General features: G+C 36.1%; 47 protein-coding genes and 1 tRNA gene. 19 read left to right on the forward strand and 29 right to left on the reverse strand.

Annotated elements, in window-relative coordinates; genetic code table 11:
- Window positions 1-67: 67 nt before the first annotated feature.
- The 7 genes from QZ136_RS11220 to QZ136_RS11250 all read right to left on the reverse strand — a co-directional run bounded on the left by QZ136_RS11220 (window position 68) and on the right by QZ136_RS11250 (window position 4,760).
- Entirely contained in the window at window positions 68-379 is a 312-nt protein-coding gene (locus QZ136_RS11220; protein ID WP_291403543.1) for a DUF6695 family protein, read from the reverse strand.
- A gap of 10 nt (window positions 380-389) precedes the next feature.
- Entirely contained in the window at window positions 390-1,004 is a 615-nt protein-coding gene (locus QZ136_RS11225; RefSeq protein WP_291403545.1) for a DUF6695 family protein, read from the reverse strand.
- On the reverse strand, window positions 983-1,720 hold the full coding sequence (locus tag QZ136_RS11230) for an NRDE family protein (protein ID WP_291403547.1): 738 nt from the start codon (window positions 1,718-1,720) through the stop codon (window positions 983-985). The genes QZ136_RS11225 and QZ136_RS11230 overlap by 22 nt, the downstream gene beginning before the upstream one ends.
- The gene (locus QZ136_RS11235) at window positions 1,708-2,211 is read right to left on the reverse strand and encodes a hypothetical protein (RefSeq protein WP_291403549.1); all 504 of its coding nucleotides are present in this window, start codon (window positions 2,209-2,211) and stop codon (window positions 1,708-1,710) included. Before QZ136_RS11235 ends, QZ136_RS11230 begins: the two co-directional genes overlap by 13 nt.
- Before the next feature lie 469 nt (window positions 2,212-2,680).
- Window positions 2,681-3,106, reverse strand: coding sequence for a hypothetical protein (locus tag QZ136_RS11240; protein WP_291403551.1), 426 nt, complete (start codon window positions 3,104-3,106; stop codon window positions 2,681-2,683).
- Between the two features lie 483 nt (window positions 3,107-3,589).
- Window positions 3,590-4,177: a sigma-70 family RNA polymerase sigma factor gene (locus QZ136_RS11245; protein ID WP_291403553.1), complete on the reverse strand. Its 588-nt coding sequence runs from the start codon at window positions 4,175-4,177 to the stop codon at window positions 3,590-3,592.
- A 145-nt stretch (window positions 4,178-4,322) separates the two neighbouring features.
- Window positions 4,323-4,760: a thioredoxin family protein gene (locus tag QZ136_RS11250; protein ID WP_291403554.1), complete on the reverse strand. Its 438-nt coding sequence runs from the start codon at window positions 4,758-4,760 to the stop codon at window positions 4,323-4,325.
- Window positions 4,761-4,955: 195 nt separating this feature from the next.
- Here QZ136_RS11250 and QZ136_RS11255 point away from each other — a divergent pair, with 195 nt between their 5' ends.
- The 6 genes from QZ136_RS11255 (at window position 4,956) to QZ136_RS11280 (ending at window position 12,672) form a co-directional block, all read left to right on the forward strand.
- Window positions 4,956-5,675: a pyridoxine 5'-phosphate synthase gene (locus tag QZ136_RS11255; protein WP_291403556.1), complete on the forward strand. Its 720-nt coding sequence runs from the start codon at window positions 4,956-4,958 to the stop codon at window positions 5,673-5,675.
- 45 nt (window positions 5,676-5,720) lie between these two features.
- Window positions 5,721-6,773: a tRNA 2-selenouridine(34) synthase MnmH gene (gene mnmH, locus QZ136_RS11260; RefSeq protein ID WP_291403558.1), complete on the forward strand. Its 1,053-nt coding sequence runs from the start codon at window positions 5,721-5,723 to the stop codon at window positions 6,771-6,773.
- Window positions 6,774-6,806: 33 nt separating this feature from the next.
- Window positions 6,807-7,856, forward strand: a complete 1,050-nt coding sequence (selD, locus tag QZ136_RS11265; protein WP_291403560.1) for a selenide, water dikinase SelD — start codon at window positions 6,807-6,809, stop codon at window positions 7,854-7,856.
- 216 nt (window positions 7,857-8,072) lie between these two features.
- A complete protein-coding gene (gcvP, locus tag QZ136_RS11270) occupies window positions 8,073-10,955 on the forward strand; it encodes an aminomethyl-transferring glycine dehydrogenase (RefSeq protein ID WP_291403562.1) in 2,883 nt (960 codons plus the stop codon).
- Between the two features lie 189 nt (window positions 10,956-11,144).
- Complete coding sequence (locus tag QZ136_RS11275) at window positions 11,145-11,987, forward strand: HAMP domain-containing sensor histidine kinase (protein ID WP_291403563.1); 843 nt, start codon at window positions 11,145-11,147, stop codon at window positions 11,985-11,987.
- Window positions 11,988-12,090: 103 nt separating this feature from the next.
- Window positions 12,091-12,672: a YceI family protein gene (locus QZ136_RS11280; protein ID WP_291403565.1), complete on the forward strand. Its 582-nt coding sequence runs from the start codon at window positions 12,091-12,093 to the stop codon at window positions 12,670-12,672.
- A 304-nt stretch (window positions 12,673-12,976) separates the two neighbouring features.
- Here QZ136_RS11280 and QZ136_RS11285 read toward each other — a convergent pair whose 3' ends face one another.
- Window positions 12,977-13,741 carry an MBL fold metallo-hydrolase gene (locus QZ136_RS11285; protein WP_291403567.1) on the reverse strand — a complete coding sequence of 255 codons (765 nt, stop codon included), beginning with the start codon at window positions 13,739-13,741 and terminating at the stop codon, window positions 12,977-12,979.
- A 56-nt stretch (window positions 13,742-13,797) separates the two neighbouring features.
- Between QZ136_RS11285 and recJ the strand changes: the two genes are divergently transcribed.
- From recJ to QZ136_RS11300, 3 genes are read left to right on the forward strand one after another with little or no spacing between them, the layout of a single operon-like run.
- Entirely contained in the window at window positions 13,798-15,513 is a 1,716-nt protein-coding gene (recJ, locus tag QZ136_RS11290; RefSeq protein ID WP_291403569.1) for a single-stranded-DNA-specific exonuclease RecJ, read from the forward strand.
- Window positions 15,510-16,253, forward strand: coding sequence for an LPS export ABC transporter ATP-binding protein (lptB, locus tag QZ136_RS11295; protein WP_291403634.1), 744 nt, complete (start codon window positions 15,510-15,512; stop codon window positions 16,251-16,253). The genes recJ and lptB overlap by 4 nt, the downstream gene beginning before the upstream one ends.
- Window positions 16,254-16,266: 13 nt before the next feature.
- The gene (locus tag QZ136_RS11300) at window positions 16,267-17,775 is read left to right on the forward strand and encodes a GH3 auxin-responsive promoter family protein (protein WP_291403571.1); all 1,509 of its coding nucleotides are present in this window, start codon (window positions 16,267-16,269) and stop codon (window positions 17,773-17,775) included.
- 73 nt (window positions 17,776-17,848) lie between these two features.
- On the opposite strand, the gene QZ136_RS11305 is transcribed toward QZ136_RS11300, so the two are convergent.
- Both QZ136_RS11305 and QZ136_RS11310 read right to left on the reverse strand, forming a co-directional pair.
- Window positions 17,849-18,889 (reverse strand): TerC/Alx family metal homeostasis membrane protein, encoded by a 1,041-nt coding sequence (locus QZ136_RS11305; RefSeq protein WP_291403573.1) that lies wholly within the window; start codon window positions 18,887-18,889, stop codon window positions 17,849-17,851.
- Window positions 18,890-18,891: 2 nt separating this feature from the next.
- On the reverse strand, window positions 18,892-19,863 hold the full coding sequence (locus QZ136_RS11310; protein WP_291403575.1) for a polyprenyl synthetase family protein: 972 nt from the start codon (window positions 19,861-19,863) through the stop codon (window positions 18,892-18,894).
- 267 nt (window positions 19,864-20,130) lie between these two features.
- Between QZ136_RS11310 and QZ136_RS11315 the strand changes: the two genes are divergently transcribed.
- The 5 genes from QZ136_RS11315 to QZ136_RS11335 all read left to right on the forward strand — a co-directional run bounded on the left by QZ136_RS11315 (window position 20,131) and on the right by QZ136_RS11335 (window position 25,697).
- A complete protein-coding gene (locus QZ136_RS11315) occupies window positions 20,131-20,376 on the forward strand; it encodes a GIY-YIG nuclease family protein (RefSeq protein ID WP_291403577.1) in 246 nt (81 codons plus the stop codon).
- A 48-nt stretch (window positions 20,377-20,424) separates the two neighbouring features.
- Window positions 20,425-20,511 (forward strand) — tRNA-Ser (locus tag QZ136_RS11320).
- 190 nt (window positions 20,512-20,701) lie between these two features.
- Window positions 20,702-21,097 (forward strand): (deoxy)nucleoside triphosphate pyrophosphohydrolase, encoded by a 396-nt coding sequence (locus QZ136_RS11325; RefSeq protein ID WP_291403579.1) that lies wholly within the window; start codon window positions 20,702-20,704, stop codon window positions 21,095-21,097.
- Entirely contained in the window at window positions 21,090-24,482 is a 3,393-nt protein-coding gene (locus tag QZ136_RS11330) for a DEAD/DEAH box helicase (RefSeq protein WP_291403581.1), read from the forward strand. Before QZ136_RS11325 ends, QZ136_RS11330 begins: the two co-directional genes overlap by 8 nt.
- Before the next feature lie 696 nt (window positions 24,483-25,178).
- Window positions 25,179-25,697 (forward strand): hypothetical protein, encoded by a 519-nt coding sequence (locus tag QZ136_RS11335; protein ID WP_291403583.1) that lies wholly within the window; start codon window positions 25,179-25,181, stop codon window positions 25,695-25,697.
- 103 nt (window positions 25,698-25,800) lie between these two features.
- Here QZ136_RS11335 and QZ136_RS11340 read toward each other — a convergent pair whose 3' ends face one another.
- The 7 genes from QZ136_RS11340 to QZ136_RS11370 all read right to left on the reverse strand — a co-directional run bounded on the left by QZ136_RS11340 (window position 25,801) and on the right by QZ136_RS11370 (window position 35,429).
- Window positions 25,801-26,157, reverse strand: a complete 357-nt coding sequence (locus tag QZ136_RS11340; protein WP_291403585.1) for a transcriptional regulator — start codon at window positions 26,155-26,157, stop codon at window positions 25,801-25,803.
- 2 nt (window positions 26,158-26,159) lie between these two features.
- Window positions 26,160-26,471: a type II toxin-antitoxin system HigB family toxin gene (locus QZ136_RS11345; RefSeq protein WP_291403587.1), complete on the reverse strand. Its 312-nt coding sequence runs from the start codon at window positions 26,469-26,471 to the stop codon at window positions 26,160-26,162.
- 509 nt (window positions 26,472-26,980) lie between these two features.
- Entirely contained in the window at window positions 26,981-28,219 is a 1,239-nt protein-coding gene (locus QZ136_RS11350) for an MFS transporter (RefSeq protein ID WP_291403589.1), read from the reverse strand.
- 3 nt (window positions 28,220-28,222) lie between these two features.
- Entirely contained in the window at window positions 28,223-29,401 is a 1,179-nt protein-coding gene (locus QZ136_RS11355) for a kelch repeat-containing protein (RefSeq protein WP_291403591.1), read from the reverse strand.
- Between the two features lie 6 nt (window positions 29,402-29,407).
- A complete protein-coding gene (locus tag QZ136_RS11360; RefSeq protein ID WP_291403593.1) occupies window positions 29,408-30,331 on the reverse strand; it encodes a dihydrodipicolinate synthase family protein in 924 nt (307 codons plus the stop codon).
- Between the two features lie 180 nt (window positions 30,332-30,511).
- Window positions 30,512-32,086 (reverse strand): RagB/SusD family nutrient uptake outer membrane protein, encoded by a 1,575-nt coding sequence (locus QZ136_RS11365; protein WP_291403595.1) that lies wholly within the window; start codon window positions 32,084-32,086, stop codon window positions 30,512-30,514.
- Between the two features lie 61 nt (window positions 32,087-32,147).
- Window positions 32,148-35,429: a SusC/RagA family TonB-linked outer membrane protein gene (locus tag QZ136_RS11370; RefSeq protein WP_291403598.1), complete on the reverse strand. Its 3,282-nt coding sequence runs from the start codon at window positions 35,427-35,429 to the stop codon at window positions 32,148-32,150.
- Between the two features lie 149 nt (window positions 35,430-35,578).
- Between QZ136_RS11370 and QZ136_RS11375 the strand changes: the two genes are divergently transcribed.
- Window positions 35,579-36,286: a FadR/GntR family transcriptional regulator gene (locus tag QZ136_RS11375; RefSeq protein WP_291403600.1), complete on the forward strand. Its 708-nt coding sequence runs from the start codon at window positions 35,579-35,581 to the stop codon at window positions 36,284-36,286.
- A 153-nt stretch (window positions 36,287-36,439) separates the two neighbouring features.
- On the opposite strand, the gene QZ136_RS11380 is transcribed toward QZ136_RS11375, so the two are convergent.
- From QZ136_RS11380 to QZ136_RS11405, 6 genes are all read right to left on the reverse strand, one after another.
- The gene (locus QZ136_RS11380) at window positions 36,440-36,934 is read right to left on the reverse strand and encodes a hypothetical protein (protein ID WP_291403602.1); all 495 of its coding nucleotides are present in this window, start codon (window positions 36,932-36,934) and stop codon (window positions 36,440-36,442) included.
- A gap of 341 nt (window positions 36,935-37,275) precedes the next feature.
- Window positions 37,276-37,875, reverse strand: a complete 600-nt coding sequence (locus QZ136_RS11385) for a porin family protein (RefSeq protein WP_291403604.1) — start codon at window positions 37,873-37,875, stop codon at window positions 37,276-37,278.
- Between the two features lie 14 nt (window positions 37,876-37,889).
- The gene (locus QZ136_RS11390) at window positions 37,890-38,156 is read right to left on the reverse strand and encodes a hypothetical protein (RefSeq protein WP_291403605.1); all 267 of its coding nucleotides are present in this window, start codon (window positions 38,154-38,156) and stop codon (window positions 37,890-37,892) included.
- Window positions 38,157-38,185: 29 nt separating this feature from the next.
- Entirely contained in the window at window positions 38,186-38,539 is a 354-nt protein-coding gene (locus QZ136_RS11395; RefSeq protein ID WP_291403607.1) for a hypothetical protein, read from the reverse strand.
- A gap of 181 nt (window positions 38,540-38,720) precedes the next feature.
- Window positions 38,721-41,570 carry a histidine kinase gene (locus QZ136_RS11400; RefSeq protein ID WP_291403610.1) on the reverse strand — a complete coding sequence of 950 codons (2,850 nt, stop codon included), beginning with the start codon at window positions 41,568-41,570 and terminating at the stop codon, window positions 38,721-38,723.
- A gap of 3 nt (window positions 41,571-41,573) precedes the next feature.
- Window positions 41,574-42,284, reverse strand: a complete 711-nt coding sequence (locus QZ136_RS11405; RefSeq protein WP_291403612.1) for a LytTR family DNA-binding domain-containing protein — start codon at window positions 42,282-42,284, stop codon at window positions 41,574-41,576.
- A gap of 208 nt (window positions 42,285-42,492) precedes the next feature.
- Here QZ136_RS11405 and QZ136_RS11410 point away from each other — a divergent pair, with 208 nt between their 5' ends.
- Window positions 42,493-42,987 carry a RidA family protein gene (locus QZ136_RS11410; protein ID WP_291403614.1) on the forward strand — a complete coding sequence of 165 codons (495 nt, stop codon included), beginning with the start codon at window positions 42,493-42,495 and terminating at the stop codon, window positions 42,985-42,987.
- Window positions 42,988-43,012: 25 nt separating this feature from the next.
- On the forward strand, window positions 43,013-43,552 hold the full coding sequence (locus QZ136_RS11415; protein ID WP_291403616.1) for a RidA family protein: 540 nt from the start codon (window positions 43,013-43,015) through the stop codon (window positions 43,550-43,552).
- 78 nt (window positions 43,553-43,630) lie between these two features.
- On the opposite strand, the gene QZ136_RS11420 is transcribed toward QZ136_RS11415, so the two are convergent.
- From QZ136_RS11420 to QZ136_RS11445, 6 genes are all read right to left on the reverse strand, one after another.
- A complete protein-coding gene (locus QZ136_RS11420; RefSeq protein WP_291403618.1) occupies window positions 43,631-44,146 on the reverse strand; it encodes a GNAT family N-acetyltransferase in 516 nt (171 codons plus the stop codon).
- A gap of 6 nt (window positions 44,147-44,152) precedes the next feature.
- Window positions 44,153-45,142 carry a phosphotransferase gene (locus QZ136_RS11425; protein ID WP_291403620.1) on the reverse strand — a complete coding sequence of 330 codons (990 nt, stop codon included), beginning with the start codon at window positions 45,140-45,142 and terminating at the stop codon, window positions 44,153-44,155.
- A 5-nt stretch (window positions 45,143-45,147) separates the two neighbouring features.
- The gene (locus QZ136_RS11430) at window positions 45,148-46,803 is read right to left on the reverse strand and encodes a sodium/sugar symporter (protein ID WP_291403622.1); all 1,656 of its coding nucleotides are present in this window, start codon (window positions 46,801-46,803) and stop codon (window positions 45,148-45,150) included.
- A 163-nt stretch (window positions 46,804-46,966) separates the two neighbouring features.
- Window positions 46,967-47,986 (reverse strand): type I asparaginase, encoded by a 1,020-nt coding sequence (locus QZ136_RS11435; protein ID WP_291403624.1) that lies wholly within the window; start codon window positions 47,984-47,986, stop codon window positions 46,967-46,969.
- Window positions 47,987-48,078: 92 nt separating this feature from the next.
- Complete coding sequence (locus tag QZ136_RS11440; protein WP_291403626.1) at window positions 48,079-48,846, reverse strand: TatD family hydrolase; 768 nt, start codon at window positions 48,844-48,846, stop codon at window positions 48,079-48,081.
- 49 nt (window positions 48,847-48,895) lie between these two features.
- Window positions 48,896-50,281, reverse strand: a complete 1,386-nt coding sequence (locus QZ136_RS11445; RefSeq protein ID WP_291403628.1) for a pseudouridine synthase — start codon at window positions 50,279-50,281, stop codon at window positions 48,896-48,898.
- A gap of 216 nt (window positions 50,282-50,497) precedes the next feature.
- Between QZ136_RS11445 and QZ136_RS11450 the strand changes: the two genes are divergently transcribed.
- A complete protein-coding gene (locus tag QZ136_RS11450) occupies window positions 50,498-51,319 on the forward strand; it encodes a lytic transglycosylase domain-containing protein (RefSeq protein ID WP_291403630.1) in 822 nt (273 codons plus the stop codon).
- 204 nt (window positions 51,320-51,523) lie between these two features.
- A complete protein-coding gene (gene uvrA, locus QZ136_RS11455; RefSeq protein WP_291403632.1) occupies window positions 51,524-54,361 on the forward strand; it encodes an excinuclease ABC subunit UvrA in 2,838 nt (945 codons plus the stop codon).
- Window positions 54,362-54,686 lie beyond the last annotated feature (325 nt).

The following is a 54,686-nucleotide window of genomic DNA, read 5'->3' on the forward strand; positions in this document are numbered from 1 at the left end:
GTATAAAATTCGAAAAATAAAAAAAGGCTGTATCGGTTTATTTTGATACAGCCTCATTTTTTTATAGCTAAGATTTTCTTTCAAAGAAAAACATATTTTCTGATTGGCCAATTATGACACTTTGACAATGAGAAAGGTGTAAAAACTCAAAAGGTTCATAAATATTGAACATAACTTTTGATATGTAGTTAAAATATCCTGTGCATTCCACCCTACCTTCTGGGCTATACCTAACAATTCGATAATCCTTACCTACTAACTCCAAATGAAACCATGAGCCAGCTCCTTCGCCGGCCAACCAATGACTATTCTCAGGAATGATACTTAGTCGCTTTGGTGCCATTAATGTGCTTTTTAAGTTACTTAGTTTATTTATCATATCATTAAAATTAAAATCCCTTTTTCTCGACAATCATTTTTTTGTTTAAGCATTTTACATTACCTATCGGACTAGGGGAAACGCTTAATGGAAAAAATAATTTTATTCTATCTATAATTGGAGCTTTTGCATTTAAAATTATTGTTCTTACAAATCGTGAACAATTAGTCCCTTTTAAAATAAATGGTCCATATTTTATAGGGCAATTTTGCTGCATAGATTTGGCATGAGCGAAAGCTTTATCGAAATCGATTTTTGTATATGAAGCATGCAAAGGTCCATCGCCATGACAGGCTGGATTTTCAGCAAGCTCAGATAAAATTTCTTCAAAATTCAACAATTCATGTCGCGAATCTGAAAATTTAGCCATAGAATACATACGTAAATCGTGATCAGTTTCATGATCTCTAACCCTCCCATGACCAAACGGCGCGTGATACCTTCCAAAATCAAAATAAAAGCAATTGCCAGTTTTAATCTCAACCAATACCACGGCCGCATGCCCAACCCTATAAAAATTATCTTTACTAAAACCTAAAATATTCATTAGCCCATCATACCATGCACCTGCTTGTTTACACAGAGTTTCTGGCCATGCAATAGCTATTGCGAAACCGGTATACATGAATAATTAGCTAAATTTAAACTCCTTAACTGTCTATCTAGAAGATCGTAATAATCAAATATTTCTTCATTCTTTGTAGACCATATTTGAGATATACTTACCGTCTGTTGAAAATTTTCACGCTTCATCAATATATTTAAACTCGGTACATCGCAATGCTTTGCTTGATGAAAATCCAAAATTTTACAATCTGAACTTGCCTGATTATCAATTAGCCATTTGTTAAACCACGACTGCCTAATTTCTCTATCTTCTTTAGAATAAAGTGTAACAGACGACCAAATTCGAGGGTTTTCAGGGTTAATCTTTGTGATGTGCTTCTTTTCTCCATCCCACACTAATTCATGAAATAAAATATCATTCTGATAATCAATAAGAAGAAGTGTAAATGGTTTAACACCTTCTAAATTAACAGTCGACATAAACTCCAATTGGGAAGCATATTTAAAACTCGACAACAAAATTTGTCCCCTGCTTTGCCCAAATTCATAATCCTTAGTATGATTTTCAAAACCCCCATTTAAAAGACAAGCAATCTGCTTTTTATTACTTGCTGCAATCCAAGTGCCGCCAGCAAGCATGTCTTTGGGATAAACTAATGTAGTTTTCAAATCAACAAAAGCCTGCAATTTAGCCGTTGACCTTACCGTTTTTTCATCTCTACTAGATGTCAATACGAAACCTTCCTTAAGAGGAATGTATGTTACTGTGCACATGATTGTTGATGCCTAATTGTTGATGGTGCTATACCGAAACTTTGATCTATTAAATGATCCATCTTCTGGTCAATTAAACCAATTTTGATAAGAGCCTGGTGATGAATACTATGTTCCAAACAATACACTAACTCCCTTTCAATTGAAGACTTAATCATATCTAAAACTTCGCCATTATGAGAAAAATTAGCGCCGAGAAGTATTTCCTGTGTACCATTTAAATGAGGAATGTCATCGCAAATTTGATCTATACAAGAAATTGCCAAATCAGGACTTTGCTCCAAATTTAAATCCCGCTCACGATTATCATAATTAACCGAACCATCACTTGCTCCTTTAATGATACATCTATAAAATTCTAAAACATGACGTAAATGCTGTCCTATTGATGAATTAGACAATATTTGCAACTTACTTTGATACTTTTCTTCATCAAAATGGGAAATCAGGTGCCTCAATTCTAATAAATTCTCTATACAATATTGTTTCATTTTACCTGAATTTTAAATCCCAAAACTTATTCTAACTTATTCTAAGATTGATTTTAAATTTATTCTATTCCCAATCTGCCAGTATTAATTGATGAATTTTCTGACCTAAGAATAAAAGCTCCTTTGGCCTAAAAACTTCACCTTAAAAATGAGTTTATAAATAAAAAAAGCTAAGCTTGAACTCCATATTTTTGAATCAATTTTAGATCTAAATCTTTCTCAATATTTTGAGATTTATTTATAAATACGTAATTATAATAATCTTCAGTTAATTTATTTTGAATTATTATTTTGAATTCATACATGAATTATAGCATTAGGATACACATCTAGAATCAAAACCTTATTTCTCAGCCCTAGCAATTTTAATCCCTTCATCAATTCATAATCACCAAATTAAACTTTAATGTGCTCATCGCCTCTCAACACAGAAATAGATAAGCGTAAAAAAATATCCTGCTGAGTTTCTTTACTTATTTAGCTTAGCTAAAGATTGATCAAAAGCCTGCTTAATTTCTTCAGTAGTCTTGGTAACACTAATCGTAGAAATCAAAAGCTTTGTATCACTATTTATAAAATAAATTACCCCTGTGCTATTATTACTTTTAGCAACGCCTGCAACCCCCGCAACTGTATAAACTACTTCAGAAGCCTTCTTTGTCTCTTTCGTTGAAAGATCATTGATTATAATTTGGTAGTTCGGATTGTTTCGGTACTGCGACAAAACATCTACCTCTACACGATTACCATTTTTTCTGCATGCCGGGCACCATTTGGCAGTATTAACCATTACAATAACTTTTTTGTCATCGGTCTTCTCCAGCCCCTTTACCTGTGAGCCAGAAAACATTAAAAATGCAATAAGTACTATTAGAGAGCCTGTTAAATTTTTCATTTTCTTATTTGTTTAGATTAAAATTCTGCATCAACCGTTTTAGCAATATTTAATTTTGCTTATTTAATTGATTAGACGAAAAAAAAACTCAACCTGACAAAAAATAATTATTTATTTTCAAAATTATTTTTTGAGTTAAAAAATTAAATATTTGGGGGACTAATTTATGCTCAAGAATATTGTGGAGCATTGCTTGAGAAGCAATTGTGAATGATATAAATCAATAATGAAATCTAAAGTTTAGAAATTATCTTTTCTTTAAGTTTATCATTAGATTTTTCCGGCTGCTTAACGTCTTTTTTGAATCTACGTTCTAAAGCTTTATGAATTAATAAGCTATGTTTAGAGTAAGTGGAGCATGCTTTACAAATAATTAAATGGAAATAAAGCTTGATCCCATTTTTAAATGAAATCTTGTCTAAATGCTTCCTTTCAATTAGCTCAGTGGCTTTTTTGCACGTTAAATGTAATTTACCCATCACCTTATAAGCTCCAATTTGTTTCGATACATTTTTTTAGCATAAGCTTTGCTCTATGCATGATCTGCCAATAATTAGACGCAGTGAGTTCCAAATCCTGACAAATCTCTTGAGTTTCCTTATCTAAAAGATATTTAGAGTTTATAGCAAGAGCCCACTTTGATGGTAGATTATCTATACATTTCGATAATGCCTGATTAAAACCTTCATCATCTAGGAGATGCTTCTCTTCAGCCCAAATTGTGCTCGACTCTGGCAAAGCCCATTTACCATTTTTGTCAAAGATTTCATCAGCCATAGCGCCCGCTTTTTCTTCATAAAGCTGATCTAGACTAACGTGCCTTTCTGACTTCTTCCTATAAAAATCAATGATTTTATTGTTTAAAATGGAAATTAGCCATGTTTTTGGCTGACTATTATTCTTAAATTTTTCGAAAGAAGCAAAGGCCGACAAAAATGTTTCTTGTACAAGATCTTCAGCAATTTCAATGGATGAAATCTTACTAATCGCTCTGCTATACAAGGCATCAGTGTGTTCTAAAACCCAACTTGTAATTGTTTTTCGTTTTTCTTCTTCTGATACAGCAATCATTAATCATTCATTTTGAACTGTGAATTTAACATTTATTGCTGCAATTAAAATATTATCTTAAAAAACAATTCTGTCAAAAAAGCTAAGAAATTTTTATTGCTCAATTTATTTTGCTGATTATAGATTAGAAACAATAAGAGTCTACCTACCTTTTGCTTACTTTGTGAACTTCTTGTCCCAGTTCAAGAAAGCCCTTCGAATCGTAAAAACCTTCTGCTCTATACAATATTTTGCCATCAGGCCTAATAAAAAAAAAGCTAGGATAGCCTTGAACACCATATTTCCGTGCTAAAATTGGTCCCTCGCCCTTTTCACCATTTAATGAAATATTGATAAATGTGGAATTATAAAAGGAGCCTGCTGTTTTGTTTTTAAAGGTGGTCATTTTCAGTTCAATACACGGCCCACACCAAGTAGCATACACATACAAAAACACAATCTTATTTTCCTTTTTAGCAATTTGAAGAGCCTCAGCAAAGGTATTCTCGCTAAACTGAATTCCAGAACCTGGCTTAATATCAGCCTTGCTAATGTTAGTCCCTATTAAAATGAGGATAAAGAACAGTTGGATTGCTTTTTTCATGAACAAATTTATTAAAATGGTTAATAAAGATTAGTGTGAAATAATTTATTTTCATCTCAATCAAATAAAAAATCTTACCTCCTTAAAAATGTGCAACTTAAAAATGAGCCCAGTACAGCTAAATATTTGAACGCTGCATTAAGGCAAATTAGCTATCTTTGATAGACAAATAATATCTTTTGATTGCCTTTAAAAATGACAAAATTATCCGTTAACATCAATAAAATCGCTACTCTTAGAAATTCAAGAGGAGGAAATAATCCTGATTTGGTAAAAGTTGCAATGAATGCAGAACGATTTGGTGCTGAAGGTATTACAGTCCACCCCCGCCCCGATGAAAGACATATTCGTTATCAGGATGTATTTGATTTAAAGAAAGCAATTCATACAGAATTCAATATTGAAGGTAATCCCAAGGAGCTAAAATTTGTTGAACTTGTTTTAGCCAATAAACCGGCCCAGGTAACTCTAGTTCCAGATGCGGAAGGCCAATTGACCTCCAACCATGGCTGGGATACTATAAAACATCAATCTTATCTAAAAGATATTATCGCTGAATTTAAATCAGCAGGCATTCGTGTTTCCATATTTGTTGATCCTGCCGAAGAAATGGTTGAGGCGGCACAAGAAACGGGGACAGACAGAATTGAACTTTATACTGAGGCCTATGCCACTAATTACCATCAAGATCGTGAAAAGGCAATCGCACCTTATATCAAAGCTGCAGAAATAGCTAATAAATTAGGGCTGGGAATAAATGCAGGGCACGACCTCGATCTTCACAACCTTCAATATTTCTCGCAAAATATTCCAGGTCTGCTAGAGGTAAGCATCGGCCACGCACTCATTTGCGATGCTCTTTACTATGGTTTAGAAAATACCATTCAGATGTACCTAAAACAAAAGAATGCATAAGCCTAAATCGCAAAGATTAAATTTCAATTTAAAGCTTTCTTAAACATGATTCAAAAGCTGGACATCGCTGAATTTCTCAAATTAGCTGATACGGTACCTGTTATCGACGTAAGAACGCCATTGGAATTTGCACATGCCAGAATCCCAGGTGCATATAACCTACCCATTTTTTCAAATGAAGAGCGTGTATTGGTCGGTACCTGCTACAAACAAAAAAGTCGTGAAGAGGCAATTTTGCTTGGTTTTGATTTAACAGGCCCCAAATGGTCGGGATTTATTCAAGATGCCTTAAAAATTGCTCCCGAGAAAAAAATACTCGTGCATTGTTGGCGTGGTGGCATGCGTAGCGGCGCAATGGCTTGGGCATTAAGTCTTTATGGATTCGATGTTTACCTTTTAGAAGGCGGATATAAACGCTTTCGTAATTGGGTTTTAGATCAGTTCAAAGAAGAATATCCACTTTTGGTTGTCGGCGGAATGACAGGCTCTGGGAAAACAAATACACTCATAGAGCTCAAAAATCTCAATCAACAAGTTATTGACCTAGAGGATATTGCACAACATCAAGGTTCAGCATACGGCTCCATGGGTAAATTAATTCAACCTAGTCAGGAGCACTTTGAAAACATCTTAGCATCTCAACTTGTAAAAACAGACCGCACAAAGCCTATTTGGGTCGAAGATGAAAGCCTATCCATCGGTAAATGCTTCATCCCCAATCCTTTTTTCAAGCAAATGCGTGAAACAACTTTGTTAAAACTTGAAGTTCCTTTTCAAAAAAGAGTCGATTTTTTAGTGGAAGAATATGGCAAGCTTAATAAAGAGTTTCTAATTGAACGTACACTAAAAATTGGCAAACGACTAGGCCCACTGCAAACAAAAGAAGCCATTCAAGCCATCGAAACCGATCAAATGGAGCTTTTTATAAAAATGGTTTTAGTTTATTATGATAAGACTTATAGCAACGGACAAGGAAAAAGATTAGCTGAAAAAGTTTATCCCCTGCCCTGCAAAAGCACAAATGCCAAAGAAAATAGCGAAATCTTATTAAATCACTATCTCATATCTAACGTCTCAAATCTCACATCTCATATCTAACATCTAAATACTCAATACTAATATCTAACACCAATGCAACCCGAAGAAATAAAATTAACTCAATATTCACATGGCGCTGGCTGCGGATGTAAAATCAGTCCGGCAGTACTCGACCTCATTCTTCATAGTCCGATAAAACACGCCATTGACCCTTCATTATTAGTTGGCAATAACACGCGTGATGATGCTGCCGTATTAGATTTAGGAAATGGTACAGCATTAATTTCAACGACCGATTTTTTCATGCCCATTGTGGATGATGCCTATGATTTCGGGAGAATTGCATCAGCAAATGCCATTAGTGATGTGTATGCCATGGGCGGAAAGCCTGTGCTCGCCATTGCCATTTTAGGTTGGCCAATTGATAAATTATCACCAGAAGTGGCTCAGAAGGTTCTTGAAGGCTCACGCTCCATCTGCGCCGAAGCGGGAATTACACTCGCCGGCGGACATAGCATTGACAGTCCCGAGCCCATTTTCGGCCTCGCCGTAAACGGGATGGTAGATATCCAAAACTTAAAGCAAAACTCAACAGCCACTGCAGGATGTAAGCTATACCTAACCAAATCTTTGGGGGTAGGAATTTTAACCACCGCACAGAAAAAAGGTATTCTTAAGGCAGAGCATGCCCAAATTGCTCCAAAGAGCATGTCGATGTTAAATAAAATCGGCGAAACTTTAGGCAAACTGAATTATATAAAAGCAATGACTGATGTGACTGGTTTCGGATTATTGGGCCACCTATCAGAAATGTGTGAAGGCAGCAATCTACAAGCCTTGGTGGAGTTTGATAAAGTTCCTAAACTAGCCGAGATAGACGAATACCTAGCTCAAAATTCTATCCCTGGAGGTACCGGCAGAAATTGGGCAAGCTATGGACATAAAGTAAAAAGCATCACGGATAGACAGAAACATATTTTGGCGGATCCGCAAACTAGTGGCGGACTATTAGTAGCCGTTGAGCCAGATAAATGCCAAGAATTTGAGCAGGTATTGCGAGAAAATGGTATCCCAGAAAAGAATATTGTTTGCTTCGGAACACTAATTCCAAAATCGGAAGAAAAACTAATTGAAATTATTTAATTTTTTGCTTTTAACATTAATTTAAAAGCCAATTATAAGAGAATTATATAGGGTAAAATGTTAATATAAGCATTTTAAAATCATCTATTTGTAAAATTAGATGCTGTTTATTCATTTAAAAGATGTATGAATAGTTTTATCATTGAAAAAGATTCAAGCACAATGAAATATGCAGAAAATACTTATTTTTGACCCATCAAAACTCTCCCCATTTTAATGAAATTGAACATAGATTATCAGGAAAAATTTGAGCAACGTCACATCGCTCCAAATGAGAAAGATGTTGAACAAATGCTCGACATCATTTGTGTAGATTCTATCGATGAATTGATTGAACAAACAGTGCCGGCAAACATCCGCTTAAAAAAAGCTTTAAGCTTGCCTACAGCAAAAAGTGAGTTCGACTATTTGAACGACTTGAAACTGACTGCTTCAAAAAATAAAGTTTTCAAATCTTATATCGGTCAAGGCTATCATGATGTGATTGTTCCAGGTGTTATTCAACGTAACATTCTCGAAAATCCAGGATGGTACACACAATACACTCCATACCAAGCAGAAATTGCACAAGGTCGTTTACAAGCTTTGTTAAATTTCCAAACTATGGTGGTCGACCTTACCGGAATGGCAATTGCCAATGCTTCTCTTCTTGATGAAGGAACAGCAGCTGCCGAAGCAATGTTCATGCAATACAGTCTTCGTAAAAATGAAGACGCCAAAGTATTTTTCGTTTCTGAGGAGGTTCTAGCTCAAACTATTGACATTTTAAAAACTCGCGCTGAGCCTTATGGCATTGAAATTCGCATAGGCAATCATCAGACTGTTCAACTAGATGAGTCTATGTTTGGTGCGATAATTCAATATCCGGCAGGAAAAGGAGAAGTTTATAACTATACTGATTTTGCTAATCAAGCACATGAAAAAGGCATCAAATTAACTGTTGCTGCCGATATTATGTCGCTAAGCCTTTTAACTCCTCCAGGAGAATGGGGTGCAGATATTGTAATTGGTTCAACACAACGTTTTGGTATCCCGATGGGATATGGCGGTCCGCATGCTGCATTTTTTGCAACTAAGGAAGAATATAAACGCTCATTACCAGGTAGAATTATCGGTGTAACCATTGACAGTGCCGGTAATTATGCACTAAGAATGGCCTTGCAGACACGTGAGCAGCATATCCGTAGAGATAAAGCCACCTCAAACATCTGTACTGCGCAAGCATTATTGGCAATTATGGCTAGTATGTATGCCGTTTATCACGGACCCGCGGGAATTAAATTGATTGCTCAACGTATTCACGGACTAACAGTGTTTTTATCAAATGCATTGGAAAGCCTTGGCTACAAGCAAGATAATAAGCATTTCTTCGATACCATTAAATTAGATCTAGGTGAATTAAAAAATCCGATTCACTCAGAAGCACTAAATAATGAGGTTAACTTAAACTATGAAGGCTCATTAGTTAGTATCACGCTTGACGAGACCACCACGAAAGAAGATGTATTAAACATCATCAAATTCTTTGCTAAGGTTAAAGCAAAAAGCATTCATGATCTTGATCTTGACGGATTAGCTGCCAATGTAAAATCAAGAATTCCTTCAGAGCTTGAAAGAACGTCAACTTATTTAACTCACCCTGTATTCAATTCGCATCACTCTGAGCATGAGATGCTTAGATACATAAAATCATTAGAAGCAAAAGACCTTTCTCTTTGTCATTCAATGATTGCATTGGGATCATGTACCATGAAGCTGAATGCTACCACGGAAATGATTCCTGTTACTTGGCCAGAATTTGGTAAACTTCACCCATTTGCACCAATTGATCAAGTTGGTGGTTATATGCAGATTTTTGCAGAGCTAAACGACTGGTTAAGCGAAATTACAGGCTTCGCTGCCATGAGTTTCCAGCCAAATTCAGGTGCTCAAGGTGAGTACACCGGATTAATGGTTATTCGTGCTTATCACTTAGATAGAGGAGATGTACAAAGAAATGTAGCCTTAATTCCTTCATCTGCTCACGGCACAAATCCTGCATCTGCTGCTATGGCAGGCATGAAAATTGTGATAGTAAAGTGTGATGAAAAAGGAAATATAGATGTTGCCGACCTGAAAGAAAAAGCATTAGAACATGCTCATGATCTTTCTTGCTTAATGGTTACTTATCCATCCACACATGGTGTGTTTGAGGAGTCAATCATTGAAATTTGTGATGTTATTCATCAGTATGGCGGACAAGTTTATATGGATGGTGCAAACATGAACGCTCAAGTAGGATTAACTAGTCCCGCAGCCATTGGCGCCGATGTTTGCCACTTAAATCTTCATAAAACATTCTGTATTCCGCATGGTGGTGGTGGACCAGGCATGGGCCCAATTGGTGTTGCTAAGCATTTAGTGCCGTATTTACCAGGGCATGCTGTAGTGGATATGGGAAATAGCAAATCTATTTCAGCAGTTTCATCTGCACCATGGGGATCTGCATCAATTCTATTAATATCGCATGCATACATTGCCATGATGGGAGGCGAAGGACTAACAAATGCTACAAAATTTGCAATTCTAAATGCCAATTATATCAAAGCTAGATTGGAAGGCTCTTACCCAGTTCTATATTCTGGATCAAAAGGAAGATGTGCCCATGAGATGATCCTTGATTGCCGTGCTTTCAAGAATTTTGGAATTGAAGTAACAGATATCGCCAAGCGACTAATGGATTACGGTTTTCACGCTCCTACCGTTTCATTCCCAGTGGCTGGAACAGTAATGATTGAGCCAACAGAATCGGAGCCTAAGCATGAGCTAGACCGCTTCTGCGATGCGATGATTGCCATCCGTGAAGAAATTGAAGCCGTGGAAAATGAAAAAATGGATAAAGTTGATAATCCATTAAAAAATGCGCCACATACTTCTGCGGTCGTAACTGCAAACGAATGGACACATCCTTACTCACGTCAGCAAGCTGCTTTTCCACTACCTTATGTAGCAGCATTTAAATTCTGGCCAAGTGTAGGAAGAGTAAATGATACGCATGGCGACAGAACACTTATCTGTTCTTGCCCTCCAGTTGAATCTTACGCCGAAGAAATGGCATAATTTCAATTATTATAATTAAAAAATACCTTGTCAATATTTGGCAAGGTATTTTTTTTGGCCCTTTGAAAAATAAAAATGAATATTTTTTTATCAAAGACTATCTTTACTTTAATTTTAAATTAATAAAAACAATTAAAGCCTTAAAAAAATAGCAGGTTAACACCAATTTGATTAAATATTAATCCCGTTATGTTGAATTTTACAAATAGCAAAAGTATCGACTTTTTAGAAGGTATTTATTGGGGACTTGCAATTGGAATTGGGATCCTACTTTTAGTGCTTCTTGTAAAATGGTTTGTTAAGAAGCAAATTGAAAACGAAACCAACAAATTAAAGGAGCATAATCTATCCCTGATAAAGGCTAATAATTCGCTTGAAAGATTCGCATATATCACCTCACATAACCTTCGTGCTCCTGTAACCAATTTAATTAGCCTCACACAAATACAAAAGGATAAATCATTAACTAATGAATTTAAGACTGAAATAAGCGATAAAATACATGAATGTGTGATACAACTGGATAGCACATTGAACGATCTTGTTGAACTTATTGCTAGCAAACCTGGAGAAAATATAAAGAGCGAAAACTTAGACTTACAAACAGAATTTGACAAAGTACTTTATAGCATTGACAGTCAAGTTCAAGAATCTGGGCTTCAGGTGGAAACAAATTTCTCGGAGCGCTCGCAAATTTACTTCCCAAAACAATTCCTAAATAGCATCTTACTCAATCTACTTACAAATGCGATTAAATATAAGTCTGATGATAGGAAGCTATTGATTCGGTTAAGGACTGAAAGTAAGATGAGAGAAACAATTCTACATTTTAGCGATAATGGCATTGGTATGAATTTAAAAGCAATTGGAGATAAAATATTTGGACTGTACCAGCGCTTTCATACCGATATTGAGGGCAAAGGAATGGGACTTTATATTATCAAATCGCAAATTGAAGCTATGGGTGGAAGAATTGAAGTGGAAAGTGAACCTGGGCAAGGAACCAGCTTTCGCATTTATTTTAATTCCTAAAGAGAAGCTAAAAAATTAGGTAAAAATTAAAAATTGACCTAAAAAATATAAAAATTGAAAAAAAACACGTTATTATTGATTGGTTTTAACAAATATTCAAAACATGAAAAACAAAAATTTAATCTTAAGTCTGCTTGCTAGCTTCATATTCCTAGCTTCATTCACCGTACTAAAAGATGATGTTTATACAGTAAACATTGAGAGATCAAGCATTGACTGGTCGGCGAAAAAAGTAGTTGGTGGCCATGTTGGAGCCGTAAAAATTAGTAGTGGAACCCTTATTTACAATGAAAAAGGTTTGAAAGGCGGTAGCTTCGTGATGGATTTAGCTAACTTAACTTCAGACAATGAGCGTTTAACTACCCATTTAAAAAATGATGATTTCTTTTCAGTAGATAAACATCCTAGCTCAAAATTCGAGATTACTAAGGTTGCACCTGCAGGTACTGATCGCGTAAACATTACTGGAAACTTAACTATTAAAGGAATCACCCATCCAATTACATTCCCAGCAAGTGTAAAACAGCAAAAAGGGGTAATTGTTGCCGTAGCAAGTGGTGTAAAAGTTGATCGTACGAAATATGACATTAAGTATCGTTCAAAAAGCTTCTTTGGAGATATCGGCGATAAAGCCATTGATGATGAGTTTGAATTAAATATCAATCTTAGCGCGAATAAAAAATAATTTTGATTTAAGGGTACAGCCCGTAGGGACAGGTCGCGACCTGTCCTTTTTTGTTTATATACGAAAAATCGACCCTTTAAAATCTGCGGAAAAACAAACAGGTAAGAAAGATTTTCTCCACTTAGCCTGACAACCGACAACTGACAACTGACAACTGATAACCGACAACTATTAACTGATATTAACTGAACACATGGGCTTCGAGAACCTCAGCCGGCGGTAATCAACAAGGCAACCATCTCAAATGACGCCAGCCTGACAACCAACAACTGATAACTGATAACTGATAACTGACAACCTATCCCTACAAAATTCTAAAGCCATCATTCTCAAATCCCACCTTTGCAATCGCTTTGCTTTTAGCATGATAAAATAGGCATTCCCAATTTCCTTCAACAGCCCTCATTCCGTATTCCTGCCTTAATTCCATCGCTCTGCGACCATCAAAATCGTATTTCGCGATAAATTTCCGAAGTAACTGTTCAGGTTCTGGCAGAATATCAGCACCAAAGAAAACAGTCTCATTACCCTCATTTATCAAGAAAACCTGATGATTTTCACAATGTCCGCCTGTAAATTCATAAGAAATTTGATCATTTAATTTACCGCTACCCTCCACAAAATGAACCGAACCACTCCTTTGCACAAAATCAAATATTTCGGTTTTGTAGGAACGCGAAGGCTTGCTATAAGCTGCCTCCCATTCGCCACGATTGATCACATATTCAGCATTTGGGAAAGACAATGAAACCTGACCAGAATGATTATTTACCATTCCCCCAGCATGATCAAAATGCAAATGTGACATCAAAACCAAACTTACATCCTCAGGATTATAACCAGCCTTTTTAATATTTTCATGAATGAGCAGCTCCCCCGATTGTCCTTTAAAACCCAATCCCGTATCTAAAACAATTAAATCATTCTTAGTCTCAACCAAAAATGGCTGAACAAAAATAAATAAAGAGGCAGGCCTATCTTTCGGATTATGAATAGCAGGATCGAAGGGAATGAAGGTCTTGGAAGCATCTACAGAATAAGATCCTTCATATAAGGCTAAAGCTTTCAATGTTCTTTGTATATTATGATGTTAAATTCTATTTTTACAATTTAAAAGGCAAAGATATGGAAAAAAGGTGGGTGGAACGGGAGGTTAAAAACCATACTGTAATCGCAGAATTACAAGAATCTTTAAAAATTGATGCAATTCTCGCCGACCTATTGGTAAAGCGTGGGATTAATTCCTATGAAGATGCACGTAATTTCTTTAGGCCTTCTCTAGATCAGCTTCACGACCCATTCTTAATGAAAGATATGGATTTGGCAATTGCGCGTATTGAGCGTGCCATGCAAGCCGAAGAAAAAATTCTTATCTATGGCGATTATGATGTTGATGGCACCACTGCCGTAGCCTTAACATTTAGTTTTTTTAAAAAACACCATGCCGCAATTGATTTTTACATCCCTGATCGATATTTAGAAGGTTATGGGATATCTAATCAAGGAATAGATTATGCTGCAGAACACGGTTATTCGCTAATTATAGCACTAGATTGCGGAATAAAATCGGTCGATAAAATAGATTATGCCAATCAAAAGGGAGTAGATTTTATCATTTGTGACCATCACCTTCCAGGAGATACTTTACCAGCAGCAATTGCAATTCTTGACCCTAAGCGTTCAGATTGCGAATATCCATACAAAGAATTATCGGGTTGCGGAATCGGATTTAAGCTCATTCAGGCCTATGCACAAAAAAATAATCTCCCATTTGAGGAGGTAAGTAATTACCTCGACTTAGTAGCTGTAAGTACTGCAGCCGATATCGTACCAATTACCGGAGAAAATAGAGTACTCGCTTGGCTTGGTCTTCAGAAACTAAATACGGATCCCTGCAAAGGCCTAAGCGCCTTGATGAACATTTCGGGAAGGAAAGATCTGACTATCACAGACGTTGTATTCACTATCGGCCCAAGAATTAATGCGGCAGGCAGAATAGATGATGCCAAACATGCTGTAAATCTATTAATTGCCGAAACTGAAGCATTAGCCTTTGAAAAAGGACAGATTATAAATACTAAAAATACCGAGCGCAAAGAGCACGATAGCCACATTACAGAGCAGGCATTAGCATTAATTGATGAGGATCCGGCACTTATCGCCAAAAAAACGACTGTTGTGTATAATGAAGATTGGCATAAAGGTGTAATTGGTATTGTTGCTTCCCGTTTAACGGAAAAATATTACCGCCCAACCATTGTTATGACCCATTCTAATGGAAAAGCAGCTGGTTCGGCGAGGTCTGTATTAGGATTTGATCTTTATGAAGCACTAAGTGAATGTAGCGAGCTTCTGGAACAATTTGGGGGGCATAAATATGCAGCCGGCTTGACCATGAAAATAGAAAACATTCCGGCGCTACAACAAAAGTTTGAAGAGGTCGTTTCTAGGACAATCACCGAAGAGCAATTGGTCCAAGCAATATATATTGATACAGAAATATTGCTAAACCAAATTGATGCAAAGTTCTTCCGAATTTTGAAACAATTTGAACCTTTCGGACCGCAAAACATGGCTCCAATTTTTCTAAGTAAAAATGTTTATACTTACGGCAGCGCAACATTAGCAGGAAGCAATCATCTGAAAATGTGCGTGCATCAAAACAATCAGACTTATTATAACTGCATTGGATTTGGATTGGCAGAATTTATGCCTTTAGTTAATTCGGGCGAAGCATTTGATATTTGTTATACTATTGACGAGAACGTATGGAAAGAGAAAAGATCGATACAGCTGAACATCAAGGGAATACGGGCGAATCTTCCAAACCCAAGACCATGATTTTAAGAGCCGAAAACCTTGTCAAAAAGTACAAGCAAAGAACCGTTGTAAATAATGTTTCTTTCCACGTGTCGCAAGGGGAGATTGTGGGATTACTGGGACCAAATGGTGCCGGCAAAACAACCTCTTTTTATATGATTGTGGGATTAATTAAGCCGAATGAAGGACATGTTTATTTGGATGATGAAGACATTACCGAAGATGCCATGTACCGCCGTGCCCAAAAAGGCATTGGCTATCTTGCTCAAGAAGCATCAGTTTTCAGAAAATTAACCGTGGAAGATAATATCAAAGCGGTGCTTGAAATGTCGAAACTGAGCAAAGAAGAACAAAAACACAAATTAGAAGAGCTAATTGATGAATTTAGCCTGCATAAAGTCCGAAAAAACCGAGGAGATTTATTATCTGGAGGTGAACGTCGCCGGACAGAAATCTCAAGAGCATTGGCTGCAGACCCTAGTTTTATCCTCTTAGATGAACCCTTCGCCGGAGTGGACCCAATTGCTGTTGAGGAGATACAAAGCATTGTAGCGAAGCTTAAATTGCGTAATATCGGCATTTTAATTACCGATCATAATGTGCAGGAAACATTATCGATAACAGACAGAGCCTATCTCCTTGCTGAAGGTAAAATCATGCTTACCGGTACACCGCAAGAGATTGCGAATAATGAAATGGCTAAAAAGTTCTATCTTGGACAAAACTTTGAGCTACGTAAAAAGAAACATTTATCTGTTTAAGCATCCTAAATAAATGACATTAGTAAACTCCATTTTTACCTGGATAATGAAAAAGCGGATGCATCAAATCGAGCTTTTCATAAAATATCCTTATGATGTTCAGGATGAATGGTTTCAAACATTAATTTCGACAGCTAAAAATACAGAATGGGGTAAAAAATATGGCTATGAGTCTATTTTAAACCAAGATCAATTCAAAGAGAGAGTCCCACTTCAAAATTACGATACCTTAAAACCTTATATCGAAAAAATGCTGAGTGGCCAGCACAATGTACTTTGGCCATCAGAAATTAAATGGTTCGCCAAATCTTCGGGCACCACAAACGATAGAAGTAAGTTTATCCCTGTGAGTGAGGAATCCATGGAGGAATGTCATTTTAAGGGGGGTAAGGACTTGCTATCAATGTATTGCAATAACCGTCCGGATACGAAAATATTTACTGGAAAATGCCTTGTGCTGGGTGGGAGTCACCAAATAAATCAATTAAACGCTGATTCTAGCTTTGGCGATTTATCGGCCGTTTTAATCAAAAACTTACCTTTTTGGGCCGAATTTTATCGTACTCCCGACATGTCGATTACCTTGATGGATAATTTCGAGGAGAAAATCGAGAAAATGGCTCAAGCAACAATTGATGTGAATGTGACTAATATTTCGGGAGTGCCTACTTGGAACATTGTTCTAGCAAAGCGCATTCTTGAAATTACCGGCAAAGACAATCTTCTTGAGGTTTGGCCGAACTTGGAATTTTACTTCCATGGTGCCGTAAACTTCAAACCTTATCGCGAGCAATTTAAAAAGTTGATTCCTTCGGATAATATGTACTATCTGGAGACTTATAACGCTTCAGAAGGCTTTTTTGGAATTCAAGATCAGCCAAACTCGGAAGAGATGTTGCTGATGTTGGATTATGGAATTTACTATGAATTTCTTCCCATGGAGGATATTAACAAGGAAAATCCTAAAACCTTGCGATTGGATGAGGTCGAGCTTAATAAAAATTATGCCTTAATCATTTCTACAAACGCCGGATTATGGCGATACATGATTGGCGATACCATCAAATTTACTTCACTCACACCTCATAGAATTCAAATTACAGGTCGCACCAAGCACTTCATCAATGCCTTTGGAGAAGAATTAATCATAGATAATGCCGAGAAAGGCCTTTCTAAGGCTTGCCAAGAAACGGGAGCCATCATCCGCGATTATACCGCCTGCCCTATTTATTTTGAAGGTAACGATGCGGGAGGCCATGAATGGATCATCGAATTTGAGAAAAAACCCGACAATATAGAGCGCTTTACGGATGTAATGGATCAAACTTTAAGAGAAGTTAATTCCGATTATGACGCCAAACGCTTCAAAGACATGGCCCTCTCTAGACCAAAAGTCCACCTCGCCCCCGACGGCACCTTCTACGAATGGATGAAAAGCCGCGGCAAATTAGGCGGTCAGCATAAGGTACCACGCCTCGCAAATGATAGAGGGTATGTGGAGGAGATATTGAAGATGTTGTAGGGACAGGTCGTGACCTGTCCATTTAATTTCAAAACGATCTATTAGAGGACAGGTCGCGACCTGTCCCTACGAATTACGATTTCTTCGGAAACATCAACGACGCCACAATACTCGTCGTTAGAATAAACAGAATAATAAACAAGGAATGAACCGTTGTGAATCCCCATAGACTTAACCAATGATGGGCAAGCATTTTTATTCCTATAAATAAAAGAAGGACCGACAATCCTAATTTCAGATAATGGAATTTATGAATCACATTTACCAATAAGAAGAACATGGAGCGTAATCCCAGTATGGCAAAAATATTAGAGAAAAATACGATGTAAGGATCTTTGGTGACCGCAAAGATTGCTGGGATTGAATCGACAGCAAAAATAAGATCGGTGAATTCTACAATTAAAAGGACGATAAAAAGTGGGGTTACCATCTTTTTACCATCCACATTTATGAAAAATTTATTGCCAACAAATTCAGGATAAACCGAGAAATATTTGGATGCAAAACGCACTACTTTATGATTTTCGGTATCAATTTTTTCTTCTTCATCTCTACTTAAAAACATGCTTATTCCTGTATAAACCAAGAAAGCACCGAAAATATAAAGAATCCAGCCAAACTGCTTAATCAAAGTTGAGCCTAAGAAAATAAAGCCAAAACGCATCAAAACAGCGCCAATAATTCCCCAAAATAACACACGATGGTAGTATTTTTCATCTACATTAAAAGCAGAAAAAATAAGAACCATCACAAAAATATTATCTACCGAAAGAGCATATTCAATCACATAACCGGTGATGAATTCAAGACCTAAATTTTGTTTGTAGATAGCCAAACTTTCAGTGAAATTATCCGGCTTGAGGGTAATATTATGTAAATTCCTTGTAGTAACTTCTTGAAGCTGAGCGAAATTATCGATGCCATGCAGGAGTTCACCATTTGTGATTAGCAAAAAGTAGAAACCGAGGGCAAAACTAACCCAAATGAAACTCATGATAGCAGCTTCTTTCAAGCTCACCTTATGATCTTTTTTGTTGAAAAGTCCGAGGTCGATAGCAAGCATCAACACAATAAACAGCAAAAAGCTGCCAAAAAACAGATATTCGTTAGTCATTTTTATTTTTTTCGTTCAGTAGTAAAGCGAATTAATTGTTCAAGCGCAGTTCTAGATCCATGCTCTGGAAACTCTCTTAAAATGGCAAAAGCTTCATTTTGATAGTTCTCCATTTGAGATTTGGCATAGTCCATTCCTCCGCTATTCCGCACAAAGCTAATAATCTCAGCAACCTTTTCGGCTTCTTCATTATGATTTTTAACCAAATTAATGATACGCTTTTTCTCGGAGCTAGACACTTTATTTAGCGCATAAATTAGGGGGAGGGTAATTTTTTTCTCTTTGATATCTATTCCCAAGGGTTTTCCAACATCATCGGTACCGAAATCGAAAAGATCATCTTTAATTTGGAAGGCAATACCTACTTTCTCACCAAAGAGTCTCATTTTCTCGACAACTTCTTCACTTGCACCGGCCGATGCGGCACCACAAGCACAACAAGAAGCAATGAGGGAAGCCGTTTTTTGTCGGATAACCTCATAATAAACCTTCTCATCAATATCTAAACGGCGAGCCTTTTCAATCTGCAATAATTCGCCTTCACTCATCTGCTTTACCGCATCAGAAACGATCTTTAGGAGTCCGAAATCACCATTATTTATGGAAAGAAGAAGGCCTTTAGATAGGAGAAAATCGCCGACTAAAACCGCAATTTTATTTTTCCAGAGCGCATTTACGGAGAAAAAACCACGTCTTTGATAGGAATTATCCACTACGTCATCATGAACGAGGGTAGCTGTATGCAATAATTCGACAAGAGCGGCACCACGGTGAGTAGCTTCTGTTATTCCTCCACAAAGGCTAGCAGAAAAGAAAACGAACATAGGGCGAATTTGCTTGCCCTTGCGTTTCACAATATAGTGAGTGATCCGATCAAGTAGCGGAACAGAACTTTGCATAGAAGATTTGAACTTCCCTTCAAAGGTGTCCAGTTCTGTTGCTATGGGTTTTTTGATCTCGTCGAGACTCAGCATTAATTTCCGAAATCTTGGGTTTGTATAATAATGCAAAGATATTGAAATTTCAGCAATTTGGCCGATTAAAGCGATTGGAAAAGAGCTATTATTTATAATAATCTCCAATATTGACAGAATTTTGATACTTTTGCAGGCTTTCATAGAAATAATCGGAGAGGTGTCAGTCCGAAGGACTCCTTTGGAGAGTGGCCGAACGAGCGAGCTTGGAATTTCGTGTACTAGCGATGGTACCGTGGGTTCGAATTTGAGTTTTAAATATATGTAATGATGTATTACAGCTATATTTTAAAGAGTGAGAAAGATGGGAAATTCTATTATGGAAGCACCCAAAATATAGAAGAGAGATTAAAAAAACATAATAAAGGCGATGTGAAATCTACGAAAAACCGTAGACCACTGAAGCTTCACTTTATAGAACAACATGAATCTAGAAGCTTAGCTTTTAAAAGAGAACAGTTTTATAAATCAATTGATGGTTATATATTTTTAAAGAAACAGGAAATTATATAAAAAAGATAAAACCTATTTAGAAGAATTTATATCAAGGCCCAATAAATTGGAGAGGTGTCAGAGTGGCCGAACGAGCGAGCTTGGAAAGTTCGTGTACTAGCAATGGTACCGTGGGTTCGAATCCCACCCTCTCCGCAGAATTTTAAAACCCAATCAGTTAGCTGATTGGGTTTTTTGTTTGGGAGAATTTTATTTTAAGAGTTAATTATTTTACTTTAGAAAAATAATAATTCATTTAACTTGTTAGAATTATATATCTTACTTAAAATAGATTTTTTTAAGGATTTAAATGAGATATCAACAAGTATAATAGATCAAATTATTAATGAAAAAAGTTGAAGTCGTTGCAGGTGTGATTTTTTGGGAAGATCAAGTTCTATGTGTTCAAAGACCTCAAAATAAGCTCCATTATATTTCAGAGAAGTTTGAATTTCCAGGAGGGAAAATTGAAGGAGATGAGACCAAAGAGGAGGCTTTGCATAGAGAGTTAATGGAAGAATTAAATATTTCTCCAAAGATAAAGTCCTTTTTTCTAACGGTTGTGCATGAGTATCCTGATTTTGAATTAACTATGCACAGTTTCGTTTGTGAAGTTGAATCGAAAGAACTTACTCTTCATGAGCATATAGATCAAAAATGGTTAAAAATTAATGAGCTCAGTTCACTTGATTGGGCAGCAGCGGATATCCCAATAGTCAATAAACTACTTTTCAATGAATGACCTAATCCAAAGTTTCACAAAGAGTTTACAGACAGGTTATGTGGATAAATCCGTTTCATCTAACCAATACTATCAACCCGAGTTGCTCGTGAATCAAAAGAGTCCCCCAAAAAAGGTGCTTTCAACTATTCTTCATGAGCTTGAAAATTGCAATCAGTTTTTTATTTCTGTTGCATTTGTCACAACCAGCGGAGTAGCTTCGATTATTAATAAGCTTAAAGAGCTCGAAAGTCGCGGTGTTAAAGGTGAAATGCTGGTTTCTCAGTATTTAAATTTCACACAACCCGAAGCACTGAAAAGACTTCTTCAATTTAAAAATATCGATCTAAGAATTGCCACAACAGGCAATGCTCACACTAAAGGATACATTTTTAGAAGTAAAGAGCATTATAACTTAATCGTTGGAAGCAGTAATCTTACTGCCCAAGCTTTGAGCACAAACAAGGAGTGGAACATCAAAGTCTCAGCCTTAGACGAAAGTGGCATCGTTGAAAAAGTACTTCGTGAATTTCAGTCTGATTTTGAAAAAGGAACGCCAGTAAGCTCTGAATTTATCTTGGCTTACGAAGAAATTTACCAGAATCAAGCTCTTCAAACAAAAAAAATAAAAATCGAAAACCCTAATGTTTTGCAAGCGTTGATAAGTCCAAATTCTATGCAAATAGAAGCATTGGAAAATCTTCAAAAACTTAGGGATGAAGGAAAAAACAAAGCTTTAATCATTTCAGCAACGGGAACTGGTAAAACCTACTTATCGGCTTTTGACGCAAGGGCTTTTAATCCTAAAAAATTACTGTTTGTAGTTCATCGATTAACTATAGCTAAAGATTCCCTAAGCACTTTTCAAAGTGTTTTTGGTATGGATAGAACTATGGGCTTATATTCTGGAAATCAAAGAGATTTAGATTGTGATTTTGTCTTTTCAACCATTCAAACAATTTCGAAAGCTAGTCACTTAGACAACTTTTCGAAAGATCACTTCGATTACATCATAATTGATGAAACACATCGGTCGGGAGCAGACTCTTATTTGCGCCTAATTGAGCACTTTGAACCAAAGTTTTTCTTAGGCATGACTGCCACTCCTGAGAGAACTGACGGCAACGATATTTATAAGCTTTTTGACCACAATATCGCTTACGAGATTCGTTTAAGTAAGGCAATGGAGGAGGAAATGCTCAGTTCGTTTCATTATTTCGGAGTTGCCGACTTATCAATTGACAATATACAAGTAGACTCCAAAGCTGATTTCAGGTATTTAGTTGCAAATGAACGAGTAGAGCGCATCATTGAACAAGCTAAATTTTACGGAAGTGATAATGGAATAACTCGCGGTTTGATATTCTGTTCCAGAAAGAAAGAAGCAGTTGAATTAGCTAATTTATTCAATTCAAAAGGATTTAAAACTGTAGCTCTCACAGGCGATAATTCTGAAGATGAAAGAGCCAAGGCAATTGAAAAGTTAGAGACCGATAATCTGAGTGAAAAACTTGATTACATATTTACGGTGGATATTTTCAACGAAGGAATTGATATTCCTAAGATCAATCAGATCATCATGCTTCGACCAACCGAATCAGCCATAATTTTCATCCAGCAGTTAGGAAGAGGCCTAAGAAAGGTTGAAGGAAAAGGCTATTTGACAGTAATCGATTTTATCGGAAACTACGAAAACAACTACCTTATTCCGATTGCCTTGTATGGTGACACATCCTACAACAAAGACTCTTTGAGGAAGTTAATCACGGAAGGTAGTCGGATGATTCCTGGAGCTTCCACCATCAACTTTGACGAAATCACCAAAGAGCGCATCTTTCAATCCATTGATTCTGCGAACATGCAGTTATTCGCTGACTTGAAAAAAGACTACAATCTTTTGAAATTTAAGTTGGGACGAACTCCAATGATGATGGACTTTATTGAACATGGTTCACGCGATCCGTTCTTATTTGTGGATTACGCCAATTCATATTACAATTTTATTTTAAGGGCTGAAAGGGCAGAAAACACTGAACTATCAACAGAAGAGTTGCAATTACTTGAGCTGTTTTCGAAGGAAATAAACAACTCAAAACGAGTAGAAGAGAGCCTTATTTTACTACTTATTCTTGAATCTGGTGAACTATCGGTAAATACTTTAAAGGCGAAGGTGCTAGAGAAGTATCATTATAAAGTTTCCGATGAGACCATAAAATCCTGCGTTTCGAATCTGAATTTTGAGTTTGTAAGAAAAGAGAAGAAAATCATCTACATGAAGGATAATTCTTTCCATTTTCATGAAGAATTCATACGCATTTTAAAAAATTCAGTTTTCAAACGATTTCTATCAGATTCTATTCAATACTCCATTCATGCTTTTAATAGTGCATACAAGGAAGAGCACTATAAAAATGGATTGATCCTTTACAATAAATACAGTCGTAAGGACGTGTGCCGATTGTTAAATTGGGAAAAAGACATAAGCAGTACAGTGTACGGATACCGTACACACGATGGAGCTACACCATGTTTTGTCACATATCATAAATCTGATGCGATTGATAGCACCATAAATTACAATGACCACTTCATTAACCAATCAACATTTGCTTGGGAGTCGAGGTCTAACAGGAAAATTGATAGCAATGAAATAAAGGGTGTAATTAAGTCCAAACGCATTTTACTTTTTGTGAAAAAGCAAGATGGAGAGGGAACTGATTTTTACTTTATTGGTGATGTTTCCATAATACCTGATTCAATTGAACAAGGTTCTATGCCAGACTCTAACTTGCCGGTGGTTCATTTTAAATTTCAAATTCAACAACCTGTTATTGAGAGTCTTTATCAATATATCACAACAGAAAAAATAAAACATGTTGATAAACCAGCCCTACCTGAATATTCAGACAAAATAATCCAGACCCAACAAACGTTAACTTTTGAAGAAGAGTTGCTGAACCCTATTCCATTTTACGACTTTTATGCTGCCGCAGGGACCTTTAGCGAAATACAATCTGAGAAAAATTTCACACTTATTGAAGGACCTAAAAACAATTCGAACAATGATTATTTCGCCTGTAAAATCATTGGAGAATCCATGAACAGAGTCATTCCAAACCATTCTATTTGTTTATTTAAAACATATACTGGAGGTAGCCGAAACGGAAAAATTTTATTAATAGAAAATAGAGATATCCAAGATCCCGATTTTAACTCTGCCTTTACGATTAAAACATATACAAGTGAAAAAAATATAACGGAGGAAAATTGGGAACATACTTCCATCGTTTTGCGACCAAATTCATATGACACTTCCTATCAAAACATCATAATCACCCCTGAAAATGCGGCTAACATGAGGGTTCTAGGTGAGTTTGTGAAGATTTTGAGTGAGGGCAAAAAATAATAAATCGGCAAAATTGCGTAAAAGAAATAGCGGGTAACTTTTATTAAAACAGCCCAAAAAATGAACGAATCCCGAAAATAAAACGAGAGTAGAATTTTTAATTTTTTACTCTCGTTTTAATGATAAGGGTAAAATTTACCCCACTGTCCGGTTAGAGTTCAGCGCAGCGCTCTCTACGGATTACCAAATAATTGGAGTCCCACTGTCCTTAGTTTACCGCTAGTTTCAGCGAAACAGACACTACCGAAGCTATGCGAACAAACCACTGTCCGTTAAAGTTAAGCGCAGCGTTATATACTGATTATCAGATAGTTGGAGTCTCCAAACCCCAATAAATTTAATTATTTCTCACTTACCCAATCAAGCCAACAAAACCTCCGCAGGAATATTAATTGTTTTTGAAATATTTTAGCTAATGCTAGCCTAAAGGGTTTCCATTAAAGAAACTGGAGGCAAGATGGCATTTATCTGCTTCGAATGTTTTTAACAGGCTAATCAATAAATTATTGCCTATAAAAAAGAAATAAATTATTTTAAATTATTAAATTTTTTTATTTTAGAGAAACAATGTATCGTTTTATTATTGAGACATAGGCAAAAACAAAGCTGGAAAGGTAGGTTTTGCTAGAGATATGTATGAGTTAACAAACAGCGCATAAAAACTAAACACATAAATATTAAATAAAAGTATAAGCCATGTTAGAATTAAGTTGGGCCATATTAAATATTGCAATTCTTAGTTATTTTATAATTATCTTCTTTAATGCAATGAAAATAATAAGTAAGAGATTAGGAGTAAAAGAAACTATAATTCTTGTTTTGGGTCTTTTATCATTTACTGGAAAAGCAAGTGATGAAAACAATGAAAACAAGACTTTTAACTTACAAGAAGAGAGTCAAAAAGTAGAGCCTCCTAAATTTAATAGAGACTTGTATTCAACAAAAAAGCAACTTGAAGATAATATATTGGCAGATATTACTATCTCAATTTACTTTCTTGAAAATCCAAAAGAAAAAAAATTGTTAAATGCTTCTGTTCGTAAAAACGGTTATAGTATTGGTACTCATTGGCATACAACTGGCTTAACTGTCAATAAACTCGAAAATAATACTTATGACTATAATGTAATAGGTACAGTTGACTGGAGTATTTTAGGTATAAATCTTTACAGAGAATTAAGAGAATTTGAGGGAACAATTGAACTGAAAAAATAAAGCCCACTGTCCGTCAGAGTTCAGCGCAGCGCTCTCTACGGATTACCCAATAATTAGAGTCTCCAGACTCCACTATAATTTAAATTCTGTAATACCGCCCCTATCAAGCCAACAATACCTCCGCAGGGATATTTAACTCTTTATGGAATAATCTGGCTAATTCTAGCGTAAGGGGCTTTCTTTTACTCAAAATAGAGGAAACATAGCCTTTACTTCCTACTTTTCCTACAAGATCCTTGTTTTTGAGTCCCAATTCTTCCATTTTTAATTTGATTGCTTCAATTGGGTCAGGGATTAAAATAGGGTAATGTGTATCTTCGTAATGCTTAATCAATAAAAGAGCAATTTGTACTTTTTCTCCTTCAGTAGTGCAAGGATTAACGCCCTTATTGAACATTTCATCCACCCAATTTAAATAGCTTTCGTATTGTTCTTCGGTTTTTATTAGTTGGATTTTCATTGTTATCTCTTTTTAAAATCTATCTTCTCAACGTCAATTTTATCATATTCATTATGCGTACCAAACCACTTTATCTGAATCACTTTAAAAGAAAAAACGATTCTTACAACTAGTCTATATTTATTTCCAGAGATATTAAATACTACTCTATTATCTCCCACAACACTCGCATTAGCATAAATTAGCTTGAGTTCATTGAAATTTTTGCAATCTGCACTTTCTAAATCATGATACCACTCTTGTAGGGCAATTGCAGCCTGAGGATATTCATTCATGTAGGAAAGTAGCGTTTTTCTGTTTATGATATTAAACACCGCGACAAATTTAATAAAAAGTTTTCTAATAGAAAACTTTTAATGATTAATTCTACTATTAAAATTAGAAATGTAGGAAGAATAAGGGTTTTAGGAGATTATTTTGAGCAAACGGTAGTTCTGATAAATAAACGGCAATAAATGACCTTATTATAGCTCTAACTGTCTCTAGTTTCAACGCAGAGGTCTCTACATATTTTCAAATAATTAGAGCCTCCAGACTCCAAAAAATTGTAAATCCATTTCAGGAAAATAAATTAATTGTAAACGCATTGCAGGATTAAATCAAAAATTTATTGGAAAATACAAATGCTTATAAGGCGTTTCCTCCCCCTACCCCCTCTAGAGGGGGACATGCATGACGCCTAAATTTAGCCTTTATAAAAAATTTCACTCACTAAGTTCGGGATGATAGGTGCATGACGTTTAAAAAACGATGTCATCCCGAAACCTGCCCTTCAGCAGGTGAGGGACCTTCGTTAAAATATAATATTAATTCCTAAGCACTCCTACCCCACAAAATCATTAAACTTAGGCCTCAAAAAGCTAAGCTGAATAATCAAAGCTACAAGCACAATAACAGCCAACATCGCAAAATCTGAACCCAAATTACCCGCATCGGTGGATTTTCCTAGTAAATTAGTAATGTAGGCACCTGCAAACACGCCAGTCATGTTCATAACGCCGTAGGCTGTTGCACGGTGTTTTGCAGAAACAAACTGACAAAGAATAGGCATATTATTAGCATCGAACATCCCAAATCCTATCCCAAAACAAACACCAGCTCCAATAACGTGAATTAGGCTAGTCCCGAAGCCTAATAAAAGCAAAGAAGGAATAGTCATTCCTAAACCAATTGCGCTCGTATAAATTCTGCCTTTTAAGTTTTTCTGTACCCATTTATCGGAAAGAATACCACCAAAAATTACTCCCACAAAGGATGAAGCGGCAATGGTTATGGTGGATAGCGGTCCGGCTAAAGTCATAGGAATATCTAAGTTTTCTGCGAATAAGGTTGGAAGCCAGTTTTTTGTGGCCCAACCTGGCAGACTCGGTATAGCAAAGTAAAATAGAATAATCCAAAAGGAAATATTGGTGAAAAGTAAGGCTAAGCCACTAAATAGCGAGCTTCCCTTTTTTATTTGAATTTTATCATTGTCTGTAAATGGCTCAGCTTCGGCAATTTTATCACGCAAGAAAAATATTAATACCAAGGAATAAATAATCCCAATTAAACCAAAAGTGTGAAAGGTAGTCTGCCATGAATAAGCGCTCGCCACAGTCGCACCAAAGCCACCCAAAGCCTGCCCCATGTACAAACCCGTCATGTGAATACCCACAGCTAATGATCGAGTTTTGGTACTATGAAAATCGGCGATTAATGACAATCCAGCAGGGATGTAAAGTGCTTCACTTACTCCCATAATTGCTCTTAAGATATAAAGCTGATTAAAGCTTGTGGCATATCCCATGGCGAATGTTACCCCCGACCAGACAAATAAACTACCGATTATCAGCCACTTACGACTCATTTTATCGGCAATCATCCCAGAAATGGGACTCATAAAGCCATATATCCAAAGAAAAATGGCCATGAGATAACCAAAACTGGTAGCCGATTGAAGTTCAATAATATCCACTTGCATGGCAGGACGCATGGTGGCTAAAATTTGCCTATCCATGTAATTTAAAAGGGCAACTACCCAAAGTAGTCCCACCAATATCCAAGGGTAATTTTTCGAATTCATTGCTTATTTTTTAATGATTGGTCTACCTAACATAATTTGAGGCGTTCTAATGCCAGGTTTTATCTCACCACTCGACAGAATAATGTTTTCACCCCATTTAGTAGCTGTACTGGTAACATGCGCTGGAAAAGGTAATTCGCCAATTTGAAACCAAGTATTTGCTAAAGTATCATAAACTAGTAAGCGGCGGTCAAAACCATTATGATTGATAACCAAATCGTTCTTTTTGGCAATTAGGGCTTCTTTTTCTTCCGGACTTTTAGCTTGTGCAATCTGACTAAGATAATTCTCTATCTTATTGAATGTCAAACCATTATCACCTCCACTAATCAATATAAAATGTTTAGATAGTGCAGTTGCAGTCCCGGCAGAAAAATTAACAGAATTCTTTCCATCAGAAATTGGAGCACCGTAGGTCCATGACTTAGATTGAAGATTATAAATAAGTAGCGTATTATTTAATTTACTTATGCCTGAAGAATCTTTTGAGCGCCCCCCAATCACGTAAATATTTTGTCCCTTTTGCCCATTCTGCACTACAACTGCCGAATTAGCGAGGGCAATTGGCAAATCGGCTAATTTAATCCAGCCGGCTTGTAAATTATCCAAATCAAGGCTTAAAAATTCCTTTGATGAATACACTGGTCCATCACCGCCTATCGCATATACCATATTCCCAATAGAACTTAGAAAAATATTAGTTAGCGCATGTGGCAAATCGGGTAATTCATTGATATCAATTTGATTGGACAGGGAAAAAAAGTTTATCAAAAAGGCCTTTTTAGATAGCCCATTATCATTTTCTCCACCAGCATAAACTATACCTCGAGGAGTAGAAGTATTACCACAGTAGGCAATTGGGAATGGTAATTTGGCATTAAACTTTCTATTCCATTCATAGTTAGACTCGAACTTTTGGAGAATATGAATTTCGTCAGAATAATACTTTTTGCCCCCTTCCCAAGGCATTCTATCGGGGAAATTAGCACCGCCAGCAATCAATAGCGCCTGACCATCTAGGGCATTAATTGCACCCGCAAAGCCAAGAGAATTGCTGCCATCAGAATTTTTTAAGATTGCAATATTTTCCCATTCAATACTAATATTAGAATTCTTTTGAGAAAAAACTTCTGTTTGAATAAGCATGATAAAAATAAAAAAGGGAATAAGATACTTATTCATGGTTAATTAGTCTTTTTGCGACTTAAACTGATCAAAGTTTAATGCGTTTACATCTAATTTAAAGGCTTCAAAATCTTTAGCGCTCATATTTCTTACTGGCAGACGAAACTCACCACAATCGAGTCCGGCAAGCTTCATATAAGCCTTCCCAACTGAAATTCCGCCATATTTACCCAATAAACGAATAAAATTGATTGATTTTTGTTGTAATTCGCCAGCCTTCTTTAAATCATTCGCATTAAATGCATCGATTAAAGCGGTGTACAAAGGTGCGATATAATTGAAAGTGCTTCCAATGGAAGCCTGATTGCCTAAAACAAGTGCAGAGAGCATATTTTCATCTCTTCCCCACATCATTTCATAACGACCATCTTTGAAATTCATGCATGATTGGAAATCCATGAAATCTTCGTGGGTATATTTTATTCCCGCAAAGTTCGGGATTAGTCCGTCAATTGCATTCAAAAGGTCGAACATAGCAATATTTACGCCTGTTAAAACAGGAATATGGTAGTAATAAAAAGGCATATCCGGAATTTGATCGGCTATTGCTTTACAACATTGAGCAAGCATATCCGCATTGGCCGGTTTAAAATAAAATGGTGCTGTAAATGAAACGGCATATAAACCTATTTCTCGTGAGTGTTTAGCGAGGTCGATACAATCAGCGATACATGTCCCGCTTAGGAACATCATCACTTTGAAATCCTCATCATGATTTGAGCAGGCAGCCCAAGCCTCTGCAACTAATTTCTTTTCGGCAAGAGTAAGAGAAACACCTTCACCTGTTGAACCACAAATAAATGCACCTGTTACCCCATTCGACTTTAAAAAACGGTAATAATCTGGAATAATTGACAGATTTAGCTGTCCATCGGCATGAAAGGGTGTGAAAGGAGCTGAAATGAGACCTTTTAAATGATTTTTCATTTGACTTTATTAATTCAAGCAACAAAATGTGCTATGCGATATTAGAAAATTTATCAGAGATATCAATAATATTTGATTTTTTATTGAAAAAACTGATTCGATAAAGCATTGAAAGCCTATCAATTTAGGAGTATTTTAAATAGTAGAAGCTAATTACAGCTTCTACTATTTTTTAATGGTTTAGGTTCCAGGATAACCTGCGTTCTGATCATTTTTCAATGTTTCATCGCTTGTTAAAGTGCTTCTATCTATTGGCCAAAGGACTTTATGAGCCTCTGTAGCACTATTTAGAACTCCAACAAGTGGAAGATCTCTTCTGAATACAAGAGGCACACCAGAAGCATCTTGCATGCGAAGTAAATCATACCAACGCTTTCCCTCTGCTACAAACTCCTTGCCTCTTTCTTCAAAAATAGCCAACTCGTTTTGTTCAAAAGTTCCACTCACAAAAACAGGTGCACCGGCTCCATGAGCGCGAGTTCTAATGATATTAATCTCAGTTGCTGGACTTTGATTTTGCTTATTTTTAATTTCCGCTAAGATCAAATAAGCCTCTGCAACACGATAGATAGGGAAATCATCGGAAAAGCTACGAGCCCCTTCAACAAAAACGCCTAAGAATTTACGAAGGTTAGTAGCTTTAACTGTCCCTTTATTGAAATTCAAGAAAGTTGCATTAGCGCGAGTATCCGTTACATCGTATTTGGCATAAAGATCATACTTGTATTCATAACGAATAATGGTACCTCCACCAGCAACTTGTAATGGATCTGCTGAAGGAATAGCTACGCCTTTATCATCCACATAACCAGTTAATGGATCTGTAATCGCATAAATAAATTGACCATAATTATTAGTCGCTTCACCCTGCTGATATCTCATAGCAAAGATAATTTCACTATTTCCACGACTTGCAGCAATGGATGCAGATTTAAACACATTGGCAAAAGATGGAAGTAGAGTATATTTAGAAATCACCTGCTCAACAGCTGTACGAGCGATTGTAAGATCAGCAGCAGAAGCAGTTGGCGTAGGTGCAGTACCATCAACTTTTACTTTTGCAGACCATAAATAAACTTCTGATTGCAACATCTGGCTCGCGCCTAAAGACCATTGCGCCTTTTGAAGCTTAGTGGTATAGTTACCAGCAAAACTTGCTACAGATTTATTTACATCCCCTTTAATAAAGTCTAAGGTTTCTTTTTCCGTTTTTGCTCTTGGAAGATATGCATCTTGAGAGGTAGAAGGAGTATTTGTAATTACCTTTGGCTCAAGAGCTAAAGGCACTCTACCATAGGTACGGTATAAATGGAAATAATAATAAGCTCTTAATCCATAAGCTTGGCCTAAATAGTAAGCCTTATCAGCAGCACTTAAATAATCTGCTTTTTCTACCTGATAAATAAAATTATTTACCTGAAAAATAGGTCCATAAAAACCTGCCCATCCAGAAATTCCAGGAGAAGACTCACGAATATCCTGACGAATAATTGCCGCAGAGTTTAGAGATGCTGTTCCTGTAAAGCTAGTTCCATCACGTAAGGTACCGCCTCTAAGTTCACCAAGAGTAAAAATAGTAAACTGAAAACCTCTTAATTGGTTATGTAATCCAATCATTGCTCCATCTACTTGTGCTGAAGTCTTCCAGAAACTTTCACTAGCAAAATAATCTTCTGGTGCTAAATCCAGCTTTTGGCATGCGCTGAATGTTACAATCAGCAGGATGCTTAATACACTTTTATATAATTTTTTCATTTTATGTTTTATTTAATTTGAAATGAATTTGGGAATCCCCGTTTTACATTTTCATTATTCTTTAAAATGTAAGCTGAGCACCAAAAATTAAGATTCTTGGTAGTGGATAACCTCCAGAACCGCCAATTCCGATACTTCCAGATTCTGGAGAATATAAAGTTGACTCACTGAAATAAGCCAAATTCTGACCAGAAACAGATAAATTAATATTCTGGCTCTTTACTTTGTTCGCCCAATTTTTTGGTAATGAATAGGTAAGATTCACTTCTCTCAATGCTAAGTAATCTCCTTTTTTATAAAACATACTTGACTCTCTGAAAGTATTATTTTTATACAATTGATCTGCCCAGTAATAGGTTGGGTATTTAGCATTTGTATTTTCAGGAGTGTAGGTATCAAATACTTCATCAGTAGTGTTGAATGTACCTTGAGCATTACTTAAAAACCATGCACGCGGACCATCATAAGAAACAAAACCTAATGCATAATCAAAACGTGACGATAGTGCTAAGCTCTTGTATTTAACATTAGCTCCAAATCCACCAATCCAGTTAGGAACTGTTCTTCCCATTTTTACACGGTCGAAAGAGTTAATGGTACCATCACCATTCACGTCCTGCCATTGAACATCTCCCAAAGCTATTGGGAACACTGTTGCTTTTTGAGCAGGGGTCATTCCATAGTAAATACCCGGACCCACTAAAACCTTAGCCCCTAATAAATCTCTTCTATTTGCATGAGTATAAAGATCAGCCAGATCTCTATAAAGTCCTTGAGCTACATAAGCATAAGCCACATTTGGATCTTGACCTTCTTGAGTTCCACCAACAAATACTAGTTGACCAGTTTTAGGATCATAAACTTCAAAACCTCCAATACGGTTATTTGGCAATCCATTATTAGGTAATTTCAACACTTTATTGGAGTTGTAGGCTATGTTCGCTGAGAAATTAATGGTCCAATCGCTTGTTCTTAATGCATTATAATTTAAGTCGACTTCCACACCTCTGTTTTGCATACTTCCATTATTTGTGGTTAAAGAGGTAAATCCAGAAGTTGCAGGCAATGTGAAGCTAGAGATTTTATCAGATGTTTTACGATCATAATAGGCAATAGATAAATCAAGTCTATCTAATAGACGTGATTCTATACCAATTTCATAAGTTGCAGAACGCTCCCACAATAAATCAGGGAAAGGTAATCCACCAACAAGATAACCTACTCTACCATCATATTTATTTGTTGAGTATGAACCTTGTAAACCATACTGACTAATTCCGCTAACGTTTCCGTTTTCACCGTAACTAGCTCTTAATTTTAATGAATTAATGACATTAGTATATTTTTGGAAGAAATCTTCTTTGTGAATATTCCATCCAGCAGAAATACCTGGGAAATTACCCCAACGATTATTAATCAATCTTGAATAACCATCACGACGTAAGGTTAATGTTAAAAGATACTTTTCATCGTAATCGTAATTCGCGCGACTGAAGAAGGACAAAATAGTCTCTCTGTTGTGATAGCTATCAATTCCACGTCTATCTTTATCCGAATTAGTTAAAGCTAAATCCATGAAATCATCTGAAGGCGCCCCAGAACCTGAAGCAGATAATCCTTTAGAATAACTATCAAAAAATTCAGTTCCTGCCATTATATCAAAATGATGCTTTTCTAATAAAGTAGCGCGATAATTCAATACTCCATTAAAAGTTTGATTTAATATACGAGCAAAGGAGGCACTGCTAGAACGAGTTACGTTAATATTACCTGGACTATTTAAATAATCTCTATTAAATGCTTCGTTAAATCCTTCATCATAGTAAAAGTTACCACTCGCCCTAAAGCTTAAGTTTGGAAGGAAATTAACTTTGAAAGCTTGTGATAAAGTAAATTTATTGGAATTATTTCTTCTTATAAATTTATCATCATTAACTGCTGGATTACCATCAGCAACATCACGACCGATTAATAATTCGCCTCTTTCATTTACACCACGCATTGTAGGAGGAGCTCCTAAAGCACGAGTTAAATAATTGCCTTCACCACTAGTTACTGGATCACGCCATTTGGCATCTGCAAAGTTTAAATTTGACGTAGAAGTTAACCAGGGCTTAATTTTGTATTCACCATTGAAAACAAAAGTTAAACGCTTGTAAAAAGTATTAATTGGCATACCTCCTTCGTCATAAGCACCCAAACCAGCATAATAACTACCATTCTTATTTCCACCAGTCATGGAAACATTATAGTCTTGAGTCAAAGCATAATCGCGCAAAGCGTAATCTTTGTAATTAAAATTGTTGAAAATCAATTCTTTACCAGTAATTGGATCAATCATTGTCTCCCAACCATCTTGTAACTTCACTTTGTTTACATCGTCTAAAAACATGGTACTCCAAACAGCATTTCCAGTAACATTTCCATCTAAGAAATTACCTGCAGCATCTTTGAATAAGTTTCCAGTTCCAAACGGACCAGTTGAAGTTAATTGTGCTAAACGAGACGGCTCATATGATCCAGAAGTCTGAATAGCCTTTCTCGCCCAATACAAATAATCTCTCGCGTTTAAGAAATTGAATGGAATGTTTAGTTTATTTACACCAGTTTTTCCTTTAAAAGTGATGTTTGAAACACCATCTTTACCAGATTTAGTAGTAATTAAAATAACACCATTATTTGCTCTAGCACCATAAATAGCTGTTGCAGATGCATCTTTTAATACTTCGATAGATTCAATATCATCTTGATTGATATCACTGAATCCACTACGAATTAAACCATCTACCATAACTAATGGTGAACCAACACCTCCATAAGAAGTTCCACCACGTAGTACAATGTTCGGAACAGCACCTGGTCTACCAGATGTTTGCTGAACTCTTAATCCCGGAATGGTTCCCGCTAAGGCTGATGCCGGATTTGAACGAACACCAGTTTCCAATACTTTAGGATCTAGTTTAGATACCGAACCAGTAATGGTTGATCTTTTTTGGGTACCATAACCCAAAACAACTATCTCATCTAACTGAGATAAATCCATTCTGAGTGAGGCATTTACAACACTAGATGTTCCAACCGGAATTTCTAGATTCATAAACCCAACAAAACGAAAAAGTAAAACATCGCCTTGACCTGCTGCAATAGAGTAATCTCCATTCGCATCCGCCTGACTAAGAGTTGCTTTACCCTTCACTTGAACTGTTACTCCCGGTAATGGCAGCTTATCGTCATCCGAAACGACACGGCCTGTAATTTTACCGGTTTGAGCTTGTGCAACGGTAAAAAGCAAAAGTGCAATTACCGAAAACAAGCACCTTAATAAGGTATTTTTTGATTTCATAATTCTTTAATTAATTTGTATTATGTACGACATAATACAAACTTGTTTTTTTAATTTTACATTTCCAAATTTTAGATTCATTTTTTTTATTGTTTGGAAAAATAAAATGGTTTAATAAAACCATGATTTTTAATAAATTGCGGCACAAAATGAAAAGCATTAATAGCGATAAGGAGCTTCAAAAGATTGATAACACCTCACTGGTTGATCGTGTTGAGAAGAGAATTATTGAATTTTTAACTGAAAAGAACCTTAAAGTAGGCGATTCAATTCCTAAAGAATTGGAACTTTCAGCGGCTCTAGGTGTTAGCAGAACAGTGATACGTGAAGCGCTGTCACGATTACGCATGATCGGATTACTGGAATCCAAAAAGAAAAAAGGTTCCGTAATTACGAGTCCAGATATCATTTCCATCATCAGTAAAAGCATGGATCCCAGACTTTTAGATGATGATACTTTGAAAGAGATTTTCGAAATGCGCTTGTCTTTAGAAATTGGAATGGCCGATTTTATTGTAGAACGTGTTACAGATCAAGACATCAAAGAATTGCGTCAGATAGTTGCAAACGATCCTCCTAGATCTTACGACACCTTATTTTTAATTGAAGAGGAGATTAAGTTCCACGGTAAACTCTATGAAATTACCAGAAACGAAACCTTAAAAAAATTCCAAAAACTTTTGCTTCCCGTTTTTAACTATGTCCATTTAAGTGGTTTACTAAAAAAACCCATGGATAACAAAAAATACGCCTCACACAAAGAATTAGTGGATATTATTGAATGTAGAGATGCTGAGGCCTTTAGAAATGCTATGCGAAATCACCTAGAGAATCATTTCGCACGAATTTTCTCATAAGAATTATTTTTTGAAGCATCGCAAGTTTCGAATAAATAATTTCCTGCAGAACCTAAATCATTTAATTCCCAGGGTAAAATAATCTTCGAATTTAGAATAGAGAAAATATTAAATCGGTGAAGCTTATTAATTATTTTGCCTTGAATACAGGAACTATAGGATCGGTATAACAGAAGACTGATATTTCTTACGCGTATTGGTATAAAATGTAAGTCGCACAGTACCTTTCTCAATAGTTTTATCCATATAAAAGCCATAAAAATGTGTTGTATTACCATTATTTAAATGCTGCATATTGTACATTTTAATGGTTATACTATTATTTTTTTCGTTGTTGAATACCGTTTTTAAGTTTACTTTTTTTAAATCCATGAATGATTTTGGGAGCAAGGCAGGTTTGTATGCCGACTTATAAGTGATTTCGAAAATGACACTATCCATCATCAAGAAATTATCGAAAATATCAATTGTGCCAACTATATTTTTACCATAAGTGAGCTCCGGCTGATTAAAAGCAGCCATATTAGGGTCATTCTTAAAAGCAGGGCTTAAAGTCCTTTTAGTTTCTTGACCGTATGCCAGTACCGCAAAAAACATCCAGAAATAAATTGTTAATACCTTAAACTTGTTGATACTATTAATTGACATTTTGGTTTTACCTATAAAAAGAGGCTATATCAAAATAAACCGATACAGCTTTTTTTCGAGTTTTACATTGCTTGTAGACACCAGCTCAAATCTGTGAAATCAGGTGGTTCTGGCATTTTTCCTCATCTAGAGTAGGCGGGATAGCCGTGATCTGCTGTTTATAATAAGGCTTAAAAAAGACTTGTCTCACTGCCATAAAACATCTGTTTTGCTACGTAAATCAGATGATTATGCCCAACAAATAAGACTAGAAATAAAACAAATTACTCGAAATCAGAAAGTTATTCCCTGAAGATAAAAAGAGGCTGACCATGATTTATGATACAGCCTCTATTGAATAACTATTTAAAGAAATAACCAATTGAAATACCAACAATGTTGTTTTTCCAAGTCGATTCACTATTATTAGTCCAGTTACTTAGTCCTAAATTGTAATTAGTAGAAATAAGTAACTTTTTTGAAATTTGATATCCTACTAAAGCATTTACCGCAAAATCAAGTCGTCTAATTTGACCTTCTTCAGATCCAAATTCAATATCTTCTGAATCATCATCTTCTTTATATTTACCATTAAGATTGTACCCTAGTGAAGGACCCATACCAAGAAAAATACCTTTAGCCGAATCTTTTCTATAGACAAAATTAAGTGGTAATTCTAATGAATTAAAAGCATAAACCTCTGATTCGTCCTCATCAGAAAATTTAGCACCACGACCACTAAATAATAATTGTGGCTGAAATGACAAAGATTTACTCATTTGAAAATCAGCAATTAAACCAAAATGTAAGCTGGTACGTGATTTTAATTCCTGTTCTAGCTCATCGTCATTGCTACTTACATTATTTATATTCAAACCTGCTTTAAATCCTATTTTAGTTGTTTGAGCAAAAACGATGCTTGCAGGTATAACCAAAAGGGCAATAAGTATTAACTTTTTCATGATTGTTTTGAAATTTAATTTATAGATTGAGTTTTATTTACATTTAATGAGAAACTGATGGCTATATCCGAATGCCCTTTAGAGGAATCATTATTCGGTCCCTTTAAGAGGAGTTTATGCATCAATTTTAATAAGACCGTACCTTGTCCCACCCTATTTCCTGTCTTCCACTGCGTTATCAAGCCTAATGGAAAGCCATTAGCATCCCTATCTTTTTTCTCGATAGGAAAAGTCAAGCCAGATAATATATAAAAACCATGAAGGATGATTGGGTATCCCATAGTTTATATTGTTCTAACAATTTGGCTTACTAGTAAGCGCCACCTATCGCAACCTCATCGTCACCGGTAGCATCTATAATTTTAGTAAGGTTTGTTCCATCTATGTTGACCACGTATATGTCTCTATCGGTGTTTCCAACATTCGGAGTTAGTGACGTGAAAAACACCTTTGTTCCGTCTGGAGATAGTTTTGGCAGGGTATCATCGTCAAATTCCATACCCGTAGGCAAGCTGATGTTAATTAAGGTTTTCGCAGTGCCATCATATTTTGCTGTCCAAATTTGTAAGGCACCAGCGCTATCATTCCATCTATAGTACACTATTTTGTTAATTTGAGTTGAGGCTGATGAAGCTTGAGCTACCACATCTTTCTTACAACTCATTTGAAATAAAATCATAGCTAGAGAAAATAGGCAAAGGGAAATTGAACCCATTAATAGTTTTTTCATGTTTTTAATTGTTTAATTGTTAGTAAAATTAATTAATGGTTAAATGTAGCGCTCGTAATTACGCAACAAAAAAACAATTAGAAAACGGTATGCTCTATTTAGAAAGCGGTAAATTTTAGCTTTGATTGAACACAGATAGCCTTAAAAGCACTTGGTGTCCCTTGTTTATCTGTTCAGGGAATGGAGTATGGTAAGTCAAAGAAAATATCTTATCTGGATAGGTTTGCTGCAAAATATCTAAACGCTCCTTAATCATATGAAGTGCTTTAGATACATGCTCGCTATTATTATGATTATTTTGGCTAATTCCCAAACCGTTATCAGTTAGGTCAATTGTTAATACATCTTCATTCAAACTAAATTTTAAGTCTATTAAACCATCATTTGTTTGTAAGTGCGATACCCCATGCAATATTGCATTTTCAATAAAAGGTTGCAATACCATATTTGGAATCTTTAATTCATTTTCCTTAATATTCTCACCTACAGTTATTTGAAAATTAAAATTATTGAAACGTATTTGCTCTAACTCTAAATAAATTTGCAATCTCTTTATCTCGTCTGCCACAGTAATAAAAGGTTCTGCTGCTTGTGATAAAAACAGACGTACCAAACGAGCCAATTTTGCCAAATGCTCGCTGGCCTTTGCACCCTGCTGACTATTAATATAGTATTGAACTGCATTTAGCGAATTGAAAATGAAATGCGGATTCATCATTGCTGCCAATGCACTTTGCCTTAACTCTAAAATTTTATTGTTGATGAAAATTTCTTGGCTCTGTTTCAGTTTCAACTTATTCACTTGCCTATAGTATAAAAACCAAACTAAGGCTATAATGATTAATGTTGCGGCCAAAACAAACCACCACTTTAAATAAAAAGGATAATTGCGATATACCTTAAACGTTTGTGTTGACCAATCAGAATTTACATCCCTTACCCTTACACTCAATTGATGAGAACCATAGGCAAGGGACTGGAAATTGATATTTTCATTTGGATTTTGAATCCAATCTTGATTGTCTATCTTATAGTTAATAACCTGATTTTTAGGATGGTTATTAGTTTGAATGACTAAATTTAAACTGAACTGATCTTCACTATGATCTAATTTGATCTCATTTTGTACTTTACCTTTACCTTTAAAAACTTCAAATATTGGTTTGGAGAATGAAGAATTAAAAATTTCTAAATCAATTTTGGCTAAACCCTCTTTTGTAGCAACAAAAAGTTCATCTCCAAAAACTGTTACGTTGCTAACTTCATTACTTGGCAAAAAATTATACTTGTTGAGGAAGAATTTTCTGTTCTCATTAATAATAAATAAACCACTAGATGAACATAAAAAGATATTCCTACCTATATTCTTTATTTTGCGAACTTCTCCAATTTGTACATTGTTAATTTTCTCAATGCTGTCTACAATTTTTTCATTAATTAATTTATAAACTTTTTTATTTGCCGCAACCCACATCGTATCGTTCATAAAGGTGAAATCAGAAATAAATCCTGTAATTTTCACCTTCAAATCACGTACATCGCTCAGGCTGTTATCATCAAACTTTCTAATATTTATTTTTTCTGAATTATTAAAGTAGTACTGATTTTTATGGTAAACTACATTGTTAACCTTCTCAGTAGCATGATTTGCAGACAATAATGATTTAGACACTCCATTTTTAAAACGTACCAATTGCGGAGATACCGTTAACACATAAGCACCAGTTTTATCGGTCTTTAAAAGCTGTCGGCCTGCAACCATAAACAGCCCTAATTTTTTATCCCATCGAGCCGCCAAATTATCTTGAATTAGCAGTACTGGCGCTTGGTTATAATCGTCAACTTTTATATCCCCCTTATATTTATTAACATGACTAAGCTTATCATTTTCGAAGCTGTACAGGTTAAACCTCGTACTTATAAAGAGTCGTTTTTTATTTTGAGAAAAGGCAAAACCATTAAAAAAATTTTCGGCCGTTGAGCTTTTAAAACTTTGTATAAGCGTGCTTGGAATGCAATATAAGCCTTCATCGTGTGTGGCAATCCACACTTGACCCTTTTTGTCGCTATATAAAAAATTAATGTTTTGCTCGCTGCTTAAATTTAAGGAATTACTAATATTGACCCATGTTTCGTTTTGAAGCATGAACAACCCTTTTTTCTGAATATTTAGCCAGCAGTTTTCGTTATTATCTGTTATAAAACTAAAGTTGTAAGAATTGGTATTGGTTTTAAACGATGCGGTAAGTGGCATTGGAATTTTAATCTGACTTAAAATTTTACCATTAAAATCAACAATAAACAATAAATTATCGTCTAAAAGACAAACGTCATTCTTTCTGAAGATAATTTTGTGCAACAAACTTATTTGAGTCGGCAGGGGTATTCGATAGGCCTTATAAACGATGTTATTATTAACAATTTCTATTTTTTCGTTATTTTGAACATAAAAAGGAAGAACCATTTTAGTTCGGAAATTGTAAGATTGATTAACTTGCTTTTGCTTGCCACTTGTAGTTAGCAATAAATATTGATAACCCATATTGTTTGGTAAACGATTAAACCTGTTAAAAAGTAAAATTTCATTCCCCGTAGTCAATATTTCATTATAATAACTAGTGCTAATATTTGTATTTATTATTTTACTGTTTACCAGCTTTTGTAATTGACCGAAATAGGAAACCGCCCAAACTGTACCATTTTTATCTGCTGTTGAAGCCACAACATAGGGCCTGCTTAGTCCGTTGTTGATGTTCAAATTGTTAAATTGATTTCCATTAAAAATGGCAATGCCATTGTCTGTCCCTAAAACAATATTTCCCTTTTTATCTTCGCAGATACTATAAATGGTATTGCTGGGTAAACCATCTTCGGTTGTAAGTTTTCTATATTTAAATTCAAATTGCGCTTTGACAATAGTTAAGTTCAGGACAAAAAATAAAGCTATAAAAATTGCTTTTTTCATTATTTATCCTTTTAAACTATCATTGAACTTTTTAAAGTTTCTTCGCGAAATGGGCAATACATCGCCTTGGATAAGCTCTACAAAAAAACCATCATTTGATAATACCTTGGATACATATTTCAAATTAACTATGTATGATTTATGTATGCGTTCAAAATCTATTGAAAGCGCATCTTCAAAATACTTTAAGGTTTTACTTAATGTTAATTTTCTGTTTTTAGTTAAGTAGAGCGTTGTCAAATTATCGAAGCCATTTAAATATATAATATCTGAAAACTCAATTAAGGATTTTCCACCTTCGTATGATAACATGATCTTATTTCCAGAATTTAAATTATTAGCTGTTTCTTGCGCCTTATAGAATACTAAAACCTTGTTTATAGCCTGTTCTAACTCTCCTAACAAAATGGGCTTTAAAATATAATCTGTTGCCCCAGTTTTTATGGCTCTTAATGCATATTCTTCATGGGCAGTAACAAATACAACTTGAAAATCCCTCTTTGGAAAATGATTCAATAAATCAAATCCATCCTCAACAGGCATTGAAACATCCAAAAAAAGCAATTCTACTTTATTTTGCTTTATAAATAGCCTAGCCATTTCAACAGTCTTAAAACAGCCTACAAGCTCAATATTCGAGAAATTCTGAAGTAAAATTTCTAAATTTTTTAGATTTAATTCTTCGTCATCAACAATTATAGTTCTTAATCGCATAGAATATTATTAATCAAAAATAAAAATTATTTCAATCAGATTTAATAAATAGTATTTCAAACGAAAAATAATTTCTAAATTATATTTTTTATTGCTCGAGTAGAATTTAGTACTTGCGACAATGGTTTGATAAATCAATACTAGTTGCGCCTCACCCTAATATTTTAAATAAGCGCAAATTGTTATATTTAATTATAATTTGCTGATTATGAAACGTAGAGAAATCTTAAAAGGCCTAAGTATTTTACCTTTAGTGGCCAGTACTGGTGCCGTAGTGGGAAAACAATCGCTTTCGGAAAATCCAATTGATAAGGCTAATTCTGATGAATGGTTCCCCAAAAAAGAACTTATCAAAACAGCTGCAGGCTCCTGCATACGCTCTGGCAATTTATTATTTATTGGAGGCATTGGTGGTTGGTATGCACGCCAACGCACTGAACCGGGTGATATAAAAGTTCAAATACGAAGTGTCCTTACAACCATGAAAGGCATTTTGGAAGGTGCTGGCTCATCCATGGCAAATGTGCTTAAAGTACAAATGACGGTCGCCGACCCAAATAAAAACATAGCAGCCCTAAATGAAGCCTACCAAGAATTTTTCCCAGAAAACCCACCAACTAGATCATATAGTGGCTCCAAAATTAGTCAGATGGGTCGAGATGGCATTTTATGCCGGGTAAGCTGCATCGCTTATGTAGATTAAATGATAGAAATAAATCAAAATATTTATGAATCGTAGAAATGTATTAAAAAGTCTTTCCATTTTACCTTTAGTAGGCGCTGCGGCAGTAATTCCACAAAATGGACAAGCACAAGAAAAACCGAAAAGGAATCAGTGGACTCCCAAGAAACAAGTTATTCGTAAAAGTAATAGCGGTGGGAACACAAATCCTACAGTGTCTGGCGCGACTAAGCCCGCATCTGTACTTTCAGGATGCATTCGTTCTGGTCATTTATTATTTCTCTCTGGAATTGGGGGTTGGTATGCCGAAAGAAGAGCAGAACCGGGAGATATTAAAGTCCAGATTCACAGCGCCCTAACAACCATGAAAGAGGTTTTGGAAGAAGCAGGCTCATCCATGGCCAATGTATTAAAAGTACACATGACGGTAGCAGAACCCAATCAAAATATTGCTGCATTAAATGAAGCTTATCGCGGATTCTTTCCTGATCCAGCACCTGTTCGCTCATACACGGGCTGTGGTATTGATCAAATGGGTCGCGATGGTATATTGGTACAAATTGATTGTATTGCGTATGTAGATTAAGTAGAATTAGACGATAGCTTAAAAAAGCTCAATTACTAAACCTAAATACACCTAGTTTTATTGATGTTTCGATGTGCTTTATTTGAGTAAGCTACTAAACAACTTAAGCTCAATAGAATCATTTGTTGCATCTATCATTTTTTGAAATGTCAAGCCCAATTTACCTAATAATTTAATGGAAGCTTTATTTTCAGGATTTGTTATTGCTAAAATTTTATTGATATTCAATTGGTTTTTAGCATATTGCAAGGTTTGTTGAGCAATCTCAAAAGCATAACCTTGTCCCATATACTTCGGTAAAAAAGCATAACCGATATCAGGGAATTCGAGAGTATCCCGTTTAATTATCCCACAAATACCAATAGGAATCTTCTCGTTTTTAAGTTCAACTAAATATAATCCGTAACCATTATCTTGATAACTTTTAATTGGGCCATTATTCAGATAATCTCTAGCCTGATCCTCTGTTTTAACATTTCTATCTCCAATATATTTTAACCAACCATCCGAATTTAATAGTTCGATAATAAATGAAGCATCACTTTCATTTAACTCACGTAATGCTAATCTCTCTGTTTCAAGAATATAATTCATCAATCCTTATTTATTAATCAAAGTCAATTTCACCCTTATCTCTTCAGCCACATCAGCCATCTCAGTCCCATTCCTAATCCAATCAATTGCAATTGCCCTAATCTGATCCTTCAATTTTGAATCCTGAATATAATTTACTGGCGATTTCCCATCCATCCGCGCCAATAACATCAAACCTAAATGAGGAATTAAATTTTGAACTCGATACTCATAATTATCTAAAAATGTGATTATTAGAAGGAATATTTCTTCGTGTTTATTTAAATGCCAGCCTTTTAACATCAAGTGTCCCAAACAATAAGCCACATCAAAAACGGGATTCCCCCAATGGGCTACCTCGAAATCCAATAGCACTATCTGTCCCTTTTCTTGAACCAGCATATTTTTAGGAGAAAAATCTCCATGAACCAAACATGTTTTTTCTAAGGTTAGCTCATCAATTAACTTATTGATATCTATCTGTAAATCAGGATATTGCTGAATTAAAAAACTATGGAATGCTTCAATTCGCAACTGAATAAAATAGCTCTGGTCTTTAAATTCCGATTGATGTTTTTCATCAATTTTATGGCTAAATACGTGGATTTGACTAAGTAGTTTGGCTGAACTTTTTGCACTTTCTGGATTAAAAACACCCCGCATCATCTGACTTTTCCAGGTTTCGGAAGCATCCCTCACAAAAGTCATCATGTACACATGATTTCTATAATCTACATGAAGAACTTTTGGTATTTTAGAATCAGGGACAAGCAAATCAATTTGCTGCATAACTTCATGTTCCCTGTGAATACGCTCCACATCAGAGAACCAATCAGCCTCTACATCCAACTTCGGTAGCGCTTGTTTTAATACCCATTGGTCTGTGTTTCGGATAATCTTCCAAACCCTACACGAAACACCGCCAGGCAAATGCACCACCTGTACTTCATCATCAAAATGTACCAGACCCTCTATAATCAGGTATTGCTTAACCTTTTCAAAAGAATCAAGTTCCATTTATCTTACCAATAAATTCCGTACATGGCTGCTACAAAGCCAATTACAATGAGAGCCCCAACAATAAATGCTGGCGTGGGTTTAAACATGCTACTATCCACTTCCAATCCCACAGGTTTTACTCCATTCCGATTTTCATACATACTGATAAAAAACATCAAGACCACACAAATCAGAAATACAAAACCCATACGGTCGATAAACGGAATTTCATAAACTCCTTCCGCATTTGGTATGGCATAACCTGAAGCATAAAGGAATTCTAAATCGATATAATTTGGTGAGATTTTAAAGAGCACCGACAAGACAAAACCGCCAATAGTTGCAAACAAAGCAGCATTTGAAGTAGTTTTCTTCCAGAAGAAGCCCAAAATAAACATGGCAAATATTCCAGGGGATACAAATCCAGTGTACTCTTGAATGTATTGGAATCCGCCTTTTTTATCAATTCCTAAATAAGGAGCAATCGCAACAGCCATAATCATTGAAAGAATAATGACTAAACGACCAATTTGTACTTGTTTCTCTTCGCTTGCCGCCGGATTGATTTTCTTCTTATAAATATCTAAAGTGAAAATAGTCGCAATGCTATTTGCTTTTCCTGCCAATGAAGCCACTACCGCAGCAGTTAATGCCGCAAACGACAATCCTTTAAGTCCCACAGGCAATAAATTCAACAATACCGGATAGGCACGATCTGCTACTACCTCCCCATTCAGGGTCATTTCAGAACTAAATACTCCTTCTTTATACAATACAAATGCGGCAATACCAGGCAAAACAACAATCACAGGCATCAATAATTTAAGAAAGGCTGCAAATAAAATTCCACTTCGAGCAGTCTGTAAATCCGCGCCTAGCGCCCTCTGCGTGATATATTGATTACAACCCCAATAATTTAAGTTAACAATCCACATACCCCCGACTAGAACTGCCAGTCCCGGTAAATCCATATAATAAGGATCATCCTTCTTAAAGATCATCTTAAAATGATCGGCAGAATTCTCTGTCATTAGGTTGAAACCATTTAATGCACCCGATGATCCATAATGCTCTGCAACCAAATCTAAAGCAAGATAGGTGGTCACTAAGCCTCCCAAAATCAAAAATACAACCTGAATCACATCGGTATAGCCAATTACATTCATCCCCCCAAGGGTAATTATCACGGCAAATACCGCCAAAGCCATCATACAAAGTCCGAAGTCTAAACCCGAAATACTACTAATTGCCAATGCCCCCAGAAAAAGTATGGATGTTAGGTTTACTACAATATATAAAAGAAGCCAAAAAACTGCCATAATCATGGCTACTGTATCATTATACCTCGTTTTTAAAAATTGAGGCATGGTATAAATCTTATTCTTGAGATAAATAGGAATGAAAAATACAGCTACAACAATCAAGGTAATTGCTGCAAGCCACTCATAAGCCGCAATGGCAAGTCCCATTGTAAAGCCCGAACCACTCATGCCAATAAATTGCTCAGCAGAAATATTGGAAGCAATTAGCGAAGCTCCAATAGCCCACCAGGTAAGCGAATCTTTTGCTAAAAAATAGTCTTTAGAATCTTCGTGCTTCTTTTTCTTATACACGTATAATCCATAAGCACTAACAATTATAAAATAGACAAAGAATACTAAGTAGTCGAGGTTTTGCATAAACGTTAAAGATTGAATGATTAAACCTATAAAAAAAATCGGAATAATTTATCTCCAGAGTTTATGATTATTTGATAAGATCAAGGAAATTTCTTAGAAATGAGGAATAATAGTCTATTTATATTAATATAAAAGATATAAATTACCTAAATTAGATATAATTTTAATATACAGTTAACTCCCCCCTGAGGTCAGTCTCCAGGTATTCAGCAATTTTTTTATTGCTTTTTACATTGCCTAGAAGATACATAAGCTTGGTCACTGCCGCCTCAAAGGTCATATCATATCCGTTAACCACACCCATTTCTTTGAGCTCTCGGCTGGTTTCATAGCGTCCCAATTCAACAGTTCCTACCTTGCATTGAGAAATATTCAAAATCAACTTACCTGCCTTTATGGCATCTCTCAACTGATCTAGAAACCATTTCTGTGTAGATGTATTTCCAGACCCAAAGGTTTCCATAATGATGGCTTTGCAATTTGCAGAAAGTGCGGATTTTACTATTTCGGGACTAATTCCGGGATATAATTTCAAAATTCCGATGGCGCTATCCAATTTGGTGTGGAACTTAATTGGTTCATCACTAGGTTTTAAGATATCGTTTCTGTTGAACCTTAGATAAACTCCGGCCTCGGCAAGTACAGGGTAATTTGGTGATCTAAATGCTTCAAACTTCTCTGAATTATATTTAAAAGAGCGGTTTGCGCGGAAAAGTTTATAATCAAAATAAATACACACCTCAGGAACCATGGCCTTGCCTTTACGTTTTTCAGCAGCAATTTCTAATGCGGTAATTAAATTCTCTTTGGCATCTGTACGAATTCCATTAACCGGCAATTGTGAACCGGTAAAAATTACTGGCTTGGTCAGATTTTCAATCATAAAGCTCAAGGCTGATGCCGTAAATGACATCGTATCTGAACCATGAAGAACCACAAAGCCATCGTAATTTTCGTATTCCTTTTCAATGAGTTGAGCTATTTCTTTGTACACCTCCGGACTCATGTTTGAGGAGTCGATTAAGGGATCGAAGGAGTGGACTTTAAACTTATACTTTAGCCTTTTTAATTCGGGGACATGGTCTGTAATCTGCTCAAAATTGAAGGGGACAAGCACCCCCGATTTTGGATCATTAATCATACCGATTGTTCCACCAGTATAGATAATCAGAACATTAGTCATGGATTCCTAAATTTATGTTTTGGCTATTAAATATATAAAAATGTACAAAAAAGCATATCCTAGCGATAAAATTAAGGAATTAAGCTCAATTTTTAGACCCCAAACACTAATTTCGAGTTATGCGTAGTGATTTCAGCTAAATTTTCGATGCTAATTTGCTTAATATCTGCCAATTTCTGTGCTACATAAATTAAATAACTGCTTTCATTAGGCTTCCCACGAAAAGGAACAGGCGTTAAATAGGGCGAATCTGTCTCCAATACCAAATGCTCTAAGGGAATATTTGCTACTACCTGATCTAAACCAGAATTTTTATAGGTTAATACACCGCCAATCCCAAGGTAAAAGCCAAGATCTATCACCTGCTCTGCCTGCTCTAATGTTCCTGAAAAACAATGAAATATACCCCTCAACTTTTCATCTTTTAATTCGCATATTATTTCAAATATCTCATCAAAAGCCTCGCGACAATGGATAACAATGGGTAAATCTAATTGCTTTGCCCATGCAATTTGTATTCGAAAAGCTTCCTGCTGAATGCTCAATGTTGTTTTATCCCAATGCAGGTCAATTCCAATTTCGCCGATGGCATAAATTTTTCTTTGTGAAATTTCCTGTTCAATAAAGGCTAGTTCTTCTTTAAAATTTTCCTTTACATCACATGGATGAAGTCCCAGCATTGGAAAACAATGCTCTGGGTATTGCTCCGTCAAACTAAACACTAAAGGGATTGATTCCGAATCTACGTTAGGGAGAAATAGTCGGCTAACCTTATTTTCAAGGCACCTTTGCATGAGCGCAGCGCGTAATTCTGGATCTTTTTCGTAATATAAATGGGTATGTGTATCGGTAAGGATCATGGTGCAAATTAACAAAAATGCCCTCAGTTTTCGCTGAAGGCATGTACTCTTATTTTATTAAGTGTTTCAACTGAATAATTTCTTTTTCTTCAAGATATCTCCATCTGCCACGAGGAAGATCTTTTTTAGTCAAGTTTGAATAAACTACTCGATCAAGCTTTACTACTTCATAACCTAGGCTTTCAAAAATACGACGAACAACCCTGTTTTTACCGCTATGAATTTGAATTCCAACTTCCTTTTTACTTCCACCAGCAACGTAACTCACCGCATCAGGCTTAATAACGCCATCTTCAAGCTCAATACCGAATAAAATTTTATTCATATCACCTTGAGATAAACTCTTATTTAACTCTACTTGATAAAGCTTAGTAATATTATTTCGTGGATGCGATAATTTCTCTGCCAAATCGCCATCATTGGTCATTAACAATAGACCAGTAGTGTTACGATCCAAACGACCAACAGGATAAATACGTTCACGAGATGCCTTTTCAACCAAACTCATGACAGTCTTACGCTCTTGCGGATCATCTGTTGTAGTAATATAATCTTTTGGCTTGTTTAATAGTACATAAACGTTCTTTTCACGTTTTAGGGCCTCACCATTATAGCGAACCGAATCCTTTGCGGGATCAACCTTGAAGCCCAGCTCGGTAACAGGCTCCCCATTCACAGAAACTACACCCGCAGCAATAAGCTCATCTGCCTTACGCCTTGAGCAAATACCCGCATTGGCAATAAAACGATTTAAACGGATTAGTCCGTCATCAGTTTTAGCTACTGCCGGCTTCTTACTACGCTTATTAACAAAACGCTCCTCGGAAGTCCACTTCTTATCCTCCGACCTAAATTTTGGACGGTCGGATGAAGAATATTCTTCTTTTACGCGAGATTTAAATGGTTTATCATTGAAGCGCTTAACAGGCGCATTTTTATCAGCATATTTATTTTCACGGGCAGCAAAGGGCTTATCTCCCGTTGAAGCTTTTGTAAATGGTCTTTTTTCACCACTAGGTCTGTTTCCGTAAGGTTTAGCACTTTGTGGTCTGTCGCCTTGCGACTTTTCTCCAAAAGCTCTCTTCTCTCCACTTGGTCTATTTCCATAAGGTTTAGATCCAAATGAACTTTCGCCTTGTGGTTTTCTGCCAAAAGAACGCTCCCCTGACGATTTTTCATCAGCACCACCCGAACGACCAAAACTTTTAGGGCTTCTTTTTTCGGATGAAAAGCTTGATCCTGATCTATCGTCTGCCTTTTTAAAACCTGCTTTGAAAGGTTTTTTAGAGTCATCGGAAAAGGACTTCTTCTTTGCACTGCCAGCGCCTTCAGCACGATCAGATTTAAAAGAATTAGCTTTTGATGACGAACTTGAAGTCCGTTTTGAATTGGTGGATTTGTCGTCCCGACTGTTCCTATTGTTTTTGAATGGCATGATTAATGTATATACCTTTTAGAGAGAACGACAAAGATAGTTAAAAATACGGAAAAGAGCTGAATTAATGAGAATTACGAATAAAAATCTCAAGCTTGAATTCGCAGAAACAGAAAGCCTTTAATTAGGCTCTAGTTCATAACTATTTGAAAATTAGATAAATATTGGTATCTTTGTATAACATTGACACCTAATATTATAAAAGAAAGGTTCAAAATGATAAAAAAACACCTGATAACTTGTTCAGGGATGCTAGCTTTGCTATTAACTGCCAAATTGTTTATATTTAGTAAACCGGCTGATATTGATAGCTTCATGAATATCGCTTCGGCATCATCCCAAAAGACAATCACCAACGATATTTACCTCCAAAATTTAAGCTTCGCAGAGGAGGCTTTCCCAATTGAAGATCAGCGAGTTATACGGAAAATGAAGGCTTATCTTAGAGCACATTCCCATCAAAAAATTCAAACGACTAAGCTCCACCATCTTGCAGAAAAATGGTTTCCTATCATCGAGCCCATTTTGAAAAAACATGGCATTCCTGCAGATTTTAAATACATGCCCTTAGTTGAAAGTGGTTTTAAGTATGGGACATCTCCTAAGGGTGCCGAAGGTTATTGGCAGTTTATGCCAAATACTGCCCGAAGTTTCGGATTAAAGGTTAATTCGAAGGTAGATGAGCGACATGACATTGAAAAATCAACCCTAGCGGCAGCCAAATACTTGAACTCTTTATACCGTGAGTTTGGAAGTTGGACGCTAGCTGCAGCAGCATATAATATTGGGGAGGGCGGACTAAGAAAGCAGATGAATCACCAAAAAGAAGATGATTATTTCAAGATAAAACTCAATAGAGAGACAGCCTCTTACGTATATAAATTGATTTCCATGAAAGAAATCATTGAAAACCCAACTCGCCATGGCTATAAAAGCAGAGTGACAACGCTATTATCGCAAGTAAATAAAAAACCGGAAAATCATTTTCCTTTTGAAGCCGGAAAGGCCTCAAAAACACCACAGATTTTGATAAACTAATCCTAATAAACCGAACAAAATGGGCTGAAGAAATTCAGCCTTTTTTGTATTCATGCCTTTCTGTTTACATTTCTTTTTAAAAAAAATTATTTAAAGCAGAATTAGGTAAAATTTTACTCTTTTATGCCTAATTATCGCGTGAAAAAAGAATCCCTACCTTAAAAAATCGCATCTTTGCAAAAATTCAGAGCGAGTATTCAATTTATGAATAAATCTAATCCCGACCTTGGCGAACAAAGTGAAGTAGAAGTATTTGGTGCTAGGGTTCATAACTTAAAAAATATTGATGTATCCTTTCCACGAAATAAGTTGGTTGTTATCACCGGACTAAGTGGCAGTGGGAAATCGTCATTAGCCTTCGATACCATCTATGCTGAAGGTCAGCGTAGATATATGGAGACCTTCAGTGCCTACTCCCGACAGTTTTTGGGTGGCATGGAGCGCCCGGATGTCGATAAAATATCAGGCTTAAGTCCCGTAATTGCCATCGAGCAAAAAACCACCAGCAAAAACCCTCGCTCAACCGTTGGTACAATTACCGAGATTTACGATTTCATGCGTCTTTTATATGCCCGTACTGGGGAGGCTTATTCTTATGTAAGCGGACAAAAAATGGAGCGCATGACAGAAGATCAGATTCTGAAAAGCATCATTGAGAAATTTAATGGACAAGCAATAAATATCCTCGCACCCGTAGTAAAAGGCCGTAAAGGGCATTACCGTGAGCTTTTTGAGCAAATCCGTAAGCAAGGTTATTTAAAAGTGCGTGTGGATGGAGAGATTTTAGACCTCTCGCCAAAAATGCAGCTCGACCGTTACAAAATACATGATATTGAGATGGTTATCGATCGCCTACTTGTAAGTGAAGACGATAAAAAAAGACTTTACGATTCTATACAGTCGGCCTTAAAAGTATCAAAAGGTATCATCAAAATCAGCGATAAAGAAAATAAAGAGTATTTCTACAGCAAATACTTGATGGATCCCATATCGGGAATATCCTATGATGAACCGCAACCCAATACCTTCTCATTTAATTCGCCTTATGGGGCATGTGAGCGATGTAATGGACTCGGTTATATTTTTGAGGTAGATAGAAACTCCGTAATTCCCAATCCGAAATTGAGCATTATGCAAGGAGGATTGGCTCCACTTGGCGAATATCGCGAGACTTGGGTATTTCAAATTTTAAAAGCTTTATCTAAAAAATATAATTTTTCTTTATCTACACCCATTGAAAAAATTCCGGAGGAGCTCATTGAGATTATTTTAAATGGCTCGGAAGATATAATTAGCGTTCCTGTTGAGTACAATAAATGGAATGTTCAAAATTATCAAATTGAGTTTGATGGCATCATAAAAATGCTGGAAGAACAAACAGAACGCCGTGGTGACGAAATTGGTGAAGATTTAGAGAATTACAGAATTTTAAAAAGCTGCCCTGAATGTTTGGGTGCGCGACTTAAAAAAGAATCGCTTCATATAAAAGTAGACCAGAAAAATATTTATGAACTCGCTTGCATGGATATTTCCAATCTAAGCAAATGGTTCGAGGGATTAGAAAATCGACTTACGGAGCGTCAAAACACCATTGCCAAGGAAATTTTAAAGGAAATACGCTCTAGAATAGGCTTCTTATTGGATGTGGGATTAAACTATTTAACCCTAGATCGAACGGCCAAAACATTATCGGGTGGTGAAGCGCAACGCATCCGTCTGGCAACACAAATTGGATCTCAATTGGTTAATGTGCTATATATTTTAGATGAGCCAAGCATCGGACTCCATCAAAGGGATAATGCACGTTTGATTTCGGCATTAAAAAATTTACGCGACATTGGAAATTCAGTCCTAGTTGTGGAGCATGATAAAGATATGATCATGAATGCCGACCATGTAATTGATATGGGACCGGCTGCGGGGGTGCATGGCGGACAAGTAGTGGGCCAGGGTACTCCTGCCGAATTTGCTAAGGCTCAAACACTTACCAATGATTATATCAGTGGAAGGAAGGAAATTGCTATCCCTAAACAAAGAAGAAAAGGTAATGGACATTCACTAATCCTTAAAAATGCAACAGGCAATAATCTGCAGAATGTTTCTGTCGAATTTCCTTTAGGAAAGCTAATCTGCGTAAGTGGTGTTTCTGGAAGTGGGAAGTCGACTTTGATTGCTGAAACCCTCTATCCAATTCTAAATCATCATTTTTTTAGGGCGAAGAAAAAACCTATGCCTTATAAAAAAATTGAAGGCTTGGAACATATTGACAAGGTTATTGAGATTGATCAAACACCTATCGGACGTACCCCAAGGTCGAATCCTTCAACTTATACCGGTGTATTTTCAGATATCCGAAACCTCTATGTTATGCTTCCTGAAGCGAAAATTAGAGGATATAAACCTGGCCGTTTTTCCTTCAATGTAAAGGGCGGTCGCTGTGAAACCTGCCAAGGTGCTGGCATGAAACTCATTGAAATGAATTTCTTGCCCGATGTGCAGGTCCCATGTGAGGAATGTAGCGGCAAGCGTTATAATCGTGAAACTCTGGAGGTTCGTTACCGTGGTAAATCGATTAGTGATGTTTTGGACATGAGCATCGAAGAGGCGGTAGCTTTTTTTGAGCCAATTCCAGCCATTTATCGCAAAATTAAAACTTTACAAGAGGTGGGATTAGGTTATATCCGCCTAGGGCAAGCATCTACTACCCTTTCTGGTGGCGAGGCTCAACGTGTTAAATTAGCCACCGAACTATCTAAAAAGGATACAGGAAATACCTTCTACATTCTAGACGAACCGACTACAGGACTCCATTTTGAAGATATTAATGTTCTTTTAGGTGTTTTAAATAGATTAGTAGATCAAGGAAATACCATTTTAGTGATTGAGCATAATTTAGATGTGGTAAAAGTTTCTGATTGGGTAATTGACTTGGGTCCGGAGGGTGGTTCAGGTGGCGGACAAATACTCTTTGAAGGCACGCCAGAGCAATTAATTAAGGTGGAAAAAAGCCATACAGGTAGATTTTTGAAGATGGAGTTTTAGTAGGCGTATCTAAAAATTTTAATCGATTTAACCTCCCCCTACCCCCTCTAGAGGGGGACATGCACAGCGACCTCTGCAATCGCTGCTATAAAAAATACATATCATTATTTACTAGTAGTGAATAGGCGCCTAGTATCCCCCGCAGGTGGGGGAATAAAAGGGGTTGGAATCTGCTTAGCAGTGAAATTATTATTAATATTCCTCCACCTACCACCCTCAATGAGGGAGACATGCACAGCGATCTCTGCAATCGCGCTATAAAAAATACAGATCATTATTTACTAGTAGTGAATAGGCGCCTAGTATCCCCCGCAGGTGGGGGAAT

The organism is Daejeonella sp., assembly GCF_017495225.1.
GTDB lineage: Bacteria > Bacteroidota > Bacteroidia > Sphingobacteriales > Sphingobacteriaceae > Daejeonella.

Bases quoted from the DNA above. Each gene is read 5' to 3' on its own strand.
- QZ136_RS11220 (WP_291403543.1), bottom strand. From the start codon at position 379: ATGATAAATAAACTAAGTAACTTAAAAAGCACATTAATGGCACCAAAG.
- QZ136_RS11225 (WP_291403545.1), bottom strand. From the start codon at position 1,004: ATGTATACCGGTTTCGCAATAGCTATTGCATGGCCAGAAACTCTGTGT.
- QZ136_RS11230 (WP_291403547.1), bottom strand. From the start codon at position 1,720: ATGTGCACAGTAACATACATTCCTCTTAAGGAAGGTTTCGTATTGACA.
- QZ136_RS11235 (WP_291403549.1), bottom strand. From the start codon at position 2,211: ATGAAACAATATTGTATAGAGAATTTATTAGAATTGAGGCACCTGATT.
- QZ136_RS11240 (WP_291403551.1), bottom strand. From the start codon at position 3,106: ATGAAAAATTTAACAGGCTCTCTAATAGTACTTATTGCATTTTTAATG.
- QZ136_RS11245 (WP_291403553.1), bottom strand. From the start codon at position 4,177: ATGATTGCTGTATCAGAAGAAGAAAAACGAAAAACAATTACAAGTTGG.
- QZ136_RS11250 (WP_291403554.1), bottom strand. From the start codon at position 4,760: ATGAAAAAAGCAATCCAACTGTTCTTTATCCTCATTTTAATAGGGACT.
- QZ136_RS11255 (WP_291403556.1), top strand. From the start codon at position 4,956: ATGACAAAATTATCCGTTAACATCAATAAAATCGCTACTCTTAGAAAT.
- mnmH (WP_291403558.1), top strand. From the start codon at position 5,721: ATGATTCAAAAGCTGGACATCGCTGAATTTCTCAAATTAGCTGATACG.
- selD (WP_291403560.1), top strand. From the start codon at position 6,807: ATGCAACCCGAAGAAATAAAATTAACTCAATATTCACATGGCGCTGGC.
- gcvP (WP_291403562.1), top strand. From the start codon at position 8,073: ATGAAATTGAACATAGATTATCAGGAAAAATTTGAGCAACGTCACATC.
- QZ136_RS11275 (WP_291403563.1), top strand. From the start codon at position 11,145: ATGTTGAATTTTACAAATAGCAAAAGTATCGACTTTTTAGAAGGTATT.
- QZ136_RS11280 (WP_291403565.1), top strand. From the start codon at position 12,091: ATGAAAAACAAAAATTTAATCTTAAGTCTGCTTGCTAGCTTCATATTC.
- recJ (WP_291403569.1), top strand. From the start codon at position 13,798: ATGGAAAAAAGGTGGGTGGAACGGGAGGTTAAAAACCATACTGTAATC.
- lptB (WP_291403634.1), top strand. From the start codon at position 15,510: ATGATTTTAAGAGCCGAAAACCTTGTCAAAAAGTACAAGCAAAGAACC.
- QZ136_RS11300 (WP_291403571.1), top strand. From the start codon at position 16,267: ATGACATTAGTAAACTCCATTTTTACCTGGATAATGAAAAAGCGGATG.
- QZ136_RS11305 (WP_291403573.1), bottom strand. From the start codon at position 18,889: ATGACTAACGAATATCTGTTTTTTGGCAGCTTTTTGCTGTTTATTGTG.
- QZ136_RS11310 (WP_291403575.1), bottom strand. From the start codon at position 19,863: ATGCTGAGTCTCGACGAGATCAAAAAACCCATAGCAACAGAACTGGAC.
- QZ136_RS11315 (WP_291403577.1), top strand. From the start codon at position 20,131: ATGATGTATTACAGCTATATTTTAAAGAGTGAGAAAGATGGGAAATTC.
- QZ136_RS11325 (WP_291403579.1), top strand. From the start codon at position 20,702: ATGAAAAAAGTTGAAGTCGTTGCAGGTGTGATTTTTTGGGAAGATCAA.
- QZ136_RS11330 (WP_291403581.1), top strand. From the start codon at position 21,090: ATGAATGACCTAATCCAAAGTTTCACAAAGAGTTTACAGACAGGTTAT.
- QZ136_RS11335 (WP_291403583.1), top strand. From the start codon at position 25,179: ATGTTAGAATTAAGTTGGGCCATATTAAATATTGCAATTCTTAGTTAT.
- QZ136_RS11340 (WP_291403585.1), bottom strand. From the start codon at position 26,157: ATGAAAATCCAACTAATAAAAACCGAAGAACAATACGAAAGCTATTTA.
- QZ136_RS11350 (WP_291403589.1), bottom strand. From the start codon at position 28,219: ATGAATTCGAAAAATTACCCTTGGATATTGGTGGGACTACTTTGGGTA.
- QZ136_RS11355 (WP_291403591.1), bottom strand. From the start codon at position 29,401: ATGAATAAGTATCTTATTCCCTTTTTTATTTTTATCATGCTTATTCAA.
- QZ136_RS11360 (WP_291403593.1), bottom strand. From the start codon at position 30,331: ATGAAAAATCATTTAAAAGGTCTCATTTCAGCTCCTTTCACACCCTTT.
- QZ136_RS11365 (WP_291403595.1), bottom strand. From the start codon at position 32,086: ATGAAAAAATTATATAAAAGTGTATTAAGCATCCTGCTGATTGTAACA.
- QZ136_RS11370 (WP_291403598.1), bottom strand. From the start codon at position 35,429: ATGAAATCAAAAAATACCTTATTAAGGTGCTTGTTTTCGGTAATTGCA.
- QZ136_RS11375 (WP_291403600.1), top strand. From the start codon at position 35,579: ATGAAAAGCATTAATAGCGATAAGGAGCTTCAAAAGATTGATAACACC.
- QZ136_RS11380 (WP_291403602.1), bottom strand. From the start codon at position 36,934: ATGTCAATTAATAGTATCAACAAGTTTAAGGTATTAACAATTTATTTC.
- QZ136_RS11385 (WP_291403604.1), bottom strand. From the start codon at position 37,875: ATGAAAAAGTTAATACTTATTGCCCTTTTGGTTATACCTGCAAGCATC.
- QZ136_RS11390 (WP_291403605.1), bottom strand. From the start codon at position 38,156: ATGGGATACCCAATCATCCTTCATGGTTTTTATATATTATCTGGCTTG.
- QZ136_RS11395 (WP_291403607.1), bottom strand. From the start codon at position 38,539: ATGAGTTGTAAGAAAGATGTGGTAGCTCAAGCTTCATCAGCCTCAACT.
- QZ136_RS11400 (WP_291403610.1), bottom strand. From the start codon at position 41,570: ATGAAAAAAGCAATTTTTATAGCTTTATTTTTTGTCCTGAACTTAACT.
- QZ136_RS11405 (WP_291403612.1), bottom strand. From the start codon at position 42,284: ATGCGATTAAGAACTATAATTGTTGATGACGAAGAATTAAATCTAAAA.
- QZ136_RS11410 (WP_291403614.1), top strand. From the start codon at position 42,493: ATGAAACGTAGAGAAATCTTAAAAGGCCTAAGTATTTTACCTTTAGTG.
- QZ136_RS11415 (WP_291403616.1), top strand. From the start codon at position 43,013: ATGAATCGTAGAAATGTATTAAAAAGTCTTTCCATTTTACCTTTAGTA.
- QZ136_RS11420 (WP_291403618.1), bottom strand. From the start codon at position 44,146: ATGAATTATATTCTTGAAACAGAGAGATTAGCATTACGTGAGTTAAAT.
- QZ136_RS11425 (WP_291403620.1), bottom strand. From the start codon at position 45,142: ATGGAACTTGATTCTTTTGAAAAGGTTAAGCAATACCTGATTATAGAG.
- QZ136_RS11430 (WP_291403622.1), bottom strand. From the start codon at position 46,803: ATGCAAAACCTCGACTACTTAGTATTCTTTGTCTATTTTATAATTGTT.
- QZ136_RS11435 (WP_291403624.1), bottom strand. From the start codon at position 47,986: ATGACTAATGTTCTGATTATCTATACTGGTGGAACAATCGGTATGATT.
- QZ136_RS11440 (WP_291403626.1), bottom strand. From the start codon at position 48,846: ATGATCCTTACCGATACACATACCCATTTATATTACGAAAAAGATCCA.
- QZ136_RS11445 (WP_291403628.1), bottom strand. From the start codon at position 50,281: ATGCCATTCAAAAACAATAGGAACAGTCGGGACGACAAATCCACCAAT.
- QZ136_RS11450 (WP_291403630.1), top strand. From the start codon at position 50,498: ATGATAAAAAAACACCTGATAACTTGTTCAGGGATGCTAGCTTTGCTA.
- uvrA (WP_291403632.1), top strand. From the start codon at position 51,524: ATGAATAAATCTAATCCCGACCTTGGCGAACAAAGTGAAGTAGAAGTA.